General features: G+C 63.6%; 49 protein-coding genes and 1 tRNA gene (2 of these 50 cut by a window edge). 18 read left to right on the top strand and 32 right to left on the bottom strand.

Annotated features, from left to right (window positions below; translation table 11 throughout):
• Window positions 1-1,553 carry the 5' portion of a PAS domain-containing sensor histidine kinase gene (locus ABLE85_RS02695; protein ID WP_348791448.1) on the bottom strand. It extends 190 nt beyond the left edge of the window, so the window shows 1,553 of its 1,743 coding nt (coding positions 1-1,553); its start codon is at window positions 1,551-1,553; the stop codon falls past the left edge of the window.
• A gap of 526 nt (window positions 1,554-2,079) precedes the next feature.
• Between ABLE85_RS02695 and ABLE85_RS02690 the strand changes: the two genes are divergently transcribed.
• Both ABLE85_RS02690 and ABLE85_RS02685 read left to right on the top strand, forming a co-directional pair.
• Window positions 2,080-2,394 (top strand): DUF5330 domain-containing protein, encoded by a 315-nt coding sequence (locus tag ABLE85_RS02690; protein ID WP_348791129.1) that lies wholly within the window; start codon window positions 2,080-2,082, stop codon window positions 2,392-2,394.
• Window positions 2,395-2,507: 113 nt separating this feature from the next.
• On the top strand, window positions 2,508-2,936 hold the full coding sequence (locus ABLE85_RS02685; protein WP_348791447.1) for a SufE family protein: 429 nt from the start codon (window positions 2,508-2,510) through the stop codon (window positions 2,934-2,936).
• A 6-nt stretch (window positions 2,937-2,942) separates the two neighbouring features.
• Here ABLE85_RS02685 and ABLE85_RS02680 read toward each other — a convergent pair whose 3' ends face one another.
• Together ABLE85_RS02680 and ABLE85_RS02675 are read right to left on the bottom strand one after the other, a co-directional pair.
• Window positions 2,943-3,728, bottom strand: a complete 786-nt coding sequence (locus tag ABLE85_RS02680; protein WP_348791128.1) for a DUF6456 domain-containing protein — start codon at window positions 3,726-3,728, stop codon at window positions 2,943-2,945.
• Window position 3,729: 1 nt separating this feature from the next.
• Window positions 3,730-4,149 (bottom strand): helix-turn-helix domain-containing protein, encoded by a 420-nt coding sequence (locus ABLE85_RS02675; protein ID WP_348791127.1) that lies wholly within the window; start codon window positions 4,147-4,149, stop codon window positions 3,730-3,732.
• A 213-nt stretch (window positions 4,150-4,362) separates the two neighbouring features.
• Between ABLE85_RS02675 and ABLE85_RS02670 the strand changes: the two genes are divergently transcribed.
• The gene (locus ABLE85_RS02670) at window positions 4,363-4,701 is read left to right on the top strand and encodes a cytoplasmic protein (RefSeq protein WP_348791126.1); all 339 of its coding nucleotides are present in this window, start codon (window positions 4,363-4,365) and stop codon (window positions 4,699-4,701) included.
• 44 nt (window positions 4,702-4,745) lie between these two features.
• On the opposite strand, the gene ABLE85_RS02665 is transcribed toward ABLE85_RS02670, so the two are convergent.
• The 8 genes from ABLE85_RS02665 to ABLE85_RS02630 form a co-directional block, all read right to left on the bottom strand.
• Window positions 4,746-5,171, bottom strand: a complete 426-nt coding sequence (locus ABLE85_RS02665; protein WP_348791125.1) for a MucR family transcriptional regulator — start codon at window positions 5,169-5,171, stop codon at window positions 4,746-4,748.
• Between the two features lie 290 nt (window positions 5,172-5,461).
• Window positions 5,462-5,824 (bottom strand): monovalent cation/H(+) antiporter subunit G, encoded by a 363-nt coding sequence (mnhG, locus tag ABLE85_RS02660; RefSeq protein ID WP_348791124.1) that lies wholly within the window; start codon window positions 5,822-5,824, stop codon window positions 5,462-5,464.
• On the bottom strand, window positions 5,821-6,165 hold the full coding sequence (locus tag ABLE85_RS02655; RefSeq protein ID WP_348791123.1) for a cation:proton antiporter: 345 nt from the start codon (window positions 6,163-6,165) through the stop codon (window positions 5,821-5,823). The genes mnhG and ABLE85_RS02655 overlap by 4 nt, the downstream gene beginning before the upstream one ends.
• Window positions 6,165-6,638, bottom strand: coding sequence for a Na+/H+ antiporter subunit E (locus tag ABLE85_RS02650; RefSeq protein WP_348791122.1), 474 nt, complete (start codon window positions 6,636-6,638; stop codon window positions 6,165-6,167). The genes ABLE85_RS02655 and ABLE85_RS02650 overlap by 1 nt, the downstream gene beginning before the upstream one ends.
• Window positions 6,635-8,188: a Na+/H+ antiporter subunit D gene (locus tag ABLE85_RS02645; protein WP_348791121.1), complete on the bottom strand. Its 1,554-nt coding sequence runs from the start codon at window positions 8,186-8,188 to the stop codon at window positions 6,635-6,637. The genes ABLE85_RS02650 and ABLE85_RS02645 overlap by 4 nt, the downstream gene beginning before the upstream one ends.
• A 2-nt stretch (window positions 8,189-8,190) precedes the next feature.
• The gene (locus ABLE85_RS02640; RefSeq protein ID WP_348791120.1) at window positions 8,191-8,568 is read right to left on the bottom strand and encodes a Na+/H+ antiporter subunit C; all 378 of its coding nucleotides are present in this window, start codon (window positions 8,566-8,568) and stop codon (window positions 8,191-8,193) included.
• Window positions 8,568-8,987 (bottom strand): Na(+)/H(+) antiporter subunit B, encoded by a 420-nt coding sequence (locus tag ABLE85_RS02635; RefSeq protein WP_348791119.1) that lies wholly within the window; start codon window positions 8,985-8,987, stop codon window positions 8,568-8,570. Before ABLE85_RS02635 ends, ABLE85_RS02640 begins: the two co-directional genes overlap by 1 nt.
• A 1-nt stretch (window position 8,988) precedes the next feature.
• A complete protein-coding gene (locus ABLE85_RS02630) occupies window positions 8,989-11,322 on the bottom strand; it encodes a putative monovalent cation/H+ antiporter subunit A (protein ID WP_348791446.1) in 2,334 nt (777 codons plus the stop codon).
• A gap of 308 nt (window positions 11,323-11,630) precedes the next feature.
• Here ABLE85_RS02630 and ABLE85_RS02625 point away from each other — a divergent pair, with 308 nt between their 5' ends.
• The gene (locus ABLE85_RS02625) at window positions 11,631-13,748 is read left to right on the top strand and encodes a S9 family peptidase (protein WP_348791118.1); all 2,118 of its coding nucleotides are present in this window, start codon (window positions 11,631-11,633) and stop codon (window positions 13,746-13,748) included.
• A gap of 50 nt (window positions 13,749-13,798) precedes the next feature.
• On the opposite strand, the gene ABLE85_RS02620 is transcribed toward ABLE85_RS02625, so the two are convergent.
• The 4 genes from ABLE85_RS02620 to ABLE85_RS02605 form a co-directional block, all read right to left on the bottom strand.
• Window positions 13,799-14,758, bottom strand: coding sequence for a cytochrome c (locus tag ABLE85_RS02620; RefSeq protein ID WP_348791117.1), 960 nt, complete (start codon window positions 14,756-14,758; stop codon window positions 13,799-13,801).
• A gap of 9 nt (window positions 14,759-14,767) precedes the next feature.
• Complete coding sequence (locus ABLE85_RS02615) at window positions 14,768-15,208, bottom strand: cytochrome c (protein WP_348791116.1); 441 nt, start codon at window positions 15,206-15,208, stop codon at window positions 14,768-14,770.
• Between the two features lie 160 nt (window positions 15,209-15,368).
• Entirely contained in the window at window positions 15,369-15,965 is a 597-nt protein-coding gene (locus tag ABLE85_RS02610; RefSeq protein ID WP_348791115.1) for a superoxide dismutase, read from the bottom strand.
• A 169-nt stretch (window positions 15,966-16,134) separates the two neighbouring features.
• Entirely contained in the window at window positions 16,135-17,013 is an 879-nt protein-coding gene (locus tag ABLE85_RS02605) for a branched-chain amino acid aminotransferase (protein ID WP_348791114.1), read from the bottom strand.
• A 152-nt stretch (window positions 17,014-17,165) separates the two neighbouring features.
• Between ABLE85_RS02605 and ABLE85_RS02600 the strand changes: the two genes are divergently transcribed.
• Together ABLE85_RS02600 and ABLE85_RS02595 are read left to right on the top strand one after the other, a co-directional pair.
• Window positions 17,166-17,834 (top strand): haloacid dehalogenase type II, encoded by a 669-nt coding sequence (locus tag ABLE85_RS02600; RefSeq protein WP_348791113.1) that lies wholly within the window; start codon window positions 17,166-17,168, stop codon window positions 17,832-17,834.
• 197 nt (window positions 17,835-18,031) lie between these two features.
• The gene (locus ABLE85_RS02595) at window positions 18,032-18,769 is read left to right on the top strand and encodes a L,D-transpeptidase (protein ID WP_348791112.1); all 738 of its coding nucleotides are present in this window, start codon (window positions 18,032-18,034) and stop codon (window positions 18,767-18,769) included.
• 79 nt (window positions 18,770-18,848) lie between these two features.
• Here ABLE85_RS02595 and ABLE85_RS02590 read toward each other — a convergent pair whose 3' ends face one another.
• Window positions 18,849-20,360: a helicase HerA-like C-terminal domain-containing protein gene (locus ABLE85_RS02590; RefSeq protein ID WP_348791111.1), complete on the bottom strand. Its 1,512-nt coding sequence runs from the start codon at window positions 20,358-20,360 to the stop codon at window positions 18,849-18,851.
• A 247-nt stretch (window positions 20,361-20,607) separates the two neighbouring features.
• Between ABLE85_RS02590 and ABLE85_RS02585 the strand changes: the two genes are divergently transcribed.
• Complete coding sequence (locus ABLE85_RS02585) at window positions 20,608-22,050, top strand: methylmalonyl-CoA mutase subunit beta (protein ID WP_348791110.1); 1,443 nt, start codon at window positions 20,608-20,610, stop codon at window positions 22,048-22,050.
• Entirely contained in the window at window positions 22,047-24,173 is a 2,127-nt protein-coding gene (gene scpA / locus ABLE85_RS02580; protein ID WP_348791109.1) for a methylmalonyl-CoA mutase, read from the top strand. The genes ABLE85_RS02585 and scpA overlap by 4 nt, the downstream gene beginning before the upstream one ends.
• Before the next feature lie 43 nt (window positions 24,174-24,216).
• Here scpA and greA read toward each other — a convergent pair whose 3' ends face one another.
• The 4 genes from greA to ABLE85_RS02560 form a co-directional block, all read right to left on the bottom strand.
• On the bottom strand, window positions 24,217-24,690 hold the full coding sequence (gene greA / locus ABLE85_RS02575) for a transcription elongation factor GreA (RefSeq protein ID WP_348791108.1): 474 nt from the start codon (window positions 24,688-24,690) through the stop codon (window positions 24,217-24,219).
• A 169-nt stretch (window positions 24,691-24,859) separates the two neighbouring features.
• Window positions 24,860-25,354, bottom strand: a complete 495-nt coding sequence (locus ABLE85_RS02570; RefSeq protein ID WP_348791107.1) for a hypothetical protein — start codon at window positions 25,352-25,354, stop codon at window positions 24,860-24,862.
• A gap of 37 nt (window positions 25,355-25,391) precedes the next feature.
• Complete coding sequence (locus tag ABLE85_RS02565) at window positions 25,392-26,120, bottom strand: SDR family NAD(P)-dependent oxidoreductase (RefSeq protein WP_348791106.1); 729 nt, start codon at window positions 26,118-26,120, stop codon at window positions 25,392-25,394.
• Complete coding sequence (locus ABLE85_RS02560) at window positions 26,117-27,283, bottom strand: acetyl-CoA acetyltransferase (RefSeq protein WP_348791105.1); 1,167 nt, start codon at window positions 27,281-27,283, stop codon at window positions 26,117-26,119. Before ABLE85_RS02560 ends, ABLE85_RS02565 begins: the two co-directional genes overlap by 4 nt.
• 186 nt (window positions 27,284-27,469) lie before the next feature.
• On the opposite strand from ABLE85_RS02560, the gene betI reads away from it, so the two are divergent.
• Genes betI through betB form a run of 5 tightly spaced genes read left to right on the top strand, consistent with a single transcriptional unit; the run spans window position 27,470 to window position 33,738 of the window.
• Window positions 27,470-28,063, top strand: coding sequence for a transcriptional regulator BetI (gene betI, locus ABLE85_RS02555; protein ID WP_348791104.1), 594 nt, complete (start codon window positions 27,470-27,472; stop codon window positions 28,061-28,063).
• Window positions 28,060-29,586, top strand: coding sequence for a choline-sulfatase (gene betC, locus ABLE85_RS02550; protein WP_348791103.1), 1,527 nt, complete (start codon window positions 28,060-28,062; stop codon window positions 29,584-29,586). The genes betI and betC overlap by 4 nt, the downstream gene beginning before the upstream one ends.
• A complete protein-coding gene (locus ABLE85_RS02545) occupies window positions 29,586-30,587 on the top strand; it encodes a threonine/serine dehydratase (RefSeq protein WP_348791102.1) in 1,002 nt (333 codons plus the stop codon). Before betC ends, ABLE85_RS02545 begins: the two co-directional genes overlap by 1 nt.
• The gene (betA, locus tag ABLE85_RS02540) at window positions 30,580-32,232 is read left to right on the top strand and encodes a choline dehydrogenase (RefSeq protein ID WP_348791101.1); all 1,653 of its coding nucleotides are present in this window, start codon (window positions 30,580-30,582) and stop codon (window positions 32,230-32,232) included. The genes ABLE85_RS02545 and betA overlap by 8 nt, the downstream gene beginning before the upstream one ends.
• Window positions 32,233-32,274: 42 nt before the next feature.
• Window positions 32,275-33,738 (top strand): betaine-aldehyde dehydrogenase, encoded by a 1,464-nt coding sequence (gene betB, locus ABLE85_RS02535; protein ID WP_348791100.1) that lies wholly within the window; start codon window positions 32,275-32,277, stop codon window positions 33,736-33,738.
• A gap of 107 nt (window positions 33,739-33,845) precedes the next feature.
• Here the strand turns inward: betB and ABLE85_RS02530 are convergent, their stop codons facing one another.
• Entirely contained in the window at window positions 33,846-36,080 is a 2,235-nt protein-coding gene (locus tag ABLE85_RS02530) for a mannose-1-phosphate guanylyltransferase/mannose-6-phosphate isomerase (RefSeq protein ID WP_348791099.1), read from the bottom strand.
• A gap of 15 nt (window positions 36,081-36,095) precedes the next feature.
• Complete coding sequence (locus tag ABLE85_RS02525; protein ID WP_348791098.1) at window positions 36,096-37,616, bottom strand: phosphomannomutase/phosphoglucomutase; 1,521 nt, start codon at window positions 37,614-37,616, stop codon at window positions 36,096-36,098.
• A gap of 205 nt (window positions 37,617-37,821) precedes the next feature.
• Between ABLE85_RS02525 and ABLE85_RS02520 the strand changes: the two genes are divergently transcribed.
• Together ABLE85_RS02520 and ABLE85_RS02515 are read left to right on the top strand one after the other, a co-directional pair.
• A tRNA-Pro gene (locus tag ABLE85_RS02520) sits at window positions 37,822-37,898 on the top strand.
• 66 nt (window positions 37,899-37,964) lie between these two features.
• Window positions 37,965-38,255 carry a hypothetical protein gene (locus tag ABLE85_RS02515; protein ID WP_348791097.1) on the top strand — a complete coding sequence of 97 codons (291 nt, stop codon included), beginning with the start codon at window positions 37,965-37,967 and terminating at the stop codon, window positions 38,253-38,255.
• Between the two features lie 39 nt (window positions 38,256-38,294).
• Here the strand turns inward: ABLE85_RS02515 and ABLE85_RS02510 are convergent, their stop codons facing one another.
• The 4 genes from ABLE85_RS02510 to ABLE85_RS02495 all read right to left on the bottom strand — a co-directional run bounded on the left by ABLE85_RS02510 (window position 38,295) and on the right by ABLE85_RS02495 (window position 43,638).
• Window positions 38,295-39,929, bottom strand: a complete 1,635-nt coding sequence (locus ABLE85_RS02510; RefSeq protein ID WP_348791096.1) for an ABC transporter ATP-binding protein — start codon at window positions 39,927-39,929, stop codon at window positions 38,295-38,297.
• Between the two features lie 4 nt (window positions 39,930-39,933).
• Window positions 39,934-41,052, bottom strand: coding sequence for an ABC transporter permease subunit (locus ABLE85_RS02505; RefSeq protein WP_348791095.1), 1,119 nt, complete (start codon window positions 41,050-41,052; stop codon window positions 39,934-39,936).
• Complete coding sequence (locus tag ABLE85_RS02500) at window positions 41,045-41,968, bottom strand: ABC transporter permease subunit (RefSeq protein ID WP_348791094.1); 924 nt, start codon at window positions 41,966-41,968, stop codon at window positions 41,045-41,047. Before ABLE85_RS02500 ends, ABLE85_RS02505 begins: the two co-directional genes overlap by 8 nt.
• Window positions 41,969-42,042: 74 nt before the next feature.
• A complete protein-coding gene (locus ABLE85_RS02495; protein ID WP_348791093.1) occupies window positions 42,043-43,638 on the bottom strand; it encodes a peptide ABC transporter substrate-binding protein in 1,596 nt (531 codons plus the stop codon).
• A gap of 356 nt (window positions 43,639-43,994) precedes the next feature.
• Here ABLE85_RS02495 and ABLE85_RS02490 point away from each other — a divergent pair, with 356 nt between their 5' ends.
• Window positions 43,995-44,408: a TadE/TadG family type IV pilus assembly protein gene (locus ABLE85_RS02490; protein WP_348791092.1), complete on the top strand. Its 414-nt coding sequence runs from the start codon at window positions 43,995-43,997 to the stop codon at window positions 44,406-44,408.
• 92 nt (window positions 44,409-44,500) lie between these two features.
• Here the strand turns inward: ABLE85_RS02490 and glgX are convergent, their stop codons facing one another.
• The 6 genes from glgX to ABLE85_RS02460 form a co-directional block, all read right to left on the bottom strand.
• Window positions 44,501-46,528, bottom strand: a complete 2,028-nt coding sequence (gene glgX, locus ABLE85_RS02485) for a glycogen debranching protein GlgX (RefSeq protein WP_348791091.1) — start codon at window positions 46,526-46,528, stop codon at window positions 44,501-44,503.
• Window positions 46,528-48,159 (bottom strand): alpha-D-glucose phosphate-specific phosphoglucomutase, encoded by a 1,632-nt coding sequence (locus ABLE85_RS02480; RefSeq protein WP_348791445.1) that lies wholly within the window; start codon window positions 48,157-48,159, stop codon window positions 46,528-46,530. Before ABLE85_RS02480 ends, glgX begins: the two co-directional genes overlap by 1 nt.
• Window positions 48,156-49,604 (bottom strand): glycogen synthase GlgA, encoded by a 1,449-nt coding sequence (gene glgA / locus ABLE85_RS02475; protein WP_348791090.1) that lies wholly within the window; start codon window positions 49,602-49,604, stop codon window positions 48,156-48,158. The genes ABLE85_RS02480 and glgA overlap by 4 nt, the downstream gene beginning before the upstream one ends.
• 9 nt (window positions 49,605-49,613) lie before the next feature.
• A complete protein-coding gene (glgC, locus tag ABLE85_RS02470) occupies window positions 49,614-50,879 on the bottom strand; it encodes a glucose-1-phosphate adenylyltransferase (RefSeq protein WP_348791089.1) in 1,266 nt (421 codons plus the stop codon).
• A 15-nt stretch (window positions 50,880-50,894) separates the two neighbouring features.
• Entirely contained in the window at window positions 50,895-53,111 is a 2,217-nt protein-coding gene (gene glgB / locus ABLE85_RS02465; RefSeq protein ID WP_348791088.1) for a 1,4-alpha-glucan branching protein GlgB, read from the bottom strand.
• Window positions 53,112-53,172: 61 nt separating this feature from the next.
• On the bottom strand, window positions 53,173-55,641 hold the full coding sequence (locus ABLE85_RS02460) for a glycogen/starch/alpha-glucan phosphorylase (RefSeq protein WP_348791087.1): 2,469 nt from the start codon (window positions 55,639-55,641) through the stop codon (window positions 53,173-53,175).
• Between the two features lie 188 nt (window positions 55,642-55,829).
• Here ABLE85_RS02460 and ABLE85_RS02455 point away from each other — a divergent pair, with 188 nt between their 5' ends.
• A complete protein-coding gene (locus tag ABLE85_RS02455; RefSeq protein WP_348791086.1) occupies window positions 55,830-56,753 on the top strand; it encodes a carbohydrate kinase in 924 nt (307 codons plus the stop codon).
• 244 nt (window positions 56,754-56,997) lie between these two features.
• Window positions 56,998-57,382 carry the beginning of a DegT/DnrJ/EryC1/StrS aminotransferase family protein gene (locus tag ABLE85_RS02450; protein ID WP_348791085.1) on the top strand. 755 nt of this gene lie beyond the right edge of the window, so 385 of the gene's 1,140 nt are visible here — the first part of the coding sequence; the start codon lies at window positions 56,998-57,000; its stop codon lies off the right edge, out of view.

Below are 57,382 nucleotides of genomic sequence, written 5' to 3'. Positions count from 1 at the left end.
AGCCCCTTGACCAGCGACAGGCCGAGGCCCGTGCCCTCGAACTGCCGCGTGTAGTCGTTCTGCACCTGCGTAAACGGCTTGCCCAGGCGGCAGAGATCGTCCTCGGCGATGCCGATGCCATTGTCGCGGACCCAGAAATGCAGCCGCGAGCCGAGTCGCTTGCCGCCCACCGTCACGCTGCCGCCATTGGGCGTGAACTTGATCGCGTTCGAAACCAGGTTGATCAGCATCTGCTGGACGGCGCGACGGTCGGCATGGATCTCGCCCGCTTCCGGAGCAATCTGCGTCGTCAGCTCGATTGCCTTGGCCTCGGCCTGCAGCTTCATCATCGAGCGGCACATCTCGACCGCATCGGCAAAGCGGAAGGATTCCGGATTGGTGGCGTAGGTGCCAGCCTCGATGCGGGAGACATCCAGTATCGAGTTCACCACCGCCAGCAGGTGATGGCCGGAATCGCGCACCAGCGTGACATATTCCCTCTGGCGCGGATTCTGGAAGCCGCCGAACGTCTCGTGCAGGAGCATGTCGGAAAAGCCGATGATGGCGTTGAGCGGCGTGCGCAGTTCGTGGCTGACCGCGGCCAGAAAGCGTCCCTTGGCAAGCTCGAGCGCCTCGGCAGCCTCTCCGGCGGCATCGAGCTCCGCGCGCAGGCGCGCGCCCTCCTCGTTCTCGCGCACGAGAGCGGTGAATGTCCGGCCCTGATCGCCGCTGTCCATCAGTTCCACCAGGAACGGGTGGTAGTTGTCGTTCGAGCCACCCTCATCCTGGCGAGGCAGCCTGATCCGGACCTCCATGGTCCTGTACCTAGCTCCGCCGCGGAGATCGGCCAGCGCGCACAGATAGCCGACGCGGTCCGCGACATGGATGCGGTCGAACAGTCCCGTGCCCAGCAGCAGCTCCGGCTGCAGGTGCAAGGTCTCCCGCGCCTGGGCCGACACGTCGAGCAGTTCGCCGCTCGGCGTCATGCGAATCACAACGGCGTCGAGGATCTCCTCGAGACCCGGCCGGTCGGCATCGCGTTCTTCCCGGCTCGAATCTTCGAACAGGCCGCCTGCCCGCAGCACCAGCGTCGCGGCATAGGCAAGCGGCACGAGCCAATGCCACCCGGCTGTCATCGCCGCCTCGAAAGGCGCCATCGAACCTAGCAGCGCCTGCGCCGGCACCACGGCCAACGCCGCGCCAGCGCCACAAAGAGCCGACCGGGCCGTACGCCGCTGCCAGAATGCCTCGACCGGTAGCGCCAGCATCATCGCCGATATCGGCGAAGCCAGGCCGCCTGCCGCCGCCACGATCAGCGAAAGCATCGCGGCGCCAGCCGCCAGGGCTACTCCGGCCGCGAGGCCGGTACTTCCCGTCGCGGCAACCAGCAGGACGACGAACCAAGCCATGCCGAAGGTCGCGCAGATGACCGCCAGCGTCGCCGCCGTACCGAACATCGCCGGCAGGAAAAGGCCGAGTGAAGCAGCGGCAAAGAAAGGCGCCGTGAGCATGATCCCGATCAGACGCCGCTGCTCGGCGCGAGCCTGGTCACCGCGGACGGAAGGATGCACCAGCCGGTCGCAGCCGGCGTCAATGGCGCCAAACACTTCGCTGGATCTGGTGACGAAAAAACTCACGCAACGCACTCGCAACTGGTCCGCTTCGCGGATCGCTTTTGATTGTCTCCGAAACTCGCACCCAGCGTTTAAAGAAAGGATAAGGCAGGCCGTCTTGCCTCTCCCAGGATGGTAAATATCGGGCGCTCCGGGCAGAAAAGCGCTCCCAGTTCCCTGCATGGTAAACAAAGGGTTAGCTGCGGATTGCCCGAAAATGAACGCCTGCGCAGTCGCGAAAAACCCAGGTCTTTGGCATCACCCGAAGCAAATTCAGAAGCTTGGTTGGTTAAGAAATACCTTCACGCTTCACTACAAACCGAACTGCATCAGCGGTGCGACGAGATAGATAAAACTTGAGCTAAATTTGCGGAAAATGCTGTGGTGTTCCGCAAGCGCTCCTTTGCGTGGCCGTGTCAGTCTGCTCCATACAAACGAGGCCATGCCAGTGCATGATGCATGGCCCGCATGCGACGAGGGCAAGGACATGGGTTTTCTCATCAGGATGGCATTCTGGTTTTCGCTGGTTCTCCTGGCGATTCCGTTCAATTTTGGCGACAAGGGCGGCGATCAGCCCAATGTCGGCGCCATCCAGGCCTTCCTTGCCGCGCGTGAAGCCGTCGGCGACGTCAGCGGCATCTGCGAGCGCAAGCCCGAGGTCTGTGAAACCGGCAAGTCGGTCATGCACACGGTCGGCATCAGGGCGCGCGAGGCTGCCCGCATCGCCTTCGAGACGCTCGACAGCCAGTTCGGCCAGCCCGACACGACGTCCACCACGGGCAGCATTCCGCCGGCAAACTGATTTTTCCTTTCGCCGCTTCAGCGGCCCACCGCAGGCCGGTCTGCCCTCTCTCGGTGCCTGCGGTGTTTTTCTTTTTCCGTGACGCGGCGGGTCCGTATCACTATATCGAGTTTATGACCGCGACGATCCAAGCCATCCGAGACGACTTCGCCTTCCTGGACGACTGGGAAGACCGTTATCGCTATGTCATCGACCTCGGTGAGACCCTGCCGCCCTTTCCCGATTTCGCGCGCGACAGTGCCCACAAGGTTCAGGGCTGCGTCAGCCAGGTCTGGCTTCTGACCGATTGCGACGACGGAGGGGATCCGATCATCCGCTTCCAGGGCGATTCTGACGCCCATATCGTCCGCGGCCTTGTCGCGATCCTGCTCGCGCTGTTCTCCGGCCGGCGCGCCAGCGAAATCATCGCGACCGATGCCGAGGACGTCCTGCGCTCGCTCGGCCTCGACGAGCATCTGACGCCGCAGCGCGCCAACGGCCTGCGCTCGATGGTCAAACGCATCAAGCACGACGCCGAAAGCGCCCTGCGGCAGCCTGCCTGATCCGCTTCAATCGATCTTCGGCCGATAATCCTCGCTTCCCCAGTGCAGAACCCGTCTGGCTGCGCCCTGGCGTTCGAGACATTGCGGGCTGTAATGTCGGCTCAGCACGCCGAGCGCGCTCTTGAGAACGATCTTTGCCGAACGGACCGGCCAGCCCCTTTCGGCCTCGACCAGTTCCAGCCCCTTCAGGAAGCAGCAGATATCGACGAGCACACCTGAAAGCTCGGGGCCGACAGCCGCGATGGCTCGCTCCACGCGCAGGCGCGCGGCGAGCGCCGCATCGGTCAGGTCCGCGATACCATTGCCGTCGCTCCTGCGCCCCGAGGCCACGCTCGCCACCCAGTTCGCTCCGGTTCGGGGCATTATCTGCCCGCGCGTATAGTCGGTGCGCAGACGTTCGCCGGCCCTGAACTCCACCTCGGACAGGAACGGCCTGCCATCCTTCGTCCTCCGGCGCCTCAACTGCCCGAGCGGCGATTCCGACAGGTTGACGATCGCTTGCGTGGGCAAGCCCTCGACATCGACCGTCACAACCTCCAGATCACGGTACCGATTTGCCGGCTGCCCAGCAGAAGCAGCCTCCCAAAGTGCCACTTCGTCGTTCGCGCGAACGATTGCACCCGCCCTGACCAAGTCGGCAAGTGCCGCGCGCGAGACAGAAATCGCACCACGTTCGCCACCGTCCAGCAGAACCTTTCCGGCCACAGCCGCCTCCCGGACCGATGCCGGTCCATGCGACAGGAAGCGAACGATGCGCCGACCGTCTTTCTCTTCCCCTGAATGCTCGGCCATGTCACCGCTCCAACCTGTGCCGGAACGCAGCCAGGACGACCCGCTCCATCATCGCCACGACCCGGTCGAACTCCTCGACGTCGCGCAGATCCTCGATCAGATGACAGGCGTACATCACCGTCGTGCGGTCCCGCGAAAAGCCTTTGCCTATGTCACTCATGCTCAGGCCCAGCACGACATGCCCGACATACATGGCGATCTGCCTCACGCGTGACACGTCCTGTGCGGTGCGCCCCGTTCGCCGCAGTTCCTTGCTCGAGACGTTGAACAGCGCGGCACCGATGTCGATCAGGCACTCGCACCACTCGATTGCCTCCTCGGTTTGCCTCTCCGCGACCTGTCCCGGCAACCGGCGCTCTGTCACCTTTTCCGACGGAGGTCTCTCGATCTGGAGTTTCTCGCATGTCGCAGCTATCTGCACGAACCATCCCTCCGCATACTAGGAATTAATTCTTATACCCAGCCACCACGGAGATGTGAACAAAAACAGAACAACTAATCTGCCGGAAAAACCTAACTGATTGATCCAAAAGGAATTTTCGAACCAGTCAACAGCCGCTCGCACAGATATTCATCCCCACCCTCTCACGCCGCCCGGATAGTCGAGGCGCAGGAAGCGAGAGGAAATTTCCAGATGAGCGATATTCACGCCGAATACAGGGCCTTCACGGCCCGGAAATTGTCGGAGGTGGCGGACGCGAGACAAACCGCGGCCCTTCAACTGGCCTGTGGGATCGATCTGACGGAGGCAATGGCGGCCGGCCCCGACTTGAAGGCAGGGCTTGTCCGCCGCCTTACGCGCGCCATCGAGCGGGAGCGGCTCCGAGGCATGCGGCGCCACTGGAGCTACGACCTGAACCGGCACATCGCGCTGAAACAGGCGCTGGACCGGCTATGCGGCAGAAGTGAAAAGCGAAAAGCAGGCCCACGTACAACAAGCCGACGCTGCTCCTTCCGGATAGCCACAAAGTAAAACGGCGCCCGAAGGCGCCGTCGAAACTAGAAAAACTGGCCTTATTACTTGGCCTTGCGCTTGCGGCCCAGGCCCATCTTCTTGGCCAGCTGCGAGCGTGCTGCCGCATAGTTCGGCGCAACCATCGGGTAGGTCGCGTCCAGGCCCCACTTTTCGCGGTACTGGTCCGGTGACATGCCGTAGTGGGTCATCAGGTGACGCTTCAGCGACTTGAACTTTTTGCCGTCCTCGAGGCAGATGATGTAGTCGTCGTGGACGGAACGTTTCGGATTCACTGCCGGCTTCTGTTTGTCGGCAGGCGGTTGCTCGACCGTTCCCCCGACACGGCCTAGAGCTGCATGCACATCGGCGATGAGGTTCGGCAACTCGCCGACTGGCACAGGATTGTTGCTGACGTATGCGGCGACAACATCGGCCGTCAATTCGATCAGCATCTCGTAATTTCTGCTCGGCGTCTCGACAGTGTCCATATTCTTCAGGCCCCAAGATAAGTTGGAATGGCGCCCCTTTTTATAAAGGCGGGGCTTTGCGCGACTTAACGAAGGGTTAGTCCACCACGATTCGTGCCGCTACACCTTAATGGACTTTAATGCCAATTAAGTCAATTAAATATTTCGTAATTCCGTGTAGCGACTACCGATAAGCCCCAATATTCACACATGTAAACTTCGGCCATTTCAAGTTCTGGAAGCACCCTCTGGCAACTTTCGGCGAAGTAGCCAACCACAATGCCTATATTACATCTTTTAATGCAAATTACTCAACTTTGGGTGGTCTTCACGATAGATTGAACAGAACTGCCAATATCGTCCCTGACTGATTTTGGCCACATACGACAACCGGAAGCATGTGCAGCCTTGGCCAAAAGATGTGAAGATATTGGGACGGTCATGAGAAAGAATATCACCCCAGCCAACGCGCGCGTGGATATGGCCAGGTCCTGAGACTGCACGGCCAGGGCGATCAGCATGACGCAGGAGCCCAGCGTGCCGGCCTTCGAGGCCGCATGCATTCGGGTGTAGAGGTCGGGAAGACGCAGCAGGCCGATGGAGGCGACCAGCGTAAATATCGCGCCGATCACGATAAGTATCCCGGCCACATAGTCGAGCAACAGGACGATCATCGCTTCCTTCTCCTTGAGGTCTTGCTTCCCGCCTTGCGGGGTTTGGCTGGGACCTGCTTCTCCGTCACCCCGCGGCTCATGACGAAGCGTGCGAAGGCCACGGTCGCCAGGAAGCCCACCAGCCCGAGCGCGATGGCGATGTCGACATGAAAGGAAAAGCCGGTCCTTATCCCAAGAACGGCAATGAAGCCGATGGCGATTGCCACCAGCATGTCGAGGGCCAGGATCCGGTCGGGAAGCGTCGGGCCGCGCAACACGCGCAGGACCGTTAGCAGGAAGGACAGGCACAACAGTCCCAGCGCAATCGTGACGCAGAACGACAGGAAGCTTTCGCCAGACATCACCGGAAGGCCTCCATGATCTTCCGCTCGAAGCCTTCCGCGATGTCGCGGCGGGTCGCATCCGGGTCGGAGCAGTCGATGGCGTGGACGAACAGAGTGCGCTTGTCGTCGGACACATCAACCGACAGCGTCCCGGGCGTCAGCGTGATGAGGTTGGCAAGCAGCGTAATCTCGAAGTCGCGGTCGACCGTCAGCGGATAGGCAAATATGCCGGGCTTCAGGTCCATCTTTGGCGACACGACCAGTATCGCCACCCGCCAGGCCGAAAGGATCAGTTCCTTGAAGAACAGAATGACAAGCGAAAGCGCCTTGCCCGCGCGCACGAAACTGCGGAGCGAGCCGATATGCGCGCGCACCAGATAGAGGGTGACACCGCCGATCAAGACACCGAACAGGATGTTCGGCAGGGTAAACGAGCCGGTGATGGCGGCCCAGGCAAGGGCCAGCAGGATCACGCTGAGATAAAGCGTCATGAGCCACCTCCCGCCGCGAAGACGGCCCCTACATAGCCGGAACTGTGCAGCAAGCCGGCGGCCGCCATGTTCGCGATCCTGATGACGGGCTCAGGGAACAGTCCCAGCACGACGATCGGCACGGTCAGCGCCACCAAGGCGGCATATCCGAGCAGCGGTAGAGCCGTGCCCCTCGTCTCGTGCCCGCCGGCATGGTCCCGCCAGAACGCCAGCAGGAAGACACGACCGAGCGTGATGGTGGTAAGGAAACCGCTCAGCAGGATTGCGCCTGCCAGCCACCACGCGCTGGCATCCATTGCCGCTTTCACCAGCATCACCTTTGGCCAAAGGCCGGAAGCCGGCGGCAAACCGGCCACCGCCGCCGCAAGCACCAGCGCGATTGCCGCCAGAAACGGCGAGTTCCGGTAAAGGCCCGAGAGCTCGTGCAGCGAAAAACTGCCGCCCCGCTCCTTCATCATGCCGGCAAGCAGATAGAGCGCAGTCATGATCAGCATGGAATGAATGGCATAGAAGATCGCGCCGGAGATGCCGGTCTCGGTACCGAGCGAGAGGCCGGCCAGCATCACGCCGACCCCGGAAGTCACGAGGAAGCCGAAGATGCGCCTCGTATCCGACTGGGCCAACGCGCCGAGCACGCCAAGGATCATGGTGGCGACGGCAACCCAGCCAATGAGGTCTGCAAGGGCGGCCCGCTCGACCGGAAACAGCATCACCAGCGTCCTCAAAAGCGCATAGATGCCGATCTTGGTCAGCAGGCCGCCGAACAGCGCCGCCACCACGATGCGCGGTGTGTGATAGGAGGCCGGGAGCCAGAAATTGACGGGAAACGCCGCCGCCTTCATTCCGAAGGCCAGCAGATAGAGCGTCGCAAGCGTCATCAGCGGCGCACCGCCACGCACGCCGTCGGCCTTGCGGACGATGTCGGCCATGTTGAGCGTGCCGAAGATGCCGTAGAGATAGGCGGTCGCAATTAGGAACAGCGTCGTCGCCACCAGGTTCAGGATGGCATATTTGCTCGCGCCGTCGATCTGCGCCTTTTCCGATCCGAGAATGAGCAAGCCGAAGGACGAGATGACGAATACCTCGAACCAGACATAGAGGTTGAAGATGTCGCCGGTCAGGAACGCGCCGCTCACGCCCGCCATCATCAGCATCATGAACGGATAGAAACCGTAGCGGCGGCCGGTCACGCCGATGTCGCGCAAGGTAAAGACCGCGCAGACGAAGGCGATGCTGCCCGAGGTAAGCGCGAAGGTCGCGCCCAGCAGATCCACCGTGAACGATATGCCGAAGGGCGGCAGCCAGCTTCCCATGGTCATGGACACCGGCCCGTGCTCCAGCACGCGTGCGAACAGCGCGACCTCCGCACCCATCAGCGCGGCGAGGCCGACCAGCGCGGCGATGCCGTGCCAGCGCATTTCGTGCCGGAACATCAACAGCAGCGCGCCGAAGATCAGCGGAATGATCACTGGCGCGATCACCAGCCAATCCGCCGCCGTCGCGGGCGTCGTGATCATCGCACCGGCCATATCGGCGACTTCACCCGTCATAGTCAGTACCCCAGCGGCGGAAGGGGCTCGCCCTTCGGTTCGGCCACGCGCATGCCGTCGGTGTCGTCGGTGCCGATCTCCTGGTAGGCGCGGTAGGCCAGCACCAGCAGAAAGGCGAAGAAGGAGAAGGAGATCACGATCGCCGTCAGGATCAGGGCCTGCGGCAGCGGGTTGGCCACCGGCCCGACAATCGTCTCCAGGCCGTGCGGGATGATCGGCGGCGCCGTACGCTCGATCCGTCCAGCGGTGAAGATCAGCAGGTTCACCGCATTGCCGAAGATCGCGATGCCCAGCAGGATGCGGATCACATGCTTGGACAGCATCAGGTAGATGCCGACCGCAAAGAACAAGCCGACGAGGATTGAGAGAACCATCTCCATCAGCCGTCCTCCCTTTCCTCGAGCGACAGCGCGACGGAGGTGATCGCGCCCACCACGACGAGATAGACCCCGATGTCGAAGAACATGACGGTCGAGAAATCCACCTTCACGCCCAGGAAGCTCACGGAAGTCCAGAGCCCTGTCAGGAACGGCACCCGGAACACGTAGGACAGCATGCCGGCAAGCGCGGCCAGCAGCAGTCCGAAACCGGAGATCGCCATGGGATGAAAATACATCGAGCGTCGCACCGCATGCACACCGTGCGCGATACCCAAAATCGCGAAAGCCGATGCCGCGATCAGGCCGCCGATGAAGCCGCCTCCCGGTTCGTTGTGGCCGCGCAGCAGCACGAAGACCGAGAACAGCAGCATCAGGCTGGTCAGATAAGGCGCGGCGGTGCGGAAGATCAGCGTACGCATGTCAGGCGTTCTCCTTCCTGCGCGCCGGCCGCCGTTCGTTCCTCGACCGGATGCGGATCAGCGCCAGGATCGACAGTCCGGCGATCATCACCACCGAGATTTCTCCGAGCGTGTCCAGTCCGCGGAAATCGACGATGATGACGTTCACGACATTACGGCCATGCGCGATCACCAGCGAATTTTTCTCGAAGAATTTGGTCAGCGTCTCATCGAAGGGAAACTGGGTGACCTTGAGCAGCAGCAGTCCCAGCGCCGCGCCGCAGGCTCCCGCAATCGTCGTGTCCAGCAGCTTGCGCCCGATCGGCCGGTGATCGGATACGGACAACCGCAGCCGTGTCATCACCAGGGCGAGGATCACCACCGAGAGCGTCTCCACCATGAACTGTGTGAAGGAGAGGTCCGGCGCGCCCATCAGCATGAACAGCAGCGCCACCGCGAAGCCCTGGATGCCGAGCGACACGATAGCGGTCAGCCGGTCCTTCGCATAGACGACCGCGCCCAAGCCGATGACGCCGATGATCATGACCGTGACTTCGTAGAACCAGGGATCCGGCAGGCCCGATATGGTCGGCAACTCGTCGAACACCACCATCGGCATCAGAATCGACAGCGCGACGGCGATGAAGGTGACGGTCATGTAGACGTCGAGCCGGCCATTCTGGACGATCCTGGTCACGCCGGCCGAGAAGCGGACAAGCCCCCGCATGACCTGATCGAAGCCGCGGTCGGGGCCCCAGCCGATTGCCTCCAGCAGCGAGGCGACGGCGCCGCGCAGTCTGGCCTGCCCGAAATAGGCCGCAACGCCAAGCGCTACCGTTATGCCGGACAAAAGCAGTGGCAATTCCAGATGCGGGACTGTCGAGACGTCCACCGTCAGCGACTGCCCAGCGATGGCGCTGGCCATCGGCGAGGAAAACAGGCGATGCGCCACGGCCGAGAAAATCCCGGCTGCGAGGCCGCCGATCGCCAGGACGAGCGGACCGGTCAACAGCAGCATCGCCCCTTCATGTGTCCGCCTGGGCACTTTCACCGTCGGCCCGACGAACGGCTTCAGCCCCACGGCGAAGGCGATGGCGAACATCAGCGCGTTGCCGGCAATCGCGACGAGTGCGGCAATGCTCGCCCAGGCGCCGCCGACCGCGAGGGCCGCATAAATTTCCTCCTTGGCGAGGAAGCCGAAGAACAGCGGCAAACCGCCCATGGAAAGCGCCGCCAGCAGACCCGCGACGAATGTGGCCGGCATCGCGTGACGCAGCCCGCTCAGCGCGCCGATATTGCGCGTTCCCGTCTCATGGTCGATCAGTCCGGCAACCATGAACAGCGCGCCTTTGAACATGGAATGCGCGATCAGGTAGAGCACTGCGGCCTCGATGGCCCTGTCGGAGCCGAAGCCCGTCAGCATCACCAGCATGCCGAGCGAAGCGACGGTGGTGTAGGCCAGCATCAGCTTCAGATCGGTCTGGCGGATGGCCAGCAGGGTTCCGACCAGAAGGGTAGCGCCACCGAACAGCGGCAGCACCGTCTCCCAGGCAAGCGTGTCGCCCATCACCGGATTGAGCCGCATCAGCAGATATACGCCTGCCTTCACCATGGTCGCGGAGTGCAGATAGGCCGACACCGGCGTCGGCGCCTCCATGGCGTTGGGCAGCCAGAAATGGAACGGAAACTGCGCCGACTTGGTGAAGGCGCCGCCAAGCACCAGCACGAACGCCGCCAGGTAGAACGGGCTGCCGCGCAGGGCGTCGCCCGCCGCAAGCAGGCCGGACAGTTCGGTTTGGCCGGTCGCGATCCATATCAGTATCAAGCCCGCCAGCAGAGAAATGCCGCCCAACCCGGTCACGATCAGCGCCTGCACCGCGGCGCGGCGCGCGGGCTCCCGCCGATGATCGAAGCCGATCAGCAGGAATGAGGTCAGCGACGTCAGTTCCCAGAACACGAACAGCATCAGGAACGAGTCGGACACGACCAGTCCCTGCATCGCTCCCATGAACATCAGGATGAAAGAGAAGAACCGGCCCTGATGCTCATTGCCTTTCAGATACCCGCCGGAAAAGAGCACGATCAGCGTGCCGATCCCGGCAATCAACAGGGCGAAGGTCAGAGACAGCCCGTCGAGATACCAGGAAAAGCGCACGCCCAGGCTGGGTATCCACTCCAGCCCGCCGCGCACCGGCACGCCGCCAGCAACATCGCCAAGCATCCCTGCGAAATGCGAAAAGATCCAAAGCGGCGCCAGAGACAGAACCCATGCGGCATTGTGCTTCAGGAGTCGCGTCAGAATGGGCGCCAGCAAAGCGGCCAGAAACGGCAGTATCAGCGCAAAGAAAGTCAGCAGCTGTTCCCCCGTTTCCTGTTCCGTTGCCCTTTGCGGGCTTATTCTCGAGCTGTCGGCAAAACTTGTTAGCGCTCAAATAAACGGGTGCTTCTCTGGGGGCAAGAGCTTCGTGGGCGCCGTCCACTGTGTCGCACCAAGTGGCGCCGCCGGGTAACGATGCGGAACCTTCTTGCGAGCAGCAGCACAACTGGCGGCCCGTGAATGATGTGCCTGACACGATTCCAATCCGGCGGCGGAAACAAGCTCTTGAACCGCAGGCCAGTGGCGTGTTCACTCGTCGTTCGAGTAATCCATTCTAGCGAGACGCAATGACCCGTACCGGCATATTCCCCCAGATAAATGCACCGCAGACCGATGAACGACCCGTGGAAGACACCCGGCACGGTATCACGCGCGTCGACGAATTCGCCTGGCTGCGGGCGGAAAACTGGCAGGAGGTGTTTCGCGATCCGACCACGCTCGATCCCGCCATCCGCGACCATCTCAACGCCGAGAATGTCTACCAGACGGCGCTGATGGCCGACACGGAAGAGCTGCAGAAGCGTCTGTTCAACGAGATGAAGGGGCGCATCAAGGAAGACGATTCCTCCGTTCCCATGAAGGACGGGCCCTATGCCTATGGCTCCTCCTACAAGAAGGGTGGCCAGCAGCCGCGCTTTTTCCGCATCCCTCGCGACGGCGGCGAAGAGCAGATCATACTCGACGGCGATGCCGAGGCTGAGGGCAAGGCCTATTTCCACCTGGGCGGCCTCGATCATTCCTCAGACCACAAGCGCCTGCTGTGGGCCTTCGACGACATGGGCTCCGAATTCTACAAGCTCCATGTGCGCGATCTGGCGACCGGCGAGGACCTGCCTGACCAAATCGGCGACACCGGCGGCTCCGGCGTCTGGAACGCAGGCAATGACGGCTTCTTCTACACGCGGCTGGACCAGAACCACCGCCCGTCGAAAGTGTTCTTCCACGCGCTCGGCACAGACGCAGCCGAAGACCGCCTGGTATTCGAGGAAACCAACCCCGGCTTCTTCATGAGCGTCGGCGGCTCGCGGCGGAAGGACTGGATTTTCATCAACATCAACGACCACGAGACCTCGGAATACCGGCTGCTCAGCATGGCCGATCCGCTGGCCGAGCCGATGCTCGTGGCCGCGCGCGAGACCGGGATTCAGTACGATCTGGAGGAAGGCGGCGACGTGTTCTTCGTCCTGACCAATGCCGACGGCGCCAAGGACTTCAAGATCATGACGGCGCCGGTTTCCGATCCTCGCCGCGAGAACTGGAAGGAGCTGGTGCCGCACGAGCCTGGGCGCCTCATCCTTTCCGTGCTTGGCTTCCAGGACTTCATGGTGCGCCTGGAGCGCAAGGAGGGCCTGCCGCGCATCGTCATCCACGACCGCAAGACCGGCGAAGAACACCTGATCTCGTTCGAGGAAGAGGCATATTCGCTCGGCCTTGGCGGCTCCTACGAATACGACACGGACGTCATCCGCTTCTCCTATTCGTCGATGACCACGCCCACCCAGCTCTTCGACTACAACATGCGCACGCGTGAGCGCGTGTTGCTGAAGACGCAGGAAGTGCCCTCTGGCCACGACCCGGACCATTACGTCACGCGCCGCCTGATGGCGCCCGCGCATGACGGCGAACTGGTGCCGATCTCTCTGATCTACCATCGCGACACGCCGCTCGACGGCTCCGCGCCGTGCCTGCTCTATGGCTACGGCTCCTACGGCATCACCATCCCGGCCTCCTTCAACACCAACTGCCTGTCGCTGGCCGATCGCGGCCTCGTCTATGCCATCGCGCATGTCCGCGGCGGCAAGGACAAGGGCTATGCCTGGTACGAAGACGGCAAGCGCGCCAAGAAGACCAACACCTTCCTCGACTTCATCGCCGCCGCGCATCACCTGGTTGCGGAGCGCTACACTTCCTACGAACGCATCGTCGCCGAAGGCGGTTCGGCCGGCGGCATGCTGATGGGGGCGATTGCCAACATGGCACCGGAAGTGTTTGGCGGCGGCATCATCGCCGAGGTGCCCTTCGTGGATGTGCTGACGACGATGCTGGACGACACGCTGCCCCTCACCCCGCCGGAGTGGCCGGAATGGGGCAATCCCATCGCCTCGGAGGCCGACTACAAGACCATTTCGGCCTATTCGCCTTACGACAATATCGAGGCGAAGGACTATCCGCCGATCCTGGCAGTCGCCGGCCTCACCGACCCCCGCGTCACCTACTGGGAGCCGGCCAAATGGGTGGCCAAGCTTCGCAAGCTGAAGACGGATCACAACCCGGTGCTGTTCAAGATCAACATGGACGCGGGCCATGCCGGCGCGTCCGGCCGTTTCTCCCGGCTGGAGGAGATCGCCTATACCTACGCTTTCGCGCTGAAGGTCACGGACAAGGCATCGGCCGAGCCGGCCTGATCGGCTGAACGGAGCGGCGCGCTGCCTCTGGCCGGGTGCGCGCCGCCTCCCTATTCGGTCACCGCTTGTTGCGTCTTCCGCGGTGGAAAGCCGTTGGGGTGCGGCGGTACCGCCTTCAGATAGGCGGCGATCGCCGCGCGATCTTCCGCCGTCAGCCTGGCCATATTCTTCTGCACCTCGACCATCGAGCCGCCGACCGAATCATAGTCGGGCGTAAAGCCAGTCTCCAGATAATTGGCGATGTCGTCCTCCGACCACCCGCCGATACCGCCCTCGCCCGAAGTGATGTTGGGTACGATGCCATCGCCTTCGGCGGCAGTGGCGCCGGCCAGCCACTGGCTTGCTCTTGCCGCACCGCTGAATTCGCGCGGCGTGTGGCATTCGCCGCAATGTCCCGGTCCTTCGACCAGATAGCGGCCGAGCATGGCCGGCTCGGGCGCCGCTTCATCAAGCGTCACCACAGGTTCGGTCGTCAGATAAAGCCGCTTCCAGAGGCCCACGCCGCGCCGGATGTTGAACGGAAAGCTCAGCGAATGGTCGGGCGTCTTGCCCGAAACCGCCGGCAGCGTCTTCATGAAGACGTAGAGGTCGGCCACATCGGCCGGCTTCATGCGTGCATAGGAGGTGTAGGGAAAGGCCGGATAGAGATGCTGCCCGGACGGCGAAACGCCCCGGATCACCGCGTTGGCGAAGTCCTCGGCCGACCAGGCGCCGATGCCGTCGTTTTCGTCTTGGGAGATGTTCGGAGCGACGAAGGTGCCGAACGGCGTCTTCAGTTCGAGCCCTCCAGCGAGTTCCAGCTTGGCGTCGCCCTCGGCATTCGGCCGGGCGTGGCAGGAAGCGCATCCCCCTGCCCAGAAAATGCGCTCGCCTTTGGCGGCATCTCCCGTCCCCAGCCCAGCAAGCTCCTCCGGTTCGAGCCGGACCGGCGCGGTCAGGAACCAGAACGTGGCACCGCCGACCGCGCACAGCGCGACCGCACCGGAAGCCAGTCTTGCAACGATCCCCATCGGCCGGTGTCAGCCCTTCTTGAGGCGGAAGCTCTCGTGGCAGGAGCCGCAATTCTGCGAGACCTTGCCGAATTCGGCCTTCAAGGCACCCACATCCGCCGGCGCCGCGGCCACCGCGGCAGCGGTGTCAGCCTTGAACTTGTCGACCGCCTTCTGGAAGCCGGGCATGTCTTTCCAGATCTTCGGCGAAGCTGTCGTATCGCCACCCGTTTCGCTTCCTTGCGGGAACAGCGCCGCGACATCGATCTGCTGCGCTTCTTCGTTCAGCGTCTTCAGTGCGGCCAGCACGAACTCGGCGTCGAAGGGCTTCTCGCCCTTGGCGATCGCGGCGATGCTTTTGAGCGCCTTGCCGTTCGCCTTCATGATCGCCTGGCGCTGGGCAATCGGGTCGGCCATTACCGCCGAGCTGGCGAATGCGAGCATGGAAACGGCGAGTACGAGCTTTCTCATCGATGTCCTCCGGGTGATTTGGCTGTGTGGAAACCCCACCGGCAAATTGAACGAAAACGTTCTGACATGCTCTTCACGCTTTCGTTATCCGCGCAGGCCAAGTGCGGCTGCCCAAAAAGAAAAACCCCGGCCAGGCCGGGGTTTTCCGCAACGAAAGGGCTCAGGCCTTTTCGTAAAGTTCGAGGACATGGTCCCAGTTGATCAGGTTGTCGACGAAGGCCTCGAGATACTTCGGGCGCAGGTTGCGATAGTCGATGTAGTAGGAGTGCTCCCACACGTCGACGCCGAGGATCGGGGTCGCGCCGTGCACCAGCGGGTTCTCGCCGTTCGGGGTCTTGGAGATTTCGAGCTTGCCGTTCTTCACCGAAACCCAGGCCCAGCCCGAGCCGAACTGCGTGACGCCGGCATTGATGAAATCGGCCTTGAACTTGTCGTAGCCGCCCAGGTCGCTGTCGAACGCCTTCTGCAGCGCTGCCGGCAGCTTGTTGCCGCCGCCGCCCTTCTTCATCCACTTCCAGAAGTGGACGTGGTTGTAGTGCTGGGCAGCGTTGTTGAAGAGGCCGGCATTCTTGCCGAACGACTGCTTGACGACTTCCTCCAGCGACAAGTTTTCCATGCCGGCTTCGGCGGCAAGCTTGTTACCGTTGTCGACATAAGCCTTGTGGTGCTTGTCGTGGTGGTACTCGAGCGTCTCCTTGGACATGAAGGGCTGCAGGGCCTCGTAGTCATAGGGCAAAGCGGGCAGTTCAAAAGCCATTGGTCATACTCCCTCGTTGGCAATTATGGTGCTTGTCTATCGGCTTGGATTTTACCGCACAGACATAAGGTGAAATCGTTTCCGAACAACCCCGTGTTCGATGTTCGACCCCTTCTAGATCATCATCGCGAAAAGTGGCAGCGTGTTTCCTGCAAAAAGCTGCGGGGGCTCAACTGACGGGCGTCGAATGCGCCCAGTCCCAATACAGCTCCCGCGCCTTCTTGGCCACCGGGCCCGGCTGCATGACGCGATCCTCGATCTTGGTCACCGGCACGACCTTGGAATGGTTGCCGGTCGAGAAGATTTCGTCAGCTTCCAGGAAATCACGCACCATCAGAGCTTTTTCGGTGGTTTGGAAGCCGTAGTCGGCAAGCAGCGAAATGGTTCGCGAACGGGTAATGCCGGCCAGGAAGGTCCCGTTCGCGGCCGGCGTGAAGACGTGGCCGTCCTTGACCAGGAATATGTTCGACGAGCCCGTCTCTGCGACATTGCCCAGCATGTCGAGCACCAGCGCGTTGTCGAAGCCGCGCATCTTGGCCTCGAGAATCGCGCGAGCGTTGTTCGGATAGAGGCAACCCGCCTTGGCGTTGGTGGGCATGGTTTCGATCGTCGGGCGGCGGAAAGGCGACAACGTCACCGAAAAGCCGGAAGGCGGCAGCATCGGCGCTTCATAAAGGCACAGGCAGAACCGCGTCGAGGCGGGATCGGCGGGCACGCCCATGTAGCCGCCATGCTCGGCCCAATACATAGGGCGGACGTAGACCGCGGTCTTGCCATCGAATTTTTTCAGGCCTTTCCAGGTGAGCCCGATGATCTCTTCTGCGCTCGTCGTGGGCTTCAGCCCCAGCGAGATCGCCGAGGCGTTAACGCGGGCCGAATGCAGGTCGAGATCCGGCGCGACGCCCTCGAACCAGCGTGCGCCGTCGAAGACGCTCGTTCCCAGCCACATGGCATGGCTGCGCGGGCCGAGAAGGGCGACGTTGCCCTCGTACCAATCGCCGTCGACATAGGTCCAGGTCTTCGTCTGCGCTGCCGCTGAAAGTGACATGGGTATCTCGTCTTCCTCTGCGTTAGCCACCATGGAAGACGCTTTGGCCGCCTCCGTCAACCACGCACTGCGGAAACGTTTGATGCCAGCGGTTCGGCGCAATAGGGTGAGATTCGTTGTGCTTGTGGCAAACAGGTTGAGCGAGAGGATCGATGCGCCACCCAGCCTATGTCTTCGATGCCTATGGCACTTTGTTTGATGTGCATGCGGCAGTGCGCCGCCATGCCGGCGCGATCGGCCCCGACGGTCAGCTCCTGTCGGAGATATGGCGGGCAAAGCAGCTCGAATACTCCTGGGTGCGCTCGCTCATGGGAGCCTATCTCGACTTCTGGCAGTTGACCGAACAGGCGCTGGATTTCGCCTTCCGCAAGGTTCCGTCCGCCGACCGCAGCCTGCGGCAGGACCTGCTCGACGCCTACTGGCAGCTCGATTGCTATCCCGAAGTGCCGGCGGTGCTGAAGGCCCTCAAGGCCGAAGGCGCCCGCATCGCCATCCTGTCGAACGGCTCGCCGGCAATGCTGGAGGCGGCAGTCCGGTCGGCGGCCCTCGACCAGGTCCTGGACGACGTCTTCTCGGTCGACGCGGTGCGCAAATTCAAGGCCCATCCATCCGTCTACGAGATGGTCAGCACCGGCTGGCGGCTCTATCCGGATGCAATCTCCTTCCAGTCGTCCAACCGCTGGGATGTGGCCGGCGCAACCCGCTTCGGCTTTCGCACAGTCTGGATCAACCGGACCAACCAGCCGGACGAATATCTCGACCTTCAGCCGGGTCTGATCCTGCCTTCTCTGGAGGGGCTTTTGCCCGACAACCGGCCTTAGGGTGAGTGGCCGAATTACCACATTCGGCCTAGGGTCACACCTTTGCCTTCCTTTCTTCACGCCATCGCCGGATTCAAATTCCTCTAATCGCGCCCAATTAGAGGGGGGGAGTGAAACCAGTGGCGCCCTCAAGCGTTCACGGATTTTTGCGATGTCCGCGGGTATCCCCCGCGGCATCAAGACCAAAAAGGGCATTCATGACTGATTCGCTTTTCTCCCCCCGCATCAACCGTCGCGGATTTCTCGGCGTAGCGGCCGTTGGAGCCGCCTCCTTTGCCGTCTCCGCCTGCAGCACGGTATCGCGATCGAACTACGTCGACGGCGGTCCGTCGATGACCCCGCAGATAAGCGTCGACCCCGCATTCGGCGACTATGCCACCATCTACGGCCCCACGATCGATGAGGGCTATGAGCTGCCCGCCATTCCGATCAAGAAAATGGACAAGCGCTTCCTGCGCCAGATCGTGCAGGACCCGACCGGCGAGCGTCCCGGCACGATCGTGGTCGATACGACGAACCACTTCCTCTACCTCGTGCGCGAGGGCGGCGAGGCGATCCGCTACGGCGTGGGCCTTGGTCGCGCCGGTTTCGAATGGTCGGGCCGCGCCGTCATCCAGTGGAAGCGCAAGTGGCCGACCTGGACGCCTCCGGACGAAATGATCGGCCGTCAGCCGGAGCTTGCCAAATACAGCGCCCGCAACGGCGGCATGCAGCCGGGCCTCACGAACCCGCTCGGCGCGCGCGCCCTCTACATCTTCAAGGACGGCCAGGACACGCTGTATCGTCTGCACGGCTCGCCGGAATGGTTCTCCATCGGCAAGTCTGTCTCGTCGGGCTGCGTGCGCCTGATGAACCAGGACATCATCGACCTCTTCGATCGCGTCCCCAACAAGACGCCGATCCTGGTGACGGGAAGCGTCGGCGGCGTGGCCTGAGCCACGCCTCCTCGTCCTTTTCGAAAGCGAACAGTCTGCCGGCTCCACGATACGATCGCGGTGCCGGCCCGCTCCCTTCCTATTTCCGCAATATGCCGAGAATGCCGCGCACCAGCTCGCGCCCGAGGCTCGAGCCCACCGAGCGCACTACCGACTTGACCGCCGCTTCCGTCACTGTCTGACGGTTGGACGGGCGTGGCTGACCGGAACGCCCCCCGCTCGGGCCGTTGCCGAAGTCGGGCAACGTCCAGCCCCCGTTCTTCTCCACCTCACCCTGCTGCCCGCCTTGGCCGGCCCGCTTCTGCAATATCTCGAAAGCCGATTCGCGGTCGATCATCTGGTCGTACTGACCTGCGACGGGGCTTGCATTCATCACGCGCCGCCGCTCCTCCGGCGTCAGCGGACCGATCCGCGAAGACGGTGGCCGGATGAGCGTCCGCTGCACCATCGAAGGGATGCCCTTCTCTTCCAGCGTGGACACAAGCGCCTCGCCCGTGCCGAGATTGGTTATGGCCTGGAAGGTATTGAAATCCGGATTGGGCCGGAACGTGTCGGCGGCGGTCTTCACCGCATTGGTTTCGCGAGGCGTATAGGCGCGCAGCGCATGCTGGATGCGATTGCCCAGTTGCGCCAGAACCGTCTCGGGCACGTCTAGCGGGTTCTGCGTGACGAAATACACGCCGACGCCCTTGGAGCGGATCAGGCGTACCACCTGCTCGACACGTTCGAGCAGCGCCTTCGGCGCTTCGTTGAAAAGCAGATGCGCTTCGTCAAAGAAGAAGACGAGGCGCGGCCGCTCCGGGTCGCCGATCTCCGGAAGCTGCTCGAAAAGCTCGGACATGAGCCACAGCAGGAAGGTCGAATAGAGCCGGGGATTGGTCATCAGCTTTTCGGCGGCGAGCACGTTGACCGCGCCGCGACCGTCGCGCGCTGTGCGCATGATGTCGGCGATTCGCAGCGCCGGCTCGCCGAAGAAATTGGCTCCGCCCTGCTGCTCCAGCACCAGCAAAGAGCGCTGGATCGCGCCCACCGAGGCTTTGCTGACGTTACCATATCGCCCCGAAAGCTCTGCGGAACGCGTGGCCATGTGGGCCAGCATCGACTGCAGGTCCTTCAGGTCGAGCAGCAGAAGGCCTTCCTCGTCGGCGATGCGGAAGGCGATGTTGAGGACACCTTCCTGCGCGTCGCTGAGGTTCATCAGCCGCGACAGCAGCAGCGGGCCCATCTCGCTGATCGTGGCCCGGATCGGGTGGCCCTGCTCCCCGAAGAGGTCCCAGAAGATCGCCGGGGTCTCTCGGAGCTCGTAAGGGTCGAGCTTCACCGCCTCCGCACGCTTCAGCAAAAAATCCTTGGCCTCGCCCGGCGCAGCGATACCCGACAGGTCGCCCTTGATATCGGCGCAGAACACCGGCACTCCGGCATTCGAAAATGCTTCAGCCAGCACCTGGAGGGTCACAGTCTTGCCCGTGCCGGTCGCCCCAGTGATCAGGCCGTGGCGGTTGCCGTATTTCAGCAGCAGCTCTTCCGGCCTTTGGTAAGTGTCGTCGGGCTTGCGACTGGCGCCGATGAAAATGCTGTCTTCCTGGACCATATTTCCTCTCGTCTGCGAAAATACGCCGATCGGCTTGCCGGGGCGGCTGCGCCCCACGGCTGCTTCAAGGTATAGTAACGCAGGTGCCACGTCACAACGCCAATCGGAAGAATGACCTGTCCTCACATGCGTGCGGCAGACCTCGTCGCAGGATTGTCGCCGTACCGAACCTGTGTTGCATTGCGGCGGTAGCACTGTAGCCGTAGAGTTAGCCAGCCTGGATGCGGTCAGGTCGAGAGGGACGAGAATGGACACACGAGCCGTCTTCAGCGACGTCGAGTTTCCGGCGAGCAATCGCGAGCAGTGGCTCGCCCTGGCGCAAAAGGCGCTGGCGGGCGCCTCCTTCGAAGAGACGCTGGTCTCGCATACCGATGACGGCATCCGCATCGAGCCGCTCTACGAGCGGGCAGCGGCCCCCGAGTTCCTTGCCAGGCATAACCTCGAATCGCCGTGGATCATGGCCCAGCGAATCGACGACACCGATCCCGCGCGTGCCAACGCACAAGCGCTGGAAGAAATAGAACAGGGAGCGACCGGCCTTGCGCTCGTGTTCGAAGGCGCCCCCAACGCCTATGGCTACGGCCTGCCGGCTTCCGCCGAGGTGCTGGAAGCAGTGCTCGAAGGCGTTGCGCTCAACCGGACCTATCTGCGCATCGACGTGCATCCGTCGAGCCGCGCCATGGCCGACTGGCTGGTGGCGATCCTGACCAAGCGCCGCGTCGACCCGTCCAGACTCAACCTCTCCTTCGGCATCGACCCGGCCGCCATCTTCGCCGGCACCGGGCGGCTGCGCATGTCCATCGAGGCCCTGCAGGCGTCCATGCCGCAATCGCTGGCGCATTTCTTTGCGCTCGGCGTTCCGGGCATGCTCCTGGAGGCCGATGGCCGCGTGCTGCACAATGCCGGCGCCACGGAGGCGCAGGAACTCGGCGTTATGCTGGCTTCAGCCGTCGCGCATCTGCGACTGTTCGAGGAAGCCCGGCAGGCGCTGGTCTACGCTGCCCCGCATATCGGCTTCTCGCTCAGCGTCGACCAGGACCAGTTTCTTTCCATGGCCAAAATCAGGGCGTTGCGAAAACTCTGGGCGCGCGTCCAGCAGAGCTGTTCCATCGCCCCCTCGCCCGCCACGATCCACGCCGAGACCTCTTATCGGATGATGACGCTCAAGGATCCTGAGACCAACATCCTGCGCACCACGCTTGCGGGCTTCGCCGCCGCCACCGGCGGGGCGGATTCGATCTCCATCCTCCCGCACACCATAGCCCACGGCCTGCCTGACGCCTTCGCGCGGCGCGTTGCCCGCAATACCCAGCTCATCATGGCCAGGGAAAGCCATCTCGGCTTCGTTGCCGATCCCGCATCCGGCTCAGGCGGCGTAGAGGCGCTGACGGCGGAGCTTTGCGAAGCAGCGTGGCGCGAATTCCAGAAGATCGAGACGGAAGGCGGCGTGCTGCGCAGCCTGGCCGAGGGACACATCCAGCGACGCGTGCACGGGGCGCGCGACCGCCGTGCGGCGGAGTACCGGGACGGCAAGCGGACGTTGATCGGCACCACCATCTACCCGCTGGCCGCCGAGCCTGAAGTAAAGACCCTCAGTGCCGACCGCCGCCCGGCGCCGACGGACGGCACCGTTTTCTGCGAGCCGTTGCCGGCGGCGCGCCTAGACGAGCTGATCGGAGCCACCGAATGATCCCCGATTTCTCCAAGCTCGATTGGACAGATCCGCGCTCGGATGAGACGAGCGCAAAGGCCGAGATATGGCACACGCCGGAAGGCATCGCCGTAAAACACCGCTACGGCCCGCACGATCTGGCCGACCTGCCCTATCTCGACAGCTATCCCGGCATCGCGCCCTATATCCGCGGTCCCTACCCGACCATGTATGTCCAGCAGCCCTGGACGATCCGGCAATATGCCGGTTTCTCCACGGCAGAGGAATCCAACGCCTTCTACCGCCGCAATCTCGCCGCCGGCCAGAAGGGCCTTTCGGTCGCCTTCGATCTGGCCACCCACCGCGGCTATGACAGCGATCATCCGCGCGTGGCGGGCGACGTCGGCATGGCCGGCGTGGCAATCGATTCCATCCTCGACATGCGCCAGCTTTTTGACGGCATACCGCTCGACAAGATGACCGTGTCGATGACCATGAACGGTGCCGTGCTACCGATCCTGGCGCTCTACATCGTGGCGGCGGAAGAACAGGGCGTTTCGCAGAAACATCTCGCAGGAACCATTCAGAACGACATTCTGAAAGAGTTCACGGTGCGCAACACCTACATCTACCCACCAAAGCCGTCGATGCGGATCATCTCCGACATCTTCTCCTACACTTCGCACCATATGCCGAAGTTCAACTCGATCTCCATTTCCGGCTATCACATGCAGGAAGCGGGAGCGACGGCGGACCTGGAACTCGCCTACACCATCGCCGACGGCATCGAATATGCGCGCGCCGGCGTGGCGGCCGGCCTCGACATCGACAAGTTCGCGCCGCGCCTGTCGTTCTTCTGGGCGATCGGCATGAACTTCTTCATGGAAGTCGCCAAGATGCGCGCCGCCCGTCTGCTCTGGGCGAGCCTGATGCAGAAGAATTTTGAGCCGAAGGACCAGCGCTCGCTGTCGCTGCGCACCCACAGCCAGACCTCGGGCTGGTCACTGACGGCGCAGGACCCCTACAACAACATCATGCGCACCATGATCGAGGCGATGGCGGCGACGCAGGGCCATACCCAGTCGCTGCACACCAATTCCTTCGACGAGGCGCTCGCGCTGCCCACCGACCATTCGGCGCGGATTGCCCGCAACACGCAGTTGATGCTCCAGAAAGAGTCAGGAACGGCCCGCATCATCGATCCCTGGGGCGGCTCGACCTATGTCGAGCGGCTGACGCATGACCTCGCCGCCCGCGCCCTTTCCCACATCGAGGAGGTGGAAAATCTGGGCGGCATGGCGGCCGCCACCGAAAAGGGCATACCCAAGCTGCGCATCGAGGAAGCCGCGGCCCGCACGCAGGCCCGGATCGATTCCGGCGAACGGGCGGTGGTCGGCGTCAACGTCTTCCGGCCGGAGCAGGACATCGAGGTCGACGTGCTCAAGGTCGACAATGCCGAGGTGCGCGCGCGCCAGCTTGCCAAGCTGCAGCAACTCAAGGGCACGCGCGACGTGGCCGCCGTCGAAGGCGCGCTCGACGCGCTGACCAAAGCCGCAAGGGGCAACGAAAACCTGCTCGAATTCGCGATCCGCGCCGCGCGCGCCAAGGCGACCGTCGGCGAAATCTCGCTCGCGCTCGAAAAGGCATTCGGCCGCCACGTCGCGACCGTCCAGACTATTTCCGGCGTCTACCGCGCCGAGATGGGCGAAAACGCCGCCGCCGACCGGGTCCAGCAGTTGGTCGATGCCTTCGAAAAGAAGCACGGTGCCAAGCCGCGCATCCTCGTCGCCAAGATGGGTCAGGACGGGCACGACCGCGGCCAGAAAGTGATCGCCACCGCCTTTGCCGATCTCGGCTTCGACGTCACAGTCGGCGCCATGTTCCAGACGCCGGAGGAGATCGCCAAACTGGCGGTCGACAACGATGTCCATATCGTCGGGGCATCGTCGCTGGCGGCCGGGCATCTGACACTCATTCCCGAGCTGCGCGACGCACTGAAACGGCTCGGCCGCGAGGACATCGTGATCGTCGCCGGCGGCGTCATCCCGCCGCAGGATTACGATGCCGTGCTGGGGTCAGGAGCGTCGGAAATCTTCCCGCCCGGCACGGTCATCCCCGAGGCGGCGGAACGGCTTTTGGAGAGACTGCTCCAGCCGAGCTAGGCGGATTGCTTGTAGATCGGCGCGACGAGTGTTCCGTTTGCGCTTAGCCCGCCTTCAGCTCGACGATCTCCCACTCCTTGCCGCTGACCGTGGCGGCCTCGCCGATGCCCTTGCCGAAAAGCGCCAGCGCCATGGGCGAGACATGCGAAATCATGCCGTGCGAGGGATCGGCCTCGTCCTCTCCCACGATCTTCCAGCTCTTGCGCTGGCCGTCCTCGTTCTCGATCGTCACCGTCATGCCGAAGCGCACCACGTCGCTGTCCGGCCCGGGAACCGACAGCTCCGCCGTCTCGCGCCGCGACGACCAGTATCGCAGGTCGCGTGAAACGAGCGCAAGGCGCTCGCGATTGCCCTCACGTTCGGCTGCGGCAAACTCCTCGCGCAGTGCGGCGAGATTGGCCTCGATCATCGCGAGGCCCTTTTCGGTCACGAGATTGCGATGCTCGCTGACCGGCCGTTCGCCAATGTCGGCGATCGCTTTCTCGCTGTCTTCTTCGCGGGTAAAAGCTCTGCTCATGTATTTAGCTTATGCGCAGGCCGATATTCCTACAAGTCTTCCGCGTATTGTTCCTTCGGATGCTCGCGCATTCCGAGTTAGGCCAAAACGCCTGCGGCGGCGCAGGCTGCATGTGCGATAAGCCTGGCCATGGCCGCCGCTATCGTCACTTCGGCAGTTCCTGGCCGCCCTACTCATTGAACGCGCTTTCCAGAACCGTCCGCAATGTCACTTCCTCGGTCTCGCCGGCGGTCCTTTCGTAGAGGATATCGTCGACCAGCCAGCCTTCGGGCGCGGAGAGCACGGCAAGGCGATCGGTCCAGTCGGCCTCCGGCGAGTGGGGAAACTTGTAGCTCACTTCCACCAGGGTCCGGCCGTCCGCGTCGGTGACTGCTCCCGGCTCGCACACCGGCGCAACGTCGGGATAGGACTGATAGGGAATGCCGTCGCCGAAAGGCGGCTTTTCGTCTGGAACGGCCTTGGCAATGGCGTCGTTGCGGCGTTCCGCCTCCGTGACCGCATCGCGCAGCGACGGCGTCAGCAGGTCGCGGACGCCCGCCTCGTCATCCGCAACCCGCGTCTGGCAAAAGGCCGCGGCAAGCTCTCCGGCGGTCTGGGCGGCCAGGGCGCCGGACACCGAGCCGAAGAGGCAGAAAGCAGCTATGACGATACCATTCAGTCCCATCGCGATCCCCCCGAACTCCGCCTCGACGGAGGCAAACCTAGACTTCGGCCGTCACGCCCGCCGCCAGGAAACCACCATCGACGGCGAGGGTGTGGCCATTGACGAAGCTGGCCTCCGGCGACAGCAGGAACGCGACCGCCGCCGCAATCTCCTCCGGCTCGCCATAGCGCGCCTGCGGCACGCGGCCGACCCACAGCCGCCGCGCTGCGGTCGACTCCCCTGTCTCGGTCGGCCCGGGCGCGACGCAATTGACCCGTACGCCGCGATTGCCCAGTTCCAGCGCCAGCACCTCCGACATCAGCTTCACGCCTGCTTTGGAGGCGCCATAGGCGAGATGGCCGCGATTGGCGCGCATCCCCGAAACCGAAGCGACGTTGACGACGGACAGCCCCTCTCCCATGCGCTCCAACGCGGCCTTGGAGGCGATGAAGGTGCCAACCAGATTGACGTCCAGCAACTCACGCAGCAATTCGGCGCTGGTATCCTCTGCCGCAGCCTCGCGCGAAATCCCCGCCGCATTGACCAGCCCTCCGATCAGCCCGAGCCGATCCACGATCTCGTCGAAGGCCGTTTCCATCTCGTCCTCGTCGGTCACGTCAGCCTGCAGGAAGATGGCGTTGTCGTCCGCGAACTCCTCCTCCGCCGCCATCAGCGCCTGTTCGTCCACGTCGATGATCGCGACGGGCCAGCCGTCGTCCAGAAGCCGGCGTGCAATCGCCATGCCGATACCCGATGCTCCTCCGGTAACGACCGCCGACTGCTTCATCTGATGCGATCCAGGATCGAGACGTAGTTTGCGACGGCCGCGCCGCCCATGTTGAAGATGCCGCCGAGCCTCGCGCCGGGCACCTGAATGCCGCCGGCCTCACCCGTCAGCTGCATGGAAGTCAGCACATGCATCGACACGCCTGTGGCGCCGATCGGATGGCCCTTGGCCTTCAGCCCGCCCGAAGGATTGACCGGCAGCTTGCCGTCCTTGGCGGTGTAGCCTTCCAGCGCCAGCTTTGCGCCCTCGCCGCGCTTGGCCAGACCCATCGCCTCATATTCGATCAGTTCGGCGATGGTGAAGCAGTCATGCGTCTCAACGAAAGACAGGTCGTCCAGCGCCACCCCCGCCTTCTTCAGCGCGCGCGCCCATGCTTGCTCGCACCCCTCGAACAGCAGGATATCGCGCTTGGACATCGGCAGAAAGTCCTGCACATGCTCGTTGGCGCGGAAGGCCACCGCGCGGCGCATCGCCAGCGCGTCCGAGCTGTCCATCAGCACCAGCGCCGCCGCGCCGTCCGACACCAGCGAGCAGTCGGTGCGCTTGAGCGGTCCGGCTACATAAGGATTCTTCTCGCTCTCGGTGCGGCAGAATTCGAAGCCAAAATCCTTGCGCATCTGGGCGTAAGGGTTGTCGACGCCGTTCTTGTGGTTCTTGGCGGCGATCATCGCCAGCGCATCCGACTGGTCGCCATAGCGCTGGAAATAGGCCTGCGCGATCTTGCCGAAGACGCCGGCAAAGCCGGCCGGCGCGTCGCCGTCTTCTGGCAGATAGGAAGCGCGGAGCAGGTTGCGGCCGATTTCAGCCGCAGGCGTCGTCGTCATCTGTTCGGCGCCCACCACCAGCACGACACGTGCTGCCCTGGCATCGATGGCACGGATGCCCTGCCGCACGGCCGCCGAGCCGGTCGCGCACGCGTTTTCCACGCGTGTGGCTGGCTTGAAGCGCAGCCGGTCGTCCGTCTGCAGCACAAGGCCTGCAGTAAAGTCCTGCGCGGAGAAGCCGGCGTTGAAATGGCCAAGCACGATCTCGTCCACGTCGTCGGGCCCGAGGCCGGCGTGTTCCAGCGCTTCCGCCGCGACTTTGGTGATCAGGCTTTCCAGCGTTTCGCCTTCCAGCTTGCCGAAGCGCGAATGCGCCCATCCGACAATGCAAGCAGTCATGGGTGTCTCCATCAGCAAGCCGCATGTTGCGACATTCGGGGCGCGAATCCAATGCCCTGAATCGCCGTTCCACCATGCGGCGCAGTTCCTTCCCGGCAGGGAGCGTCGCAACGGCGGAACGCGATGTCGGGATTTTTATTGATTGACCAGTCAATTAAAAATAATGTCCCGTCTGGAGGAGTTGAAGTGCCCAAAGTCGGAATGGAACCACTGCGCCGCAAGGCGCTGATCGACGCGACGATCTCCGCGATCGGCGAACGCGGCTCTCTCGACGTCACCATGTCGGAGATCGCCGGACGCGCCGGCGTGTCGTCCGCGCTCGCGCATCACTATTTCGGCGCCAAGGACGAGCTTCTGCAGGCAACCATGCGCTATCTGCTCTCGGAGCTCGGCGCGGATCTTCGCGCCGCTCTGCGTGCGACGGCGGGCCCGCACGAGCGCGTGCTCGCCGTCATCGAGGTGAACTTCTCCGACAAGCAGTTCCAGGCCGGCACCATCGCCGCTTGGCTCGCCTTCTATGTGGAGGCGCAGAAGTCGACCGCCGTGCGGCGCCTGCTGCGCGTCTATGCGCGCCGGCTGCATTCGAACCTGATGAGCGGCCTTTGCGTCCTCATGCCCCGCAGCGAGGCCGACCACGTGGCTGAAGCCATCGCGGCCCTGATCGACGGTTTCTACATCCGCCACGCTCTCAAGGACGGCGCGCCCAACGCGGCAAGCGCGGTCGCGGTGATCGAAGACTATCTCGAAACGAAGCTTCTCCGGCAGAAGGCGGACAAATGAGCAGGCGCCCGAACATATTGATCATCATGGTCGACCAGTTGAACGGGACGCTGTTCCCCGACGGCCCGGCCGACTTCCTGCATGCGCCCAACCTCAAGGCGCTCGCCGCCCGCTCGGCCCGCTTCCGCAATAACTATACCGCCTCGCCGCTCTGCGCGCCGGGCCGTGCCTCCTTCATGAGCGGGCAGTTGCCTTCGCGCACCGGGGTCTACGACAACGCTGCCGAGTTCGTATCCTCGATCCCGACCTTCGCGCATCACCTGCGCGCCGCCGGCTATCACACCGCCCTTTCTGGTAAGATGCACTTCGTCGGCCCCGACCAGTTACACGGCTTCGAGGAGCGCCTGACCACCGACATCTACCCGGCCGACTTCGGCTGGACGCCGGACTACCGCAAGCCCGGCGAACGCATCGACTGGTGGTATCATAATCTCGGCTCCGTTACTGGCGCGGGCGTCGCCGAGATCAGCAACCAGATGGAATATGACGACGAAGTCGCCTTCCTCGCCGGGCAGAAGATTTACGAACACGCCCGCGCTTCGGAAGACCCGCAGCGCCGACCCTGGTGCCTGACCGTCTCCTTCACTCATCCGCACGACCCCTATGTCGCCCGCCGCAAATACTGGGACCTCTACGAGGACTGCCCGGCACTGGAGCCGGAGGTCGGCTTCATCCCGAAGGACAAGCAGGATCCGCATTCCCAGCGGCTCTACCTCGCCAGCGACTACGACAGCTTCGACATCACGCCCGAGCAGGTGCGCCGCTCGCGCCGCGGCTATTTCGCCAACATCTCCTATCTGGACGACAAGGTGGGCGAGTTGGTCTCGGTGCTCGAGCGCACCCGCACGCTCGACGATACGATCATCCTGTTCTGCTCCGACCACGGCGACATGCTGGGCGAGCGCGGCCTGTGGTTCAAGATGAATTTCTTCGAGGGCTCGGCGCGCGTGCCGCTGATGGTCGCCGGCAGGGGCATCAACCCCGGCCTGATCGAGGCGCCGACCTCCAACCTCGACATCTGCCCCACCCTCTGCGACCTCGCCGGCATCGACATCGCCGACATCATGCCCTGGACGGACGGCCAGTCGCTGAAGCCTCTGATGGATGGCCAGCCGCGCACCGCGCCGGTGCTCATGGAATACGCCGCCGAGGGCTCCTACGCGCCGCTCGTGGCGATCCGCGAGGGCAGATACAAGTTCGTCCACTGCGAGACCGACCCGCCGCAACTCTTTGATCTGGAATCGGATCCTCTGGAGCGCATCAACCTCGCCGCCGACCCGGCCAATGCCGCGCTGGTCAACGAGTTCATGCAGAAGATCCGCACGCGCTGGGATCTAGCCGCCTTCGATGCTGCCGTGCGCCAGAGCCAGGCCCGTCGCTGGGTGGTCTATCCGGCGCTGCGCAACGGCTCCTACTACCCCTGGGATTTCCAGCCGCTCAGACAGGCCTCCGAGCGCTACATGCGCAACCACATGGACCTCAACGTACTCGAAGAACAGAAACGCTTTCCGCGAGGTGAATGATGACCACGCCTATCGTCCCCACCCTCGACCACCTGAAGCGCGCCTATGCTGTCACCTCGCAAGTGACGCAGCTGACGCCGCTCCTGAAATCGCGCCCGCTGGCGGCGATGTCGGGTGCTGCCCGTGTCTTCGTGAAGCCCGAGTCGCTGCAATGGGCCGGCTCCTTCAAGGTGCGCGGCGCCTATTGGCGCCTGAAGCAGCTTTCGCCCAGTGAAATGGCGCGTGGCGTGGTCGCCTATTCGTCGGGCAATTTCGCGCAAGGGCTCGCCGCCGCCGGCCAGGCGCTCGACATTCCCGTCACCATCGTCATGCCGATCGACGCGCCCGCCGCCAAGCGTGACGCGACGGCCAGCTATGGCGCACGCGTGGTGCTGACCGACCATGGCACGCGTGCCCGCGAAGAAGTCGCTTCCGAGCGTGCCCGCGAAATCGCCAAGGAAGAAGGGCTGGCCCTGCTGCACCCGTTCGACGATACGGAGATCGTCGCGGGCCAGGCCGGCACCGGCCTGGAAGCAATCGACCAGCTGGCCGCCAAGGGCATCAAGGCCGACATCGTGCTCTGCGCGGTGGGCGGCGGCGGGCTGATCGGCGGCGTGGCGCTCGCCTTCCACTACCTCTCGCCTGAGACGCAGGTCATTGCCGTCGAACCCGAAGGTTTCAATGGCATGGGCGCGTCGCTCGCCAAGGGCGCAATCGAAACCGTGCCACTCGTCGCGCCCTCCATCTGCGATGGGCTGATGGCGCGCAAGCCCGGCGAGGCCCCCTTTGCCGCCGTCACCGCCGCCAAGGTGCGCGGCCTTGCGGTCAGCGACGCTTCGGTGCGCCGCGCCATGAAGGTAGCCTTCGAGCGCCTGAAACTCGTGCTCGAACCTTCGGGCGCATCCACCCTGGCCGCCCTTTTGGAAGGCGGCCTCGACCTCGCCGGCAAGACCGTTCTGGTCATCGCCACCGGCGGAAACGTTTCACTGAATGATTACATGAGGCACATTGCCGATGCTTGAAGCAGATTTCGTCATCGTTGGTTCTGGCTCGGCCGGCGCGGCCATGGCCTACCGCTTGTCGGAAGACGGCAAGCATTCGGTCATCGTCATCGAATATGGCGGCTCGGATGTCGGCCCGCTCATCCAGATGCCGTCGGCGCTTTCCATTCCGCTCAACATGCCGCTCTACGACTGGGGCTTTTCCACCGAGCCCGAGCCGCATCTGGGCGGGCGCGTTCTGGCCACCCCGCGTGGCAAGGTGCTGGGCGGCTCCTCCTCCATCAACGGCATGGTCTATGTGCGCGGCCACGCGCGCGATTTCGACCATTGGTCCGAACAGGGCGCCACCGGCTGGGCCTATGCCGATGTCCTCCCCTACTTCAAGCGCATGGAAGACAGCCAGGGTGGCGAGGACGGCTGGCGCGGCAGAGGCGGCCCGCTGCACGTTCAGCGCGGCAGGCGCAAGAACCCGCTCTATGCCGCCTTCATCGAGGCCGGCAAGCAGGCCGGCTTCGAGCTGACCGACGACTACAACGGCTCAAAGCAAGAAGGCTTTGGGCCGATGGAGCAGACCATCCGCGGCGGCCGCCGCTGGTCGACCGCCAACGCCTATCTTCGGCCTGCCCTGAAGCGGCCAAACGTGCGCGTTGTCAAAGGCTTCGCCCGAAAGGTCGTCATCGAGAATCAACGCGCCATCGGCGTCGAGATCGAAGCTCGCAAGAAGATTCAGGTCGTCAAGGTGCGGCGTGAGGTGATCCTCGCCGCATCCTCGATCAACTCGCCCAAGATCCTGATGCTGTCGGGCATCGGCCCCGCGCAGCACCTGAAGGACCATGGCATCGCCGTCGTCGCCGATCGTCCCGGAGTCGGCGCCAACCTGCAGGACCATCTCGAACTCTACATCCAGCAGGAATCGACCCAGCCGATCACGCTGAACTCCGTTCTCAATCCCTTCTCGAAGGCGTTGATCGGTGCACAGTGGATGCTGTTCAAGAGCGGCCTCGGCGCCACCAACCATTTCGAGGCTGCTGCCTTCATACGTTCGGCCGCCGGCGTCGACTATCCCGACATCCAGTACCACTTCATCCCCGCCGCCGTGCGCTATGACGGCAAGTCGGCGGCCAAATCCCACGGCTTCCAGGCCCATGTCGGACCGATGCGCTCCAAGTCGCGCGGGGCGGTGACGCTGCGCTCGCCCGACCCGGCGGACCGGCCGAGGATCCTGTTCAACTATATGTCGCATCCCGACGACTGGACCGACTTCCGCCGCTGCATCCGCCTCACCCGCGAGATCTTCGGCCAGCAGGCCTTCGCTCCCTATCGCGGCAAGGAGATTTCGCCGGGCGGCCATGTGCAGACCGACGCCGAGCTCGACGAATTCATCCGCGACCATGCCGAAAGCGCGCTGCACCCCTGTGGCACCTGCCGCATGGGCCGCGCCGACGATCCGATGGCGGTCGTGGACCCGCACTGCCGGGTCATCGGCGTGGAGGGGTTGCGCGTGGCGGATTCCTCGATCTTCCCGCGCATCACCAACGGCAATCTCAACGCGCCGTCCATCATGACCGGCGAGAAGGCCGCCGACCACATTCTCGGTCGCCAGCCGCTCGCCCCCTCCAACCAGGAACCCTGGATCAATCCGCGCTGGCAGGTCTCGGACCGCTAGGCTAGTGCAGGCAACACCTTGAAAGAAATTCCGGAGTCGACAATGCGCGCTCAACCCAAAGCCTCGCACTACATCAACGGCCGCTTCGTGGAAGACGACAGCGGCGCGCCTCTCCCGGTCATCTATCCCGCGACCGGCGAGACCATCGCCACGCTGCATTCGGCGACGTCCAAAATCGTCGAGCAGGCGATCGAGGCGGCACGCGAGGCCCAGCCCGCATGGGCGCGGCTGAAGCCGGTCGAGCGCGGCCGCATCCTGCGCCGCGCCGCCGACATCTTGCGCGCCCGCAATGAAGAGATCGCCCGCATCGAGACGCTGGACACCGGCAAGGCGATCCAGGAAACGCTGGTGGCCGATCCGGCCTCGGCCGCCGACGCGCTCGAATTCTTCGGCGGCGCCGTCGGCAGCTACAATGGCGACTATGTCGACCTCGGCGGCTCCTTCGCCTACACGCGGCGCGAAGCTCTCGGCATCTGCGTCGGCATCGGCGCCTGGAACTATCCGATCCAGGGCGCGGGCTGGAAGTCCGCGCCGGCGCTCGCCATGGGCAACGCCATGATATTCAAGCCGTCCGAAAACACCCCGCTTTCGGCGCTTGCTCTGGCCGAGATCTACAGTGAGGCCGGCCTGCCCGACGGCCTGTTCAACGTCGTCCAGGGCTACGGCGACGTCGGCGGCGCCCTCGCCTCGCACGAGGCCGTGGCCAAGGTCTCGCTCACAGGCTCGGTGCCCACCGGCAAGAAGGTTCTGTCGCTTGCCGGCTCGCTGATGAAGCACGCCACGATGGAACTCGGCGGCAAGTCGCCGCTGGTCATCTTCGACGACGCCGACGTCGAGAACGCCGTCGGTGGCGCCATGCTGGGCAATTTCTACTCCACCGGCCAGGTCTGTTCCAACGGCACCCGCGTCTTCGTGCAGAAGGGCATCTACGACCGCTTCCTCGACCGGCTCACCCAGCGCACCAAGGCCATCCGCATCGGCGATCCGCTGGACCCCGAAACCCAGATGGGCCCGCTCATCAACAAGGCCCAGCACGAAAAGGTCACCGGCTATGTGGGCATCGGCAAGGCCGAGGGCGCAACCCTGCACCACGGCGGCGGCGTGCCGTCGCTTCAGGGCTTTGAAGGCGGCTTCTTCGTCGAGCCCACGATCTTCACCAACGTGAAGGATGACATGCGCATCGCCCGCGAAGAGATCTTCGGCCCGGTGATGAGCGTGCTGACCTTCGAGGAAGAAGACGAAGTCGTGGCCCGCGCCAATGCCACCGAGTTCGGCCTCTCGGCCGGGGTCTTCACACGCGACCTGCCGCGCGCCCACCGCGTCATTTCCGAACTGCAGGCGGGCAGCTGCTGGATCAACACCTACAATCTGGCGCCGGTGGAAATCCCCTTCGGCGGCTACAAGCAGTCCGGCATCGGGCGGGAAAACGCGCTGGCTGCGCTCGGCCACTATTCCCAGGTCAAGTCGATCTATGTGGAGACCGGCGACGTCGCCAGCCCCTATTGAGGGCTGACACGGGCCAAGACGCGGCTCGCGAATTGAATCGCTTCCGCGCCGCAAGCCACTGTTCTGTCTGGAGGCTTCAAGGCCGGTGCACTCGCCGGCCCTTTCTTTCAGTGCCCGTCGGTGCTGTCGAGATACTGCATCAGGGCGCAGACGAGATGGTAGAAGATCGAGGCCGGCACCTCGCTCGCCAGCGAGCGGCCGCGTTCGTCGATCCTGTCGATCCACAGGCCGAGCGGCGCCGGATCGATGTGCCAGCGGAACAGGCGCCCCACTCGCGCCTCGATCTCGGGCTTGAGGTCGGGACCGTCCGCACCGTCGAGCGCTATTGCCGCCTTGATCGCCTCGGTCTGCGGCCAGCTGCGCGACACCCGGTCGAGCGGCATGCCCTGGCGCGAGACAGCGCCATAGGCCAGCCCCGTCGCCCGGTTCAGGCCATTGGCGATCGCCGAGGCATAGAGCTTGCGCGCATAGGCAGTCAGGTTCTTCTGGCCGCTCTTGGCCGCGAAATCGACCAGCAGCGACGCCCACTCGAAATGATGGCCGGGCTCCGTCCAGGCGCCCTTCTCGCCAGCGGCCGGCAGCCATTCGTCGTTGAAAAACTCCCCGAGCGTCCAGCTTTCCGGATCGAAGAAGTGGCTGCGGAACAGGTCGACGATCCGCGCCGCGCGGCGTAGATGGCCGCGGTCTCCCGTAGCCGTATGCCAGGCGAGGAAGGCTTCCAGCAGATGCATATGGGGGTTGGAGCGGCGCAGCCCTTCGCCCGCCGATGTCTCCAGAAAGCCGGTCAGCCGCTCGTCTTCGAGATGGGCATCGAGGAAGGCAAAAGTTTCCTCGCCAAGTCGCAATGCGTCCGGGTTGCCGCACATATGCGCGTAGGCCAGCGCCAGCAGCACGCAGGAATGGTCGTAGGCGTCCTCGGTGGCGTCGGCCACGCCGCCGTCGATATTCATCGTCCGCACCCAGCCGCCGCGCTCCGTGCGCCCATTGCCGGACATGAAGGCGAGCCCGTGCGCGATCAGCGCATCGGCAGGGCCGTCCCACCCGCGCAGCTTGGCGACCGCAAACGCATAGACCTGGCGGGCCATGGTACGCATGCGCTTGGGCTTCACCAGCGGCTTGCCGTCGAACCCCAGCGCCTCGTGGAAGCCGCCCAGGCGCTCATCCACGCCGGCCGTCGACCACAGCGGCAACGTCTCCTCGAACAGCCAGTGCTGCACGCGCTTGCGCCAGGCCCCGCTTAGCAGCACGCGGTCATGCGAGGGCGTGAACTTCGTCTCAAGCCGGCCGCTCTTTTCAAGCTGTTCGACGATCTTCTTCACATCCTGGCTGTGGCTGACGGGCGCAACGAAGGTGGCGTCCATCGTCGCGACGATGGCGATGTCCTTCAGGCCGATCGCCGAAAGCAGCCTTCCCTCGCTGCGCAGGTAGGAGTTCTCGCAATCCATGGCGACCACGTCGCCGACGGTGACGTTTCCTTGCGCGTCCGTCGGGCTGACATCGAGCAGCGATTGCCACGAACCGAGGTCGTTCCAGCGGAAGGTCGCCGGCACCATGGCGATGTCGCCCGCCTGTTCCATGATCGCATAGTCGATCGAGATCGACGGTATGGCTTCATAGAGCTCGAGCGGCATGTAGAGACCGGAGAGATCGCTGTTCGATGCCTTGAACGCCCGCTCGGCGGCCTCCCAGATCTGCGGCTGATGCCTTGCGAATTCATCGCGCATTGCGCCGGCACGAAACAGGAAGATGCCGGTGTTCCAGAAGAAGTTTCCGGCCTTCAGATAGGCCTCGGCGGTTTCGAGATCCGGCTTCTCGACGAAGCGCGACACGTCGCTGACGTCCGCCCCGTTTCCGGAAACCTCGATGTAGCCATAGCCGGTCTCCGGCTGGTTCGGCTTGATGCCGAACACCACCAGCCGGCCGGCGCGCGCGGCGGGCACGCCCTGCTCAATGGTCTGCCAGAACTGCTGTTCGGTGGAGATCTGATGATCGGAAGGAACGACCAGCACGATGCCGTCGCCATAGGCCGAAAGTGTCTGCAGCGTTGCGATCGCCACCGCCGCGGCGGTGTTGCGCCCCACCGGCTCGAACAGCGCCAGGCCGCCGGCCAGGTCGATCGCGGCAACGTCGTCCTGCACGCGCCCGGCGTGGCGCTCGGAAGCGATGAGGAAGACCGGCGTTTCGCCATCCGGCCGCGCCTTCAGCCGGCGCAGCGTCTTGACCAGCATCGAGCCGTCGCCCGCAAGATCGTGGAACTGCTTGGGATTGTCCTCGCGCGACAGCGGCCACAGCCGCGAGCCCACGCCGCCGCTCATCACGAAACTGACAATCCGCTCTGTCATGATAGCTGTCCCCGCTCAGAATGTCTGGTTGTAGGCTCCCACCTGCGGGCTGCGGCGCAGCACCGCATCGAGCGCATCGAACATTTCCCGACGACGCTCGGCCGAGACCGGACTTTCCACGACAACCACTATCTCCGGCTTGTTGGAGGAAGCGCGCACGAGACCCCAGGTGCCATCCTCGGTCACCACGCGCACACCGTTCACGGTGATGAGATCGGTGATGCTCTGGCCGGCGAATGTGGCGCCACTTTGCTTCATGGCCTCGAAATCGGCGACGACGCGGTCCACGACGCCATACTTCACCTCGTCGGCGCAATGCGGCGACATTGTCGGTGTGCCGTGGGTCAGGGGCAGGTCGCGATAGAGATCCGCCATGCTGCGTCCCGAATTGCGGTCGAGCATCTCGCAGACCGCAATCGCGGTGACGAGCCCGTCGTCATAGCCGCGGCCGATCGGCGGGTTGAAGAAGTAGTGCCCGGACTTCTCGAAGCCGGCAATGGCGCCGATCTCGGTCACCCGGCGCTTCATGTAGGAGTGGCCGGTCTTCCAGTAGTCGGTGCGGGCACCGTTCTTGCGCAGCACCGGATCGGTGGCGAACAGCCCCGTCGATTTCACGTCGGCCACGAAGACCGAGTTGGGGTGGATCGCGGAAATGTCGCGGGCGAGCATCACGCCCACCTTGTCAGCGAAGATCTCGTTGCCCTCGTTGTCGACGACGCCGCAGCGATCGCCGTCGCCGTCGAAACCCAGCCCGACATCGGCGCCGGTTTCCAGCACCTTGTCGCGGATGGCATGCAGCATCTTCATGTCTTCCGGGTTCGGGTTGTAGCGCGGGAAGCTGTGATCGAGCTCGACGTCGAGCGGGATCACCTCGCAGCCGATTCGCTCCAGCGCTTCGGGTGCGAAGGCCCCTGCCGTCCCGTTGCCGCAGGCCGCCACGACCTTCAGCTTGCGCGCGATCCTGTGGCCCCTGGTCAAATCGTCCAGATAGGTCTTCCGGAAACCCGCCACGAATTCGTAGGTGCCACCGCCGATTAGATCGAAATCGCCTTCGAGCACGATCTTCTTGAGCGCGCTCATCTCGTCCGGGCCGAAGGTCAGCGGCCGCGCCGCGCCCATCTTCACGCCGGTCCAGCCGTTCTCGTTGTGCGAGGCCGTCACCATCGCAACCGACGGCGTGTCGAGCGCAAACTGCGCGAAATAGGCCATGGGTGAGAGCGCCAGCCCGATGTCCTTGACGCGCGAGCCGGCCGCCATCAATCCTGCCGTCAGCGCCTGCTTGATCGACAGCGAATAGCCGCGGAAGTCATGCCCCACCACGATATCGGGTCCGACGCCCAGCCGGAGGATAAGTGTGCCCAGCCCCATCCCCAGCGCCTGCACGCCGATGAGATTGAGCTCGGGCGCCTTGTCCGAGCCAGGGTGACCGAACCACCAGCGTGCATCGTACTCGCGAAAACCCGTGGGCTTCACCAGCGCGCTGGTTTCGAACGCAAATGTGTTGGGCTTGGCCTCGCCGACGATTTTGAAGGTCACGCAGTCCGCTCCGGTCGCGATTGGTCGGATTTTACAATAGCGGCAACGGCTTACTGCCGCATTAAGTCTCCTTATCCGCCTTTCGGCTGGGCACAAAATCGAAAGCTGTGGGTTGGTACAAAGAAAAGCGAAGTTTCTTCACCCGACAGTCCGTTTGCCGCTTGCGGAGTTTTTTTTCGACGGCTATAAGCCCGCCGTCTGGTCACGGAGTGTAGCGCAGCCTGGTAGCGCACCTGCTTCGGGAGCAGGGGGTCGCAGGTTCGAATCCTGCCACTCCGACCAGAACATCCGGCCATCGGCTGGTATTTCCTTCCCGTACGAAAAGTTACACCCTCCCGACTTTTGCTGATGGTGAAGTTGGCTCGACGCGGCTATGTTTCGGCAATGAGCAAAAAACTTCAAGTCCTCTGCGTCGCCGCTGTCGCAACCTGCGCGATTGCTTCGTCCAGCGCATTTGCGGGCACTTCCAAGCCGCTGCCGGGCGTCAAGCAGCCGGACCCGATCGTCCAGGCGCCCCTACCCGAACCGACAGCCGAGCCGCAGACACCGGGAACCTTCAAGGTCGGTGATTTCGACGTGAAAGTGTCCGGCAGCATCACGATTGACGTAGGCGTCGGCAGGGTCAAGCCGCCGAGATAGATCGGCGACTCAAGTGCTCCCTGCTTTCGGCCTCCAGCATTACGCCACGCGGGCGTCAGCCTGTTCGCGGAACCTCGTCACGTCAATCGCCGCGCTCATCAGCGCCTGCGTGTAGGCCTCGCGCGGCCGGTCGAAGATTTCGTCCGTCGGCCCCTCCTCCACGATCTGCCCCTGCTTCATGACGATGATGTAGTCCGCCATGGCGCGCACCACGGCAAGATCGTGGCTGATGAACAGATAGGAAAGATCGTGTTCGGCCTGCAGGTCGCGCAGCAATTCCACGATCTGCTTCTGCACCGAGCGGTCGAGCGCCGATGTCGGCTCATCCAGCACCACCACCTTCGGCTTGAGAATCATCGCCCGCGCAATCGCAATGCGCTGTCTCTGCCCGCCCGAGAATTCGTGCGGATAGCGGTTGCGCATGTTGGGATCCAATCCGACCTCACGCAATGCCTCCACAGCCCGCTGGTCGCGCTGCCTGGACGACAGCGACGGCTCGTGCACCAGCAGTCCCTCGGTGATCACCTGCCCGATGGTCATGCGCGGCGACAGCGAGCCGAACGGGTCCTGGAAGACCAGTTGCAGTTCGCGTCGCAGCGGACGCATCGTTTCGGGTCCCGCCCCGGAGATGTCGCGATGGTCGAATCGGATCGCCCCTTCGCTCGGCAGCAGGCGCAGCAGCGCGCGGCCCAACGTCGACTTTCCCGAGCCCGACTCGCCGACGATGCCGATGGTCTGGCCGCGTTTCAGCGCCAGCGAGATGCGGTCCACGGCCTTCAGCAGCAACGGCGGGCCTGCGAGGAAGCCGCCGCCGATCCGGAACGTCACCTCGACGTTGCGCCCTTCCAGCAGGACCGGCGCGCCGCTCGGCGGCGGCGCCTTCCGGCCGGTCGGCTCGGCCGCCAGCAGCATCTTGGTGTAGTCGTGCTTTGGCGCCGCAAACAGCGCCTCGGTCTGCCCCTCCTCCACGATCTCACCCGAACGCATCACATAGACGCGGTCGGCGAAGCGCCGGACGATGCCGAGGTCGTGGGTGATGAAGACGATCGCCATGCCCAGTCGGCGCTGCAGGTCGGCCAGCAAGGCCAGGATCTGCGCCTGCACGGTGACGTCGAGCGCGGTGGTCGGCTCGTCGGCGATCAGTATGTCGGGATCGTTGGCCAGCGCCATGGCGATCATGACGCGCTGGCGCTGGCCGCCGGACATCTCGTAGGGATAGGACTTCATCCGCCGCTCGGGGTCGGGAATCTTCACCAGTTCCAGGAGGCGCAACGCTTCCTTGCGCGCCTCGGCCGCGCTCAGCTTCCGGTGTCGTATGATCGGCTCCATGAGCTGGTTGCCGATGGTGTAGAGCGGATCGAGCGACGTCATCGGCTCCTGGAAGATCATGGTGATCTTGCGGCCGCGCACGTCGTTCAACTCGGACTTGTCGAGTTCCAGCAGGTTCTTGCCGCGGTAGTCGACGGCGCCGCTCGACTCGCCATTGGCGGCCAAGAGGCGCATCGCCGCCATCATGGTCTGGCTCTTGCCCGAGCCGGATTCGCCGACAATGGCGACCGTTTCGCCGGCATTGACGTGCAGGTTGATGCCCTTGACGGCATCCACCTGCCCGTCGAGCGTGCGGAAGCGGACGCGCAGGTCCTTCACGGCGAGGATGGGTTGGGAAGTGGTCATCGCTTCAACGGTCCTTCGGATCGAGCGCATCGCGCAGGCCATCGCCGACGAAATTCAACGCAAACAGCGTGGACACCAGGAAAACGGCGGGGAACAGAAGCAGCCAGTTTGCCGTGCCGATATTCTTGGCGCCCGTCGAGATGAGCACGCCCCAGCTCGTCATCGGCTCCTGCACGCCAAGGCCCAGGAACGACAGGAAGCTTTCCAGGATGATCACCTGCGGCACCAGCAGCGTCATGTAGATGACCACGACGCCGAGCAGGTTCGGCACGATGTGCCGTTGCAGGATGCCGCTCCGTTTCACCCCCAGCGCTTCAGCGGCCTGAACATATTCCTGCCGGCGTAAGGACAAGGCCTGGCCGCGCACGATGCGGGCCATGTCCAGCCACAGCACCGCTCCCACTGCCAGGAACATCAACACGAAGTTCCGTCCGAAAAACACCACCAGCATGATGACGAAGAAGATGAAGGGCAGCGAATAGAGCACGTCGACGATGCGCATCATCACCTCGTCGGTCTTGCCGCCGGTGAAGCCGGCAACGGAGCCGTAGATCACCCCTATCGCCACCGCCACGATGCCGGCGAGCAGGCCGATCGCCATCGAGATGCGGCCGGCCATCAAGGTACGGGCCAAGAGATCGCGGCCAGTGTTGTCGGTGCCGAACAGGAAGTACTGCTGCTTGACCGACGCGCTCATCGTCATCTTCAACCCGTCGTCGGACTTGGTTTCGATGCGGGTGTCGTGGAACGTGTCGGAGCGGTCGAGGTAGCGCGTGCTGCGTTCATCGACCGGTTTTGACGAGTTCACCGTGACGTAGACCCGGTCGCCATCCTGGTGCCATTCATCGATGTCGACACGCATGCGCTTGACCGCGTCGCGCAGCGCACTCTCGATCATGTCCGCCTTCGGATAGGCGGAAAGGCTCGGCGGCGTGCGCACATAGTCGGCATAGATGGTGGTGTATTCGTGCGGCACGAAGGAGGGGCCGACCACGCAGACGATCGCCATGAAAGCCAGGTAGAACAAGCTCACCATGGCCGCCTTGTTGGATTTCAGGCGCGCCCAGGCGTCGCCCCAGAACGAACGCCCTGCAACGGGCGCAGCGATCGCCATATCAGTCATAACGCACCCTCGGGTCGACGACCGCGTAGAGGAGATCCACGATCAGGTTGAAGACGATGGTGAACAGCGCGATCACCACGACGGTGCCCATCACCAGCGTGTAGTCGCGGTTGAGCGCCGCATCGACGAAATAGCGGCCCACGCCAGGAATGGCGAAGATCGTCTCGACGATGATCGAGCCCGTCAGCAGCGCCGCCGCAGCAGGCCCTGCATAGGAGATGATCGGCAGCAGTGCGCCACGCAGGGCATGCTTGACCACCACCGACCACTCCGAAAGGCCGAGCGCCCGGGCAGTGCGGATATGGTGCGAGCGAAGGGATTCGATCATCGAGCCGCGCATCAGGCGCGCAACGATCGCAATCTGTGGCAGCGCCAGGGTCAGCACCGGGCCGACCTTGTTGACCAGCGCGCCGTCGCCCCAGCCGCCGATGGGCAGCATCTTCCAGGTCAGGCCAAACACAAGCTGGATTATCGGCGCGATGACGAAGGTGGGGATAGTGCTGCCGGCAGTGGCCAGCGCGATCACACCGTAGTCGGCCGTCTTGTTCTGGTTGAGCGCGGCGATCACGCCCAGGATGCTGCCTACCAGAAGCGCCAGGGTCAGCGCGGAAGTGCCGAGCTGGATCGAGATCGGCAATCCCTTTGCAAAGAGCTCGCCGACGGTGAAGTCGGGCATGTTGTAGCTCGGACCGAAATTGCCGTGCAGCAGGTTGTTGAGATAGTTCAGATATTGCTGCCAGAGAGGATCGTTCAGGCCGAACTGGGCTTCGAGGTTGGCCTTGATTACCGGGCTTAGTCCGCGTTCCTGGTTGAACGGCCCGCCGGGCGCAACGCGGATCAGGAAAAACGCCAGCGTCACGATGACGAAAAGCGTCGGGATGGCGGTCAGAAGCCGCCGGAAGACATAGAGCAGCATGGATTTTCCCCGCTGTCGCTGAAAAGCCGGGCCGCCGCCTCCCTCAAGGGAAGCGGCGGACATCGGCTCGGGAACTATTCCTTGCTGATGAAGCGCGAGGGATGGATATCCATCACATTGTCCTCGAAGCCGTGAAGCTTCGACGAAACGATGTTGTGGTAGCTGTAGTAGAGGATCGGAATGTTGCCGACCTCGTCAATCATGATGCGTTCAGCTTCCGCCAGGTCCTTCATGCGCTCTTCCGGCTTGCCGCCGGCTGCGGCCGCCTTGTCCATGGCTTCCTCGAACTTCGGGCTGACGTAGCTCGAGTAGTTGTTACCGCTGGCCTTGCGCGAGATGCCCAGGAACGTTTCCGGATCCTTGTAGTCCGCGATCCAGCCGGCGCGCGCCACGTCGTAGTCGCCCTTCTGCTCAAGGAAACCGTAGTGGGTCTTGGTGTCGGTGTTGAGCAGGGTCACCTCGATGCCCAGCGGCTTGAGCTGCTCCTGGATGGCGACGGCAGTGTTCTTGTGGTTCTCCGACGTGTTGTAGCGGATTTCCATCTTCAGCGGCTTGTCGGGGCCATAGCCGAGCTTGGCCAGGATTTCCTTGGCCTTGTCCTCACGGTCGATCTGCGACTCGTCGGCGAAGGAGGCCAGCGCCGGCGTGTAGCCGTCGATACCCGGAGGCACCATGGAGTAGCCCGGCAGCATGGAATTCTGCCAGACCTTCTCGGCGATGAAATCGCGATCGATCGCCATGGAGATCGCGTTGCGCAGCTCCGGATTGGTCCAGGGCTCCTTGTCGGTCTTGATCGCGTAGTAGTATGTGCCGAGATACGGCCCGACGTGAATCTCATCGCCGAACTTGGCCTTGAGGTCGGACAATTGCTCAGTGGGCAGATCGTCGTAGCTGTCCATCTCGCCAGCCTCGAAACGCTTCATTGCCGATGAGCGGTCCTCGGTCATGATGTAGTTGACGACATCGGTCTTGACGGTGCCCGCATCCCAGAATTTCGGATTCTTGACCAGCTTGATGTGATCGTTGGGAACCCATTCGGCAAGCGTGTAGGCGCCGTTCGACACGAGGTTGCCGGGCTTGACCCAATCGGCGCCGAGCTTGTCCATGGACGCCTTGTTGACCGGATAGGCCGCCTGGTGCGTCAGCATTTCCAGGAAGTAGGGCGTAGGCGCCTTCAGCGCGACCTGGAAGGTACTTGCGTCGATTGCCTTGACGCCCATCTCCTCCGGCTTCGCCTTCCCGTTGTTGACTTCCTCGGCATTGACCACGGGATAAAGCATCGAGGCGTATTCGGCGGCGGTTGCCGGATCTTCCAGGCGCTGGAAGGCATAGACGAAGTCCTCGGCTGTCACCGGACTGCCGTCAGACCAGACGCCATCCGAGCGAAGCTTGAAGGTGTAGACGGTGCCGTCATCCGAGACAGTCCAGCTTTCGGCCGCACCCGGAATGAGGCCTGCCTTCTCGTCCTGCATGACCAGGCCCTGGAACAGATCGCGCAGGACGTGGGCTTCGTAAACCGTCGAAGTCTTATGCGGATCAAGCGATTCAGGCTCCGCGGCCATGCCGCGATTGTAGATCATGTCGGCGAGGGACGGCGTCATCATCGCGCCGCCCGCCATGGACAGGCTCACCGCGAAAACCGTCGCTTTCAGGAATTTTTTGAGCGTCATGTCTCTCTCCCAGCTTGCCGCCGCGTACCGGCGACGGCCAAGTGCCTTTTGGCGCCCCTAGGCCGAAGTCTCCTCCCTCGGCTTCGTTGAGCGAGCCGGCAAGCCCCTCGGAGCCGCCGTTCTGACGCAGACACTATCCATCAGAGATTTCGAATTCAACAGACTCCGACTTCCGCGAGTACAAGAACGGCATTCCCTAACGGCACTTGCAGCCCGAGCCGGAGGCGCGCCGCGTGTCCAACGTTCATCACTTGTTAAACAACCACAGGTTACATTAGCAATATCTTCTTCAAGTGCCGGCGCCACGAGTTTCAAGCGCGCCAATTCCGACAAACGGCAATCGTCGAGGTACTTCGGTGCATATCTGGCGCGACCTGTCCGGAACGTCCGCAATCGAACTTGCGCTGATAACACCGCTCTTCGTCGTGTTCTTCCTCGGCATGGTGGCTTTCGGGCTCTATGTCAGCGTCTGCCATTCCGTGCAGGAGATCGCGGCGGCGGCCGCGCGCGCTGCCGTAGCCGGCCTGAACGAGCGCGAAAGGCGCAATTTGGCTGCCGAATTCATCGATATTTATGCAGCCGGCTACCCGTTCATCGATCTGCGCCATCTTACGCTGGATATGCACGACAACCCACGTGACCGCCGCAGCTTCGTCGTTGCAATCCGCTACGAAACAGCCGAGCTGCCGGTCTGGAGCCTGCTGCGCGGCCTGCCGCTACCGGGCAGGGTCATCTCCCGCCAGTCGACGATCCGCATCGGCGGCGTATGACGCCCGGCGCGGCCGTGGGCGCTCCCGCTGGAGGGACTTTTGCCCGCCAAAAATAACACTCAAAAGTTGTAATCATGCTCTTTGGCAGCGGTTCACCGAGCTTGGCGCTCAGAGCCTTTGGCATCCGCGACTTCTTCCGCGAACGCGACTGAACGACCAGGCAGAAGCAGCCCGCCGTCCACGCTTTGCACTTCCGCCGGCAGCAAAACGCGCCAGTAAAACCCCTTGCGCAAGGGCAGCTCGAACACAGTGGCGCCACGATCTCCATTGATGAGGACCGCAAGGTGCACCCGCTCTTCCCCATCCGCATCGAGCAGCATTGCCAGCCGCCGGCGAGCGGTATCGGTCCAATCCATCGTATCCAGCGGCCTTCCCGCTTCCGACAGCCACTCGACATCCGCCACCTGCCGTCCAGGCAAAGCCTGTCCCGTCAGAAAATCCACCGAACGCAGCGCCGGCACCACCTTGCGCAGCGCAGCCAATGCCGCGACATGGCTTTCCAAGCCGATGTCCCGCGCCTTCCAGTCGAGCCACGAGATCTCGTTGTCCTGCGCAAAGGCGTTGTTGTTGCCGTGCTGAGTGCGGCCGAATTCGTCGCCGGCGGTCAGCATGATCGTGCCGCGCGAGGCAAACAGCGTCGACAGCAGCGCGCGTAGGTCCCGCTCCCTGCGTTCCTTCACTTCCGCGTCGCCGGTTTCGCCCTCGACGCCGTTGTTCCAGGAAAAATTCTCGTCGTGGCCGTCGCGGTTGTCCTCGCCATTGGCGGCATTGTGCTTGCGCTCATAGGCGACCAGATCGGCCAGCGTCATGCCATCATGCGCCGCGATGAAATTGACGCTACGCGTCTGCGCCGCCCCCGAAAAAACATCCGACGAGCCGGCAAGCCGCGTCGCCAGCGCGCCAATCCCCCCATCGCCTCGCCAGAAGCGGCGGACGTCGTCTCGCAAACGGTCGTTCCATTCGAGGAACGGCGGCCGGAACCCTCCTAGCCGATAGCCGCCCGGCCCGATGTCCCAGGGCTCGGCGATCATCACCCTGTGGGCAAGTTCCGGATCGCTCCGCATAGCCGCGAGCAACGGCGCATCGGCATCGAAGCCCGATGCGGCTCGGCCAAGGACGGTCGCGAGGTCGAAGCGGAACCCGTCGACGCCGGCGTAACGCACGAAATGGCGAAGCGCGTCGAGGATCATCTTCTGCACGATAGGATGGTCGCAGGCGAGCGTATTGCCAGTGCCGGTGTCATTGACCAGACGGCCATCCTCCGCGTGGCGATAGTATGCGCGCGCATCCAGCCCGCGCAGCGAGAGGGTTGGGCCAAGCTCGTCGCTCTCGCCGGAGTGGTTGAAGACGAGATCGAGGATCACGCCAATGCCGGCCGCGCGCAGCGCCGCTACCGTCTCCCGCAATTCAAAAATGCCGCCCGGCGCCAGTCTCGGGTCCAGCGCCATGAAGGTGACTGGATTGTATCCCCAGGCATTTTGGAGCCCGAGAGGCGGCAGATGCCGCTCGTCGATCCAGGCCGTCACCGGCATCAGTTCCACAACCGAGACGCCGATCTTCTTCAGATGCGCGATGATTGACGGATGCGCCAGCGCGCGAACGGTGCCGCACTGCGCCTCGGGAATATCCGGATGCAGCTTGGTGAAGGCACGGACCGGCACCTCGTAGATCAGCCCGCCGGGGCGGAACAGCGGCGGCTGAAGTTCGAGCGGCGCAGGCAGTTCCGTCACGATCGCCTTGGGCATCAACTGTGCGGTATCGCCGCCCTCGCCGCGCCGCGCCGCCAGCCTCGGGTCGAAGCGGTAGGGCCGGTCAATGGCGCGCGCGTACGGGTCCATCAGCAGCTTATCGGGATCGAACCACAGGCCGCGCTCGGGCGCATAGTCGCCATCGGCGCGATAGCCATAGCGCGCGCCGGGCCCAAGGCCGGGCACGAAAGCCGAATGAACGCCATCGTCCTGTCGTTCAAGTGCGACGCGTTCCAACTCGCACTGACCCTGCGCATCGAAGATCGAGACCCAGAGCCGGCTCGCTGCACCTGACCATACGGAGAACCGCACGCCACCCCGATCGACCTCGGCCCCGAAACGCAGCGCGCAGTTCGGGTCGCCGAGATCCATCAGGTAATGACGCTCGGCTTGCTGCGGCCGGTATGGGCATGAATGCCGGCAATGTCGTCGGCGGCGACGATCAGGTCGGCCAACGCGACTTGCGTATCGAGGTCGTGCTTGGACTCATCGGGCTCGTAGCGCTCGACATAGAGCCGCACGGTGGCGCCGGATGTGCCGGTGCCGGACAGCCGCAGCACCACCCGCGCGCCGCCCTCGAACAGGATGCGAATGCCTTGATGTTCGCTCACCGAGCCGTCGACGGGATCGTGATAGGAGAAATCGTCGGCCTTCTCGATCTTCATGCCGTTCACCGTCGTGCCGGCAAGGCTCGGCAGCCTGGCGCGCAGCTCGTCGATCATGCGGTGGGCGCGATCGGCCTGCACGTCCTCATAGTCATGGCGCGAGTAGTAATTGCGGCCATAGGTCGCCCAGTGCTTTCTGGCGATCTCCTTCACGCTCTCCCTGCGCGCGGCAAGAATGTTGAGCCACAACAGCACGGCCCACAGACCGTCCTTCTCGCGCACGTGGTTGGAGCCGGTGCCGGCACTTTCCTCGCCGCAGATGGTCGCCATGCCGGCATCCAGCAGGTTGCCGAAGAACTTCCAGCCGGTCGGCGTCTCATACATGCCGATGCCCAGCTTGGCGGCGACATGATCGGCCGCGCCGCTGGTGGGCATGGAGCGCGCAATGCCCTTCAGCCCGTCCTTGTAGCCGGGCGCCAGATGCGCATTCGCCGCCAGCATCGCCAGCGAATCCGAGGGTGTGATGAAAATGCCGCGCCCGATGATCAGATTGCGATCGCCGTCGCCGTCGGAGGCCGCACCAAAGTCCGGCGCGTCGGGTCCCATCATCTCGTCATAGAGATGCTTGGCGTGCACGAGGTTGGGATCGGGGTGATGCCCGCCGAAATCCGGCAGCGGGTGGTAGTTGCGCACCGTATGGTCCGCCGCGCCGAGCTGTCCTTCCAGGATTTCCTTGGCATAAGGCCCGGTCACCGCATGCATGGCGTCGAAGCGCATACGAAAGCCCGACTTGAACAGTTTTCTGATGGCATCGAAATCCAGCAGGCTTTCCATCAGCTCGGCATAGTCGGCAACGGAATCGATGATCTCCACGGCCATGCCGGCCACTTCGACCTCGCCGATCTTGTCGATGTCGACGGCCGGAATGTCGGCGATCAGATAGCGCGAGATCGTCTTGCTGCGCTGGAAGATCGCGTCGGTGACTTTCTCCGGCGCGGGGCCGCCATTCTCGACATTGTACTTGATGCCGAAATCGCCGTGCGGGCCGCCCGGATTGTGGCTGGCCGACAGGATGATGCCGCCGAAGGCCTTGTATTTGCGAATGACATTCGAAGCGGCGGGCGTGGACAGGATACCGGCCTGCCCCACGATCAACCGGCCGACGCCGTTGGCCGCGGCCATGGCGATTACCGTTTGCACGACCTCGCGGTTGAAGTAGCGGCCGTCTCCGCCCAGCACCAGCGTCTTGCCCTTAAAACCCTCGAGCGCGTCGAAGATCGACTGGACGAAGTTCTCGACATAGTGCGGCTGCTGGAACTCGGACACTTTCTTGCGCAGGCCCGAGGTTCCCGGTTTCTGGTCGTCGAATGGTTTGGTGGCAATGGTATTGGTCATCAGTCAGCCGTCTGTTTCAAAATCAACGAATTGTAGAGTTCAACGTATTTGGCCGCACTTCGATCCCACGAAACATCGGCCTTCATGCCCTGGAGCTGCAGCGATTGCCAAACGGTCGGGTCGGCATAGGCATGCATCGCGCGCCGCACGGCGTGCAGAAAGGCGTCGCCGCTTTCCGGCGCGAACTGGAAACCGGTGGCCACACTGGCCGAAATCGCCGCCTCGTTGGCGTCGATGATGGTGTCGGCCAGCCCGCCGGTGCGCGCCACGATCGGCACACAGCCGTAGCGCAGGCCGTAGAGCTGGGTCAGCCCGCAAGGCTCGAAGCGGGAGGGAACGAGTATCGCGTCGCAGCCGCCCTGCATGAGGTGCGACAGTGCCTCGTCATAGCCGGTGACGACGCCGACCCTGCCGCGATGCCGCGCGGCGGCGGCCAGCAGGGCGCCTTCCAGCCCCTGGTCGCCCGACCCGAGCACGGCCAACCTGCCGCCTCCGGCGATGATCTGGTCGAGGATCGAGATCAGCACGTCCAGTCCCTTCTGCCAGCTCAAGCGGCTGACCACGCAGAAGATAGGCCCGGCATCGTGGTCGAGATTGAAGCGCTCCTCGACAGCCCTCTTGTTGGCGGCGCGGGCCGTCAGCGTCTCGGCCGAATAGGTCGCGGCGAGATGCCGGTCTGTCTCCGGATTCCAGATCTCGACATCGATGCCGTTGACGATACCGTGCAGATCGCCGGCGCGCAGGTTGATCAGCCCGTCGAGCCCCATGCCGAAGGCGGGCGTGCGGATTTCCTGCGCATAGGTCGGGCTGACGGTCGTGATGGCCGAAGCCGCCTGCAGCCCCGCCTTCAGGAAGCCGACGCCGCCGTAATATTCGACGCCATCAAGCGTCATGGCACTGTCCGGCAGGCCGAGCTGCGGAAAGATGCCGGCCGGAAAGCTGCCCTGGAAAGCCAGGTTGTGCACGGTCATGACCGAGGGCACCGAAGGCGCACGGCCATAGCGCATATAGGCCAGCGTCATCGCCGCCTGCCAGTCATGCGCGTGGACGATGTCGGGCGAGTATCCCGCCGCCTTGCCGCCAGCTAGGTCAGCACCGACGAGGCCAAGGGCGGCGAAGCGCCGCCAGTTGTCCGGCCAGTCGGCACCTGTCGCATCGCCGTAGGGCCCGCCGATCCTCTCGAACAGATGCGGCGCATCGAGGACGAGCAGATCGAGACCGGCAGCGTGGGCAGCATAGACCGCCGCCCTGCCGCCGTGCAGATCGGGATAGGCTAGCAGCGGCTTCTTCTTGTTGAATGCAGCCATCACCGAGGGATAGCCGGGCACCAGCGAGCGCATGGCAACACCCTGCCCAGCCAGTGCCAGCGGCAACGCGCCCGCCACGTCCGCCAGCCCGCCGGTCTTGACTAGCGGAAATATCTCCGGCGTGACAGAAAGCACCTGCATCGACGAATCCTAGTTGGTCAGCCTGTCGATCATGTCCTGCGTGATCAGGCAAATGCCTTTTTCCGACACCCTGAATCGCTTCGCGTCCAACTCCGGGTCTTCGCCCACGACAAGGCCTTCCGGTATCTGGACACCGTGGTCGATGATCGCCCGTTTCAGGTGCGCGTTACGGCCCACCACGCAGTCAGGCAGCATCACCACCTCTTCCAGCGAGGAATAGGAATTGATGCGCGCGCCGGTGAAAACGAGGCTGCGTTTGAGCGCAGCGCCCGACACGATGCAGTCGCCCGCGATCAGCGACGACACGGCCGAGCCGCGGCGACCATCCTCATCATGCACGAATTTCGCCGGCGGCTTCAGCTCGGCATAGGTCCAGATCGGCCAGTCGCGATCGTAAAGGTCGAGTTCCGGCGTCACGTCGGTCAGGTCGATATTGGCTTCCCAATAGGCATCGATGGTGCCGACATCGCGCCAGTATGGCCCGGATTCCGCCGTCGAGCGCACGCAGGATTTTGCAAAACGGTGCGCCACCGCCTTACCGTGCTTGACGATGTAGGGAATGATATCCTTGCCGAAATCGCGGCTGGAGTGAGGGTCGGCGGCGTCGCGCCGTAGCTGCTCGAGCAGGAATTTCGTCCTGAACACATAGATGCCCATCGAGGCCAGCGCGAAATCGGGCTTGTCGGGCATGCCGGGCGGATCGGCAGGCTTTTCGATGAAGGAGATGATGCTGTCGCTTTCGTCGACATGCATGACGCCGAAGCCGGTAGCTTCCGCGCGCGGCACTTCCAGGCACCCCACGGTCACATCCGCCTTGGCCTCGACGTGCTGGCGCAGCATTAGCTCGTAGTCCATCTTGTAGATGTGGTCGCCGGCCAGGATGACCATGAACTCCGGGCCGTAGGACTCGATGATGTCGATGTTCTGGTAGACCGCGTCGGCCGTGCCCTCATACCACTGTGTTTCCGAAACGCGCTGGCTGGCCGGCAGCACGTCGAAGCTTTCGTTTCGCTCGGGGCGCAGAAAATTCCAGCCGCGCTGCAAGTGCCGGATCAGCGAATGGGCCTTGTACTGGGTGGCGACGCCGAGGCGGCGAATGCCGGAGTTGAGCGCGTTGGAGAGAGCAAAGTCGATGATGCGTGTCTTGCCGCCGAAATAGACCGCGGGCTTGGCCCTTCGGTCGGTCAGTTCCTTCAGGCGGCTCCCCCTGCCGCCTGCCAGTACATAGGCCATGGCGTCGCGCGCCAAGGGCTGCGGTCTCTTCGTCGTGTCCATCGTAACCCTCCCAAGTCACTCACCCCGAACGAATTCCAGCATGATGGTAGCCAACGGCGGCAGAAGCAGCCTGGCCTGGATGGTCCCTTCAGCACCGGCCACGGCCTCCACCGTGCCGCCATTGCCCTTGCCCGACCCGCCATAGTCCGACGCGTCGGTGTTGACGATTTCGCGCCACGTGCCCGCCTCCGGCAGTGGCAGCCGGTAGTCCTCGCGCGGAACCGGCGTGAAGTTGGAAATGACGGCAACGGGCGCCTCGCCCGGCGCCTTGCGCAGCCAGGCGAAGACGGAGTTCTGGCGGTCGTCGACGACCAGCCAGGAAAAGCCATCCGCCTCGCAATCGCGCGCATGAAGCGCCGGCCGCGAGCGGTAGAGATGGTTGAGGTCGCGGATAAGTCGCTGAACGCCGCGATGCGGCGCGTATTCCAGCAATTGCCAGTCGAGCGAGCGCGCCTCGTTCCATTCGCTGCGTTGGGCAAACTCCTGCCCCATGAACAGCAGCTTCTTGCCCGGATAGCCCCACATGAAGGCGTAGTAGGCGCGCAGCGTCGCGAATTTCTGCCAGTCGTCGCCGGCCATCTTGGAAAGCAGCGTGCCTTTGCCGTGCACCACCTCGTCATGCGACAGCGGCAGCACAAAATTCTCGCTGAAGGCATAGACCAGCCCGAAGGTGATCTCCTGGTGATGGTGGGTGCGGTGGACGGGCTCGCGCGCCAGATAGGCGAGCGTGTCGTTCATAAAACCCATGTTCCACTTGAAGCCGAAGCCTAAGCCCCCCTCATGCACCGGCTGCGACACCTTCGGCCAGGAGGTCGATTCCTCGGCGATCGTCATCACGCCGGGATTGCGGCCGTAGACCTCCTTGTTCATCTGCTGGAGGAAGCTGACGGCTTCGAGGTTCTCGCGCCCGCCCTTCTCGTTGGGGATCCACTCGCCTTCCTTGCGCGAATAGTCGAGGTAGAGCATCGAGGCGACCGCATCCACGCGCAGTCCGTCGAGATGGTATTTCTCGGCCCAGAACAGCGCGTTGTTGACCAGATAGGAGACGACCTCGCGGCGGCCGAAATTGTAGATCGCAGTGTTCCAGTCCGGATGAAAGCCCTTGCGCGGGTCGGCATGCTCGTAAAGCGCGGTGCCGTCGAAATGCTCCAGCCCGTGCGGATCGACCGGAAAATGTGCCGGCACCCAGTCGAGGATGACGCCGACGCCGGCGCGGTGCGCCCCGTCTACGAAGCGGGCAAAGCCTTCCGGCTCGCCGAAGCGCGCGGTGGGCGCATAGAGACCGGTGGTCTGGTAGCCCCACGAAGGATCGTAAGGATGCTCCGTCACCGGCATGAATTCTATGTGGGTAAAACCCATCCCGACCACGTAGGGGATCAGTCGGTCGGCGAGTTCGTCCCATGACAGGAACGAACTGTCCTCGCGGCGCTGCCAGGAGCCGGCGTGAACCTCGTAGATCGAGATCGGCTGGCGACGCGCGTCCGCCTTGCTCCAGAAATCCCGATGCTTCTGGTCGCCCCACTCATGGGACAGCGGCGCCATCGTCACCGACGCGGTCGCCGGCCGAAGTTCCGAGCGGAAGGCGAACGGGTCCGCCTTCAGGGGCCTTGTCTCCCCGTCCGGCCCGACGATCTCGAACTTGTAGGCATGGCCAGCGCCAACATCGGGGACAAAAATCTCCCACACGCCGATATCCTGCCTTCGGCGCATGGCATGGCGGCGGCCGTCCCAGTCATTGAAATCGCCGACCACCGAAACGCGCCGCGCATTGGGCGCCCAGACGGCGAAATGCACGCCTTCCGCGCGCTCATGCTGGATGAGATGCGCGCCGAGCTTGTCGAAAAGCCTGAGATGCGAGCCTTCGGCGATGAAGTAGTCGTCCATCGGCCCGAGCACCGGTCCGAATGAATAGGGATCCGTCAACCACCACTCGCCACCGGCATTGCGCACACGATATTTCAGCGGCTGGCGCTTGCGGATCGAAAGCCTGCCTTCAAAGAAGCCCGCATCGTCGCGGCGGGACAGTTCGCCGGCCTCCTTGCCCGCGAGGGTGTAGGCGGTGACGAATTCCGCACCCGGCACGAAGCATCGTGCCACAAAGCCCTTGTCTGATGCCTGTACGCCGAGAACCGCGAAGGGATCGCCATGGGTGCCGGCAACAATCGCTCTGATATCGGCGGCCGAGGCTGCCCCCGGCTGCTGCGTCGCGATTCCGGCACGCGTCCCCGTCATGTCCTCGCGCCCCTCCCCAATGCCCTCACGCTACTCCTTCGGCCTGCTCATGCAATGGCAATCATGCCGGTACGTTCCAGATTTCATTGGCGTATTGGCGGATGGTGCGATCCGACGAGAACCAGCCCATGCGCGCGACATTGCGGATCGCCCTGGCGTTCCAGTCCGGGCTGTCGCGCCAGACCGCATCGACCTGCCGCTGCGCGGCCGCATAGGCGTCGAAATCGGCCGCAACCATGAACCAGTCGTTGTCGTAGAGCTCGGAGATCAGATCGCGATAGCGGCTCGGATCGTCAGGAGAAAACACGCCCGAAGAGATCGCCGCCAGCGCCTGCGACAGTTCCGGCGAGGCCTCTATCATGGCGCGTGGCGCGTAACCGCCATTGCGGCGCTCGGCCACTTCCTGCGCCGTCAGGCCGAAGATGAAGATGTTGTCGGCACCCACATGCTCGCGGATTTCGACATTGGCGCCGTCCAGCGTGCCGATGGTCAGCGCCCCGCTCAGCGCGAACTTCATGTTGCCGGTGCCCGACGCTTCCATGCCCGCCGTCGAAATCTGCTCGGAGAGGTCCGCCGCCGGCATCATCACTTCGGCAAGGCTGACATTGTAGTTCGGCGTGAACACGACCTTCAGCAGCCCCCGCACAGCCGGGTCGCGATTGATGACCCTGGCGACGTCGTTGGCCAGTTTGATGATCAACTTGGCGTTGTGATAGCTGGGCGCGGCCTTGCCGCCTAGGAACTTCACCCGCGGCGCCCAATTTCGCTCGGGATGCGAGCGGATCTGGTCGTAGAGGGTCACCGTCTCGACGATGTTGAGCAGCTGGCGCTTGTATTCGTGGATGCGCTTGATCTGGATGTCGAACAGCGCCGACGGATCGAGTTTTATCCCCTGCCGCTCCGAAACCATCGCAGCCAGACGTTCCTTGTTCGCGCGCTTCACCGCACCGAATTTCTCGCGGAAGCCGGCATCGCCCGCAAAGGCCTCCAGTTCCGTCAACGCCTCTATATCGTCGAGGAAGCGGTGCCCGATCGCCTCGCGGATCAGCCCGGTCAGACCCGAATTGCACTGGATCAGCCAGCGGCGCGGCGTGATGCCATTGGTCTTGTTGTTGATGCGCGCCGGATATAGCCGGTGCAGGTCAGCAAACACCGTCTCCTTCATCAGCTCCGTGTGCAGCGCCGACACGCCGTTGACGGAATATGAGCCGGCAAAGGCAAGGTTGCCCATGCGCACGCGCCGCTCGCCATTCTCCTCGATCAGCGAGATGCGGGCGATCTGCTCGCCGTCGAACTGGCCGGTCGCGCGCGCCTCGTCAAGTAGCTCGGCATTGATCGCGTAGACGATCTGCATGTGGCGCGGCAAAAGCCGCTCGAACAGCGGCACCGGCCAGCTTTCCAGCGCCTCGGGCAGCAGCGTGTGATTGGTGTAGGCGAAGGTGCTCTTGGTGATGCCCCAGGCAGTGTCGAAGTCGATGCCGTGCACATCCATCAGAAGCCGCATCAGCTCGGCCACGGCAACGGCCGGATGCGTGTCGTTCAAATGTATGGCCGCCTTTTCCGGCAGCGAATGCAGCTCGCCATACTGGCTGAGATGACGCTGGATGATGTCCTGCAGCGAGGCGGTGGAGAAGAAATACTCCTGCCGAAGCCGCAATTCCTGTCCCGCGGGGCTGGAATCGGCCGGATAGAGCACGCGCGACAGCGCATCGGCCTTGTTGCTCTCGCGCAATGCGCCGATATGGTCGCCCGCATTGAAGGCATCGAGAAGGATAGGGTCCACCGGCATGCCGGCCCACAGCCTCAGCGTGTTGACACGGTTGCCGCGCCAGCCCACGACGGGCGTGTCGTAAGCCACGGCCAGCACCCGCTCCTGCGGCCTCCAGACATGCCGCTCCAGCCGGCCGGCCTGTGAGGTGATCTGTTCGACCGTGCCGCCGAAGCCAACTTCGAAGGAGCGCTCGCGCCGCTCGAACTCCCACGGATTGCCGTGGTCGAGCCAGGTTTCGGGCAGTTCCACCTGCCAGCCGTCGGAGATTTCCTGCCGGAACATGCCATTGGCGTAGCGAATGCCGTAGCCATGCGCGGGCACATCCACCGTCGCCATGCTTTCCATGAAGCAGGCGGCGAGCCGCCCGAGACCGCCATTACCGAGGGCGGCATCCGGCTCCAGCGTGGCGATCACATCCAACTCGACGCCGAGCGAGCCCAGCGCTTCGCGCATTTCCTCCATCATGCCGAGATTGGAGAACGCATCGCGCATCAGCCGGCCGATGAGAAATTCCAGCGACAGATAATAGACGCGCTTGGCGCTTTGCTCGTAGGCCTGCTTGGTCGACTTCACCCAGCGGTCGATGATGCGGTCGCGCACCACCAGGATCGCGGCAGTCAGCCAGTCATATTGCGTGGCAACGGTGGCATCCTTGCCGACCCGGTATCTCAGGGCCTTGAGGATTTCGGCGGCCAGCGCCTCGCCTCTTGATTTCTGTTGGGTAGTGCCTTGAGGTGCGGATACGAATGCAAGCTTCATGTCACCTCTTGAGCGCCGTCGGCAGCCGTCTTCGCGGCACGGCCAGTCTAGACGATACAATCCGACTTTCAATCGTTTCAAGCTTCCCCGAGAATTTCGGAGGAAAGCCTTCGCAGCCTATCTTGCAGCGCACCCGCAACGGACTTATTCGAGGGGAAACAGGCCAATTCCTGCGGAGGACCGGAAGCATGATCCTGTGTTGCGGCGAAGCCCTGATCGACATGCTGCCGCGCGAAAGCACGGCGGGCGAGCCGGCCTTTTCTCCCTACGCCGGCGGCGCCGTGTTCAATTCGGCCATCGCGCTCGGCCGGCTCGGCGTTCCGGTCGAATTCTTCTCCGGTCTCTCCTCCGATCTCTTCGGCCAGCAGATCCGCGGGGTGCTGGCGTCCAGCAATGTCGGCTCGCGCTACGCCGACATTTCGGCGCGTCCGACCACGCTCGCCTTCGTGCGCCTCAACGACGGCCATGCCACCTACACCTTCTACGACGAGAACACCGCCGGCCGCATGCTCAGCGAAGCCGACCTGCCGGTTCTGGACGACGAGATCGGCGCCATGCTGTTCGGCGCCATCAGCCTGATCCCGGAGCCCTCGGGCTCGGCCTACGAGGCGCTGATGCGGCGCGAGCACGGGCGTCGCGTGACCATGCTCGACCCCAACATCCGTCCCGGCTTCATTTCCGATCATGAGAAGCACCGCGCCCGCATCGAGCGCATGATCGCGATGGCCGACATCGTAAAACTGTCGGACGAAGATCTGGCCTGGTTCGGCCATGCAGGCGACCAGGAAGAGACCGTCCGCAACTGGCTCTCTTCTGGCCCTAAGCTTGTGGTCGTCACGCACGGCGCGGCGGGCGCGATCGGCTACTCCAGGCATCACACCGTTTCGGTGACGCCGAAGGCGGTTACCGTGGTCGACACGGTCGGCGCCGGCGACACCTTCAACGCCGGCCTGCTCGCTTCCCTGCACGACCAGGGCGCGCTGACCAAGGCCAGGCTGGAGGCGCTTTCGGAGGAAGAGATCCAGGCGGCATTGGAGTTGGGCGCGCAGGCTGCGGCCGTCACCGTCTCGCGCGCCGGCGCAAATCCGCCCTGGCGGCACGAGATCGCCTGACAAGCCCGAAGCGGGCCTTTTCCCGTCTTTCGGCCGATCACTTTATATTTCGGGCCCGCAACGGCTTCCGCACGCAGCACCCCTCGCCGCCATGGAAGCCCGCATTTCCGGCTGTTGAAGGCGCAAAATCCGTTGCGCACGGTAACGCGACACCTGGCCGCGCCAGCCCGCAAATCTTTCGAGCCCGGTTCAACTCTGCTATCAGCCCTGGGGATATCCGCGAAAAGAAGACTTTGGAGCAGAGATGCAGTTCATCGATCTGGGCGCGCAGCGCGAAAGAATTCGTGACAAGCTGAGCGCGGCGATCGACCGCGTGGTCAACGAGGGCAAGTACATCCTCGGGCCAGAGGTCGCCGAATTCGAACGACAGCTCGCCGCCTATGTCGGTGTGAAGCACGTGGTCGCCTGCGCCAACGGCACGGATGCGCTGCTGCTGCCGCTTCTGGCTTCCGGCATCGGGCCGGGCGACGCCGTCTTCGTGCCGAGCTTCACCTTCGCCGCGACGGCCGAGGTGGTGGCACTGGCCAAGGCCGAGCCGGTCTTCGTCGACATCGATCCCGAAACCTACAACATCGACATCGAAAGCCTCGAAGCCGCGATCGCCATGATCAAGGCCGAGGGCCGGCTGA

It is taken from the genome of Mesorhizobium sp. KR1-2 (assembly GCF_040045035.1).
GTDB lineage: Bacteria > Pseudomonadota > Alphaproteobacteria > Rhizobiales > Rhizobiaceae > Pseudaminobacter.
This window is presented reverse-complemented; position numbering and strand designations above follow the sequence as displayed.

Excerpts from the sequence above, each read along its gene's own strand:
- ABLE85_RS02690 (WP_348791129.1), top strand. The coding sequence starts at position 2,080 with ATGGGTTTTCTCATCAGGATGGCATTCTGGTTTTCGCTGGTTCTCCTG.
- ABLE85_RS02685 (WP_348791447.1), top strand. The coding sequence starts at position 2,508 with ATGACCGCGACGATCCAAGCCATCCGAGACGACTTCGCCTTCCTGGAC.
- ABLE85_RS02680 (WP_348791128.1), bottom strand. The coding sequence starts at position 3,728 with ATGGCCGAGCATTCAGGGGAAGAGAAAGACGGTCGGCGCATCGTTCGC.
- ABLE85_RS02670 (WP_348791126.1), top strand. The coding sequence starts at position 4,363 with ATGAGCGATATTCACGCCGAATACAGGGCCTTCACGGCCCGGAAATTG.
- ABLE85_RS02665 (WP_348791125.1), bottom strand. The coding sequence starts at position 5,171 with ATGGACACTGTCGAGACGCCGAGCAGAAATTACGAGATGCTGATCGAA.
- mnhG (WP_348791124.1), bottom strand. The coding sequence starts at position 5,824 with ATGATCGTCCTGTTGCTCGACTATGTGGCCGGGATACTTATCGTGATC.
- ABLE85_RS02655 (WP_348791123.1), bottom strand. The coding sequence starts at position 6,165 with ATGTCTGGCGAAAGCTTCCTGTCGTTCTGCGTCACGATTGCGCTGGGA.
- ABLE85_RS02650 (WP_348791122.1), bottom strand. The coding sequence starts at position 6,638 with ATGACGCTTTATCTCAGCGTGATCCTGCTGGCCCTTGCCTGGGCCGCC.
- ABLE85_RS02645 (WP_348791121.1), bottom strand. The coding sequence starts at position 8,188 with ATGACGGGTGAAGTCGCCGATATGGCCGGTGCGATGATCACGACGCCC.
- ABLE85_RS02640 (WP_348791120.1), bottom strand. The coding sequence starts at position 8,568 with ATGGAGATGGTTCTCTCAATCCTCGTCGGCTTGTTCTTTGCGGTCGGC.
- ABLE85_RS02635 (WP_348791119.1), bottom strand. The coding sequence starts at position 8,987 with ATGCGTACGCTGATCTTCCGCACCGCCGCGCCTTATCTGACCAGCCTG.
- ABLE85_RS02625 (WP_348791118.1), top strand. The coding sequence starts at position 11,631 with ATGACCCGTACCGGCATATTCCCCCAGATAAATGCACCGCAGACCGAT.
- ABLE85_RS02620 (WP_348791117.1), bottom strand. The coding sequence starts at position 14,758 with ATGGGGATCGTTGCAAGACTGGCTTCCGGTGCGGTCGCGCTGTGCGCG.
- ABLE85_RS02615 (WP_348791116.1), bottom strand. The coding sequence starts at position 15,208 with ATGAGAAAGCTCGTACTCGCCGTTTCCATGCTCGCATTCGCCAGCTCG.
- ABLE85_RS02610 (WP_348791115.1), bottom strand. The coding sequence starts at position 15,965 with ATGGCTTTTGAACTGCCCGCTTTGCCCTATGACTACGAGGCCCTGCAG.
- ABLE85_RS02605 (WP_348791114.1), bottom strand. The coding sequence starts at position 17,013 with ATGTCACTTTCAGCGGCAGCGCAGACGAAGACCTGGACCTATGTCGAC.
- ABLE85_RS02600 (WP_348791113.1), top strand. The coding sequence starts at position 17,166 with ATGCGCCACCCAGCCTATGTCTTCGATGCCTATGGCACTTTGTTTGAT.
- ABLE85_RS02595 (WP_348791112.1), top strand. The coding sequence starts at position 18,032 with ATGACTGATTCGCTTTTCTCCCCCCGCATCAACCGTCGCGGATTTCTC.
- ABLE85_RS02590 (WP_348791111.1), bottom strand. The coding sequence starts at position 20,360 with ATGGTCCAGGAAGACAGCATTTTCATCGGCGCCAGTCGCAAGCCCGAC.
- ABLE85_RS02585 (WP_348791110.1), top strand. The coding sequence starts at position 20,608 with ATGGACACACGAGCCGTCTTCAGCGACGTCGAGTTTCCGGCGAGCAAT.
- scpA (WP_348791109.1), top strand. The coding sequence starts at position 22,047 with ATGATCCCCGATTTCTCCAAGCTCGATTGGACAGATCCGCGCTCGGAT.
- greA (WP_348791108.1), bottom strand. The coding sequence starts at position 24,690 with ATGAGCAGAGCTTTTACCCGCGAAGAAGACAGCGAGAAAGCGATCGCC.
- ABLE85_RS02570 (WP_348791107.1), bottom strand. The coding sequence starts at position 25,354 with ATGGGACTGAATGGTATCGTCATAGCTGCTTTCTGCCTCTTCGGCTCG.
- ABLE85_RS02565 (WP_348791106.1), bottom strand. The coding sequence starts at position 26,120 with ATGAAGCAGTCGGCGGTCGTTACCGGAGGAGCATCGGGTATCGGCATG.
- ABLE85_RS02560 (WP_348791105.1), bottom strand. The coding sequence starts at position 27,283 with ATGACTGCTTGCATTGTCGGATGGGCGCATTCGCGCTTCGGCAAGCTG.
- betC (WP_348791103.1), top strand. The coding sequence starts at position 28,060 with ATGAGCAGGCGCCCGAACATATTGATCATCATGGTCGACCAGTTGAAC.
- ABLE85_RS02545 (WP_348791102.1), top strand. The coding sequence starts at position 29,586 with ATGACCACGCCTATCGTCCCCACCCTCGACCACCTGAAGCGCGCCTAT.
- betA (WP_348791101.1), top strand. The coding sequence starts at position 30,580 with ATGCTTGAAGCAGATTTCGTCATCGTTGGTTCTGGCTCGGCCGGCGCG.
- betB (WP_348791100.1), top strand. The coding sequence starts at position 32,275 with ATGCGCGCTCAACCCAAAGCCTCGCACTACATCAACGGCCGCTTCGTG.
- ABLE85_RS02530 (WP_348791099.1), bottom strand. The coding sequence starts at position 36,080 with ATGACAGAGCGGATTGTCAGTTTCGTGATGAGCGGCGGCGTGGGCTCG.
- ABLE85_RS02515 (WP_348791097.1), top strand. The coding sequence starts at position 37,965 with ATGGTGAAGTTGGCTCGACGCGGCTATGTTTCGGCAATGAGCAAAAAA.
- ABLE85_RS02510 (WP_348791096.1), bottom strand. The coding sequence starts at position 39,929 with ATGACCACTTCCCAACCCATCCTCGCCGTGAAGGACCTGCGCGTCCGC.
- ABLE85_RS02505 (WP_348791095.1), bottom strand. The coding sequence starts at position 41,052 with ATGACTGATATGGCGATCGCTGCGCCCGTTGCAGGGCGTTCGTTCTGG.
- ABLE85_RS02500 (WP_348791094.1), bottom strand. The coding sequence starts at position 41,968 with ATGCTGCTCTATGTCTTCCGGCGGCTTCTGACCGCCATCCCGACGCTT.
- ABLE85_RS02495 (WP_348791093.1), bottom strand. The coding sequence starts at position 43,638 with ATGACGCTCAAAAAATTCCTGAAAGCGACGGTTTTCGCGGTGAGCCTG.
- glgX (WP_348791091.1), bottom strand. The coding sequence starts at position 46,528 with ATGGATCTCGGCGACCCGAACTGCGCGCTGCGTTTCGGGGCCGAGGTC.
- glgA (WP_348791090.1), bottom strand. The coding sequence starts at position 49,604 with ATGCAGGTGCTTTCTGTCACGCCGGAGATATTTCCGCTAGTCAAGACC.
- glgC (WP_348791089.1), bottom strand. The coding sequence starts at position 50,879 with ATGGACACGACGAAGAGACCGCAGCCCTTGGCGCGCGACGCCATGGCC.
- glgB (WP_348791088.1), bottom strand. The coding sequence starts at position 53,111 with ATGACGGGGACGCGTGCCGGAATCGCGACGCAGCAGCCGGGGGCAGCC.
- ABLE85_RS02460 (WP_348791087.1), bottom strand. The coding sequence starts at position 55,641 with ATGAAGCTTGCATTCGTATCCGCACCTCAAGGCACTACCCAACAGAAA.
- ABLE85_RS02455 (WP_348791086.1), top strand. The coding sequence starts at position 55,830 with ATGATCCTGTGTTGCGGCGAAGCCCTGATCGACATGCTGCCGCGCGAA.